At 58.9% G+C, this 57223-nt stretch carries 53 protein-coding genes, 1 tRNA gene and 3 pseudogenes (2 of these 57 cut by a window edge); 22 read left to right on the top strand and 35 right to left on the bottom strand.

The window, feature by feature from the left end:
* The 11 genes from ACMXYH_RS07455 to edd form a co-directional block, all read right to left on the bottom strand.
* Window positions 1-216, bottom strand: the 5' end (the start) of a protein-coding gene (locus ACMXYH_RS07455; RefSeq protein WP_129437792.1) for a D-hexose-6-phosphate mutarotase. Its footprint begins 639 nt before the window's first position; only the first 216 of its 855 coding nucleotides appear in the window; its start codon is at window positions 214-216; its stop codon lies beyond the left edge, outside the window.
* A 108-nt stretch (window positions 217-324) separates the two neighbouring features.
* The gene (locus ACMXYH_RS07450; protein WP_415766722.1) at window positions 325-1671 is read right to left on the bottom strand and encodes a carbohydrate porin; all 1347 of its coding nucleotides are present in this window, start codon (window positions 1669-1671) and stop codon (window positions 325-327) included.
* A gap of 191 nt (window positions 1672-1862) precedes the next feature.
* Entirely contained in the window at window positions 1863-3023 is a 1161-nt protein-coding gene (locus tag ACMXYH_RS07445; protein WP_134417591.1) for an ABC transporter ATP-binding protein, read from the bottom strand.
* A gap of 2 nt (window positions 3024-3025) precedes the next feature.
* Window positions 3026-3871, bottom strand: coding sequence for a carbohydrate ABC transporter permease (locus ACMXYH_RS07440; RefSeq protein ID WP_033056821.1), 846 nt, complete (start codon window positions 3869-3871; stop codon window positions 3026-3028).
* A complete protein-coding gene (locus ACMXYH_RS07435) occupies window positions 3864-4772 on the bottom strand; it encodes a carbohydrate ABC transporter permease (RefSeq protein WP_046056150.1) in 909 nt (302 codons plus the stop codon). Before ACMXYH_RS07435 ends, ACMXYH_RS07440 begins: the two co-directional genes overlap by 8 nt.
* A gap of 155 nt (window positions 4773-4927) precedes the next feature.
* Window positions 4928-6229 carry an ABC transporter substrate-binding protein gene (locus ACMXYH_RS07430; protein WP_415766721.1) on the bottom strand — a complete coding sequence of 434 codons (1302 nt, stop codon included), beginning with the start codon at window positions 6227-6229 and terminating at the stop codon, window positions 4928-4930.
* Between the two features lie 117 nt (window positions 6230-6346).
* Entirely contained in the window at window positions 6347-7606 is a 1260-nt protein-coding gene (locus ACMXYH_RS07425; RefSeq protein WP_415766720.1) for an AGE family epimerase/isomerase, read from the bottom strand.
* 227 nt (window positions 7607-7833) lie between these two features.
* Window positions 7834-9303, bottom strand: coding sequence for an ATP-binding protein (locus tag ACMXYH_RS07420; protein ID WP_415766719.1), 1470 nt, complete (start codon window positions 9301-9303; stop codon window positions 7834-7836).
* Window positions 9293-10024: a response regulator gene (locus tag ACMXYH_RS07415; protein WP_008155851.1), complete on the bottom strand. Its 732-nt coding sequence runs from the start codon at window positions 10022-10024 to the stop codon at window positions 9293-9295. The genes ACMXYH_RS07420 and ACMXYH_RS07415 overlap by 11 nt, the downstream gene beginning before the upstream one ends.
* Window positions 10025-10201: 177 nt before the next feature.
* Complete coding sequence (locus tag ACMXYH_RS07410; protein ID WP_415766718.1) at window positions 10202-11152, bottom strand: glucokinase; 951 nt, start codon at window positions 11150-11152, stop codon at window positions 10202-10204.
* On the bottom strand, window positions 11149-12975 hold the full coding sequence (gene edd, locus ACMXYH_RS07405; protein ID WP_046049478.1) for a phosphogluconate dehydratase: 1827 nt from the start codon (window positions 12973-12975) through the stop codon (window positions 11149-11151). The genes ACMXYH_RS07410 and edd overlap by 4 nt, the downstream gene beginning before the upstream one ends.
* Window positions 12976-13195: 220 nt before the next feature.
* Between edd and gap the strand changes: the two genes are divergently transcribed.
* The 10 genes and pseudogenes from gap (at window position 13196) to ACMXYH_RS07355 (ending at window position 24147) form a co-directional block, all read left to right on the top strand.
* On the top strand, window positions 13196-14197 hold the full coding sequence (gap, locus tag ACMXYH_RS07400; protein WP_129437806.1) for a type I glyceraldehyde-3-phosphate dehydrogenase: 1002 nt from the start codon (window positions 13196-13198) through the stop codon (window positions 14195-14197).
* A gap of 332 nt (window positions 14198-14529) precedes the next feature.
* Window positions 14530-15525 (top strand): IS110 family transposase, encoded by a 996-nt coding sequence (locus tag ACMXYH_RS07395; RefSeq protein WP_415765780.1) that lies wholly within the window; start codon window positions 14530-14532, stop codon window positions 15523-15525.
* A gap of 115 nt (window positions 15526-15640) precedes the next feature.
* Entirely contained in the window at window positions 15641-16105 is a 465-nt protein-coding gene (locus ACMXYH_RS07390; protein ID WP_415766717.1) for a methylglyoxal synthase, read from the top strand.
* Between the two features lie 77 nt (window positions 16106-16182).
* Entirely contained in the window at window positions 16183-16701 is a 519-nt protein-coding gene (locus ACMXYH_RS07385; protein WP_033056830.1) for an RNA polymerase sigma factor, read from the top strand.
* A gap of 196 nt (window positions 16702-16897) precedes the next feature.
* Window positions 16898-17806, top strand: coding sequence for a FecR family protein (locus tag ACMXYH_RS07380; protein ID WP_415766716.1), 909 nt, complete (start codon window positions 16898-16900; stop codon window positions 17804-17806).
* 184 nt (window positions 17807-17990) lie between these two features.
* Window positions 17991-20555: pseudogene (locus tag ACMXYH_RS07375) on the top strand (TonB-dependent receptor).
* Window positions 20556-20669: 114 nt separating this feature from the next.
* Entirely contained in the window at window positions 20670-21278 is a 609-nt protein-coding gene (locus ACMXYH_RS07370; RefSeq protein WP_129437814.1) for a biliverdin-producing heme oxygenase, read from the top strand.
* A gap of 162 nt (window positions 21279-21440) precedes the next feature.
* Complete coding sequence (locus ACMXYH_RS07365; RefSeq protein ID WP_415766715.1) at window positions 21441-21830, top strand: YbaN family protein; 390 nt, start codon at window positions 21441-21443, stop codon at window positions 21828-21830.
* Between the two features lie 178 nt (window positions 21831-22008).
* Window positions 22009-23241, top strand: a pseudogene (locus ACMXYH_RS07360) (chemotaxis protein); the annotation flags it as partial.
* Window positions 23242-23391: 150 nt separating this feature from the next.
* Window positions 23392-24147 carry a methyl-accepting chemotaxis protein gene (locus ACMXYH_RS07355; RefSeq protein WP_415767664.1) on the top strand — a complete coding sequence of 252 codons (756 nt, stop codon included), beginning with the start codon at window positions 23392-23394 and terminating at the stop codon, window positions 24145-24147.
* Between the two features lie 63 nt (window positions 24148-24210).
* Here the strand turns inward: ACMXYH_RS07355 and ACMXYH_RS07350 are convergent, their stop codons facing one another.
* A complete protein-coding gene (locus tag ACMXYH_RS07350; protein ID WP_415765780.1) occupies window positions 24211-25206 on the bottom strand; it encodes an IS110 family transposase in 996 nt (331 codons plus the stop codon).
* A 327-nt stretch (window positions 25207-25533) separates the two neighbouring features.
* Between ACMXYH_RS07350 and ACMXYH_RS07345 the strand changes: the two genes are divergently transcribed.
* On the top strand, window positions 25534-26865 hold the full coding sequence (locus ACMXYH_RS07345) for a CoA transferase (protein ID WP_415766714.1): 1332 nt from the start codon (window positions 25534-25536) through the stop codon (window positions 26863-26865).
* 96 nt (window positions 26866-26961) lie between these two features.
* On the opposite strand, the pseudogene ACMXYH_RS07340 reads toward ACMXYH_RS07345, so the two are convergent.
* A pseudogene (locus ACMXYH_RS07340) lies at window positions 26962-27923 on the bottom strand (IS110 family transposase).
* A gap of 254 nt (window positions 27924-28177) precedes the next feature.
* Window positions 28178-29041 carry a DNA-3-methyladenine glycosylase family protein gene (locus ACMXYH_RS07335; RefSeq protein WP_415766713.1) on the bottom strand — a complete coding sequence of 288 codons (864 nt, stop codon included), beginning with the start codon at window positions 29039-29041 and terminating at the stop codon, window positions 28178-28180.
* Window positions 29042-29231: 190 nt separating this feature from the next.
* Between ACMXYH_RS07335 and ACMXYH_RS07330 the strand changes: the two genes are divergently transcribed.
* From ACMXYH_RS07330 to ACMXYH_RS07295, 8 genes are all read left to right on the top strand, one after another.
* The gene (locus ACMXYH_RS07330) at window positions 29232-29591 is read left to right on the top strand and encodes a DUF5064 family protein (RefSeq protein WP_129437825.1); all 360 of its coding nucleotides are present in this window, start codon (window positions 29232-29234) and stop codon (window positions 29589-29591) included.
* Window positions 29592-29780: 189 nt separating this feature from the next.
* Window positions 29781-31289, top strand: a complete 1509-nt coding sequence (locus ACMXYH_RS07325; protein ID WP_415766712.1) for a sigma-54-dependent transcriptional regulator — start codon at window positions 29781-29783, stop codon at window positions 31287-31289.
* Between the two features lie 450 nt (window positions 31290-31739).
* Window positions 31740-32123, top strand: a complete 384-nt coding sequence (gene gcvH / locus ACMXYH_RS07320; protein WP_007949423.1) for a glycine cleavage system protein GcvH — start codon at window positions 31740-31742, stop codon at window positions 32121-32123.
* Window positions 32124-32134: 11 nt separating this feature from the next.
* A complete protein-coding gene (gene gcvP, locus ACMXYH_RS07315) occupies window positions 32135-34987 on the top strand; it encodes an aminomethyl-transferring glycine dehydrogenase (protein ID WP_415766711.1) in 2853 nt (950 codons plus the stop codon).
* Between the two features lie 205 nt (window positions 34988-35192).
* Window positions 35193-36569 carry an L-serine ammonia-lyase gene (locus ACMXYH_RS07310; protein ID WP_415766710.1) on the top strand — a complete coding sequence of 459 codons (1377 nt, stop codon included), beginning with the start codon at window positions 35193-35195 and terminating at the stop codon, window positions 36567-36569.
* A gap of 38 nt (window positions 36570-36607) precedes the next feature.
* Window positions 36608-37732, top strand: a complete 1125-nt coding sequence (gcvT, locus tag ACMXYH_RS07305; protein ID WP_415766709.1) for a glycine cleavage system aminomethyltransferase GcvT — start codon at window positions 36608-36610, stop codon at window positions 37730-37732.
* Window positions 37733-38134: 402 nt separating this feature from the next.
* On the top strand, window positions 38135-38347 hold the full coding sequence (locus tag ACMXYH_RS07300) for a cold-shock protein (protein WP_003227496.1): 213 nt from the start codon (window positions 38135-38137) through the stop codon (window positions 38345-38347).
* 96 nt (window positions 38348-38443) lie between these two features.
* A complete protein-coding gene (locus ACMXYH_RS07295; RefSeq protein WP_111451447.1) occupies window positions 38444-38932 on the top strand; it encodes an RDD family protein in 489 nt (162 codons plus the stop codon).
* Window positions 38933-39066: 134 nt separating this feature from the next.
* On the opposite strand, the gene nadA is transcribed toward ACMXYH_RS07295, so the two are convergent.
* The 19 genes from nadA to ACMXYH_RS07200 form a co-directional block, all read right to left on the bottom strand.
* Window positions 39067-40125, bottom strand: coding sequence for a quinolinate synthase NadA (gene nadA / locus ACMXYH_RS07290; RefSeq protein ID WP_129437833.1), 1059 nt, complete (start codon window positions 40123-40125; stop codon window positions 39067-39069).
* A 271-nt stretch (window positions 40126-40396) separates the two neighbouring features.
* Window positions 40397-40472 (bottom strand) — tRNA-Lys (locus ACMXYH_RS07285).
* 63 nt (window positions 40473-40535) lie between these two features.
* Window positions 40536-41228, bottom strand: a complete 693-nt coding sequence (gene queC, locus ACMXYH_RS07280; RefSeq protein ID WP_415766708.1) for a 7-cyano-7-deazaguanine synthase QueC — start codon at window positions 41226-41228, stop codon at window positions 40536-40538.
* Between the two features lies 1 nt (window position 41229).
* Complete coding sequence (queE, locus tag ACMXYH_RS07275; protein WP_129437837.1) at window positions 41230-41877, bottom strand: 7-carboxy-7-deazaguanine synthase QueE; 648 nt, start codon at window positions 41875-41877, stop codon at window positions 41230-41232.
* A gap of 166 nt (window positions 41878-42043) precedes the next feature.
* Window positions 42044-42895, bottom strand: coding sequence for a tol-pal system protein YbgF (gene ybgF / locus ACMXYH_RS07270; protein ID WP_415766707.1), 852 nt, complete (start codon window positions 42893-42895; stop codon window positions 42044-42046).
* Between the two features lie 6 nt (window positions 42896-42901).
* Complete coding sequence (pal, locus tag ACMXYH_RS07265) at window positions 42902-43399, bottom strand: peptidoglycan-associated lipoprotein Pal (protein WP_003178634.1); 498 nt, start codon at window positions 43397-43399, stop codon at window positions 42902-42904.
* A gap of 52 nt (window positions 43400-43451) precedes the next feature.
* Complete coding sequence (tolB, locus tag ACMXYH_RS07260; protein WP_074879460.1) at window positions 43452-44753, bottom strand: Tol-Pal system beta propeller repeat protein TolB; 1302 nt, start codon at window positions 44751-44753, stop codon at window positions 43452-43454.
* On the bottom strand, window positions 44750-45829 hold the full coding sequence (gene tolA, locus ACMXYH_RS07255; RefSeq protein WP_348127402.1) for a cell envelope integrity protein TolA: 1080 nt from the start codon (window positions 45827-45829) through the stop codon (window positions 44750-44752). The genes tolB and tolA overlap by 4 nt, the downstream gene beginning before the upstream one ends.
* Window positions 45829-46281: a protein TolR gene (tolR, locus tag ACMXYH_RS07250; RefSeq protein ID WP_161807482.1), complete on the bottom strand. Its 453-nt coding sequence runs from the start codon at window positions 46279-46281 to the stop codon at window positions 45829-45831. Before tolR ends, tolA begins: the two co-directional genes overlap by 1 nt.
* Before the next feature lie 23 nt (window positions 46282-46304).
* The gene (tolQ, locus tag ACMXYH_RS07245) at window positions 46305-47000 is read right to left on the bottom strand and encodes a protein TolQ (protein WP_046049659.1); all 696 of its coding nucleotides are present in this window, start codon (window positions 46998-47000) and stop codon (window positions 46305-46307) included.
* The gene (ybgC, locus tag ACMXYH_RS07240) at window positions 46990-47457 is read right to left on the bottom strand and encodes a tol-pal system-associated acyl-CoA thioesterase (protein WP_008147372.1); all 468 of its coding nucleotides are present in this window, start codon (window positions 47455-47457) and stop codon (window positions 46990-46992) included. The genes tolQ and ybgC overlap by 11 nt, the downstream gene beginning before the upstream one ends.
* A gap of 127 nt (window positions 47458-47584) precedes the next feature.
* Complete coding sequence (gene ruvB, locus ACMXYH_RS07235) at window positions 47585-48646, bottom strand: Holliday junction branch migration DNA helicase RuvB (RefSeq protein WP_415766706.1); 1062 nt, start codon at window positions 48644-48646, stop codon at window positions 47585-47587.
* Window positions 48647-49264 carry a Holliday junction branch migration protein RuvA gene (gene ruvA / locus ACMXYH_RS07230; protein ID WP_129437843.1) on the bottom strand — a complete coding sequence of 206 codons (618 nt, stop codon included), beginning with the start codon at window positions 49262-49264 and terminating at the stop codon, window positions 48647-48649. It abuts the gene before it with no gap.
* Between the two features lie 116 nt (window positions 49265-49380).
* Window positions 49381-49905, bottom strand: coding sequence for a crossover junction endodeoxyribonuclease RuvC (gene ruvC, locus ACMXYH_RS07225; RefSeq protein WP_008147379.1), 525 nt, complete (start codon window positions 49903-49905; stop codon window positions 49381-49383).
* Between the two features lie 162 nt (window positions 49906-50067).
* Window positions 50068-50814 (bottom strand): YebC/PmpR family DNA-binding transcriptional regulator, encoded by a 747-nt coding sequence (locus ACMXYH_RS07220; RefSeq protein WP_129437845.1) that lies wholly within the window; start codon window positions 50812-50814, stop codon window positions 50068-50070.
* A gap of 123 nt (window positions 50815-50937) precedes the next feature.
* Window positions 50938-52713, bottom strand: a complete 1776-nt coding sequence (gene aspS / locus ACMXYH_RS07215; RefSeq protein WP_129437847.1) for an aspartate--tRNA ligase — start codon at window positions 52711-52713, stop codon at window positions 50938-50940.
* Window positions 52714-52834: 121 nt separating this feature from the next.
* Window positions 52835-53056: an FmdB family zinc ribbon protein gene (locus ACMXYH_RS07210; RefSeq protein ID WP_010457489.1), complete on the bottom strand. Its 222-nt coding sequence runs from the start codon at window positions 53054-53056 to the stop codon at window positions 52835-52837.
* A gap of 136 nt (window positions 53057-53192) precedes the next feature.
* On the bottom strand, window positions 53193-53531 hold the full coding sequence (locus ACMXYH_RS07205; protein ID WP_129437849.1) for a ribbon-helix-helix domain-containing protein: 339 nt from the start codon (window positions 53529-53531) through the stop codon (window positions 53193-53195).
* Between the two features lie 270 nt (window positions 53532-53801).
* A complete protein-coding gene (locus ACMXYH_RS07200; protein ID WP_129437851.1) occupies window positions 53802-54272 on the bottom strand; it encodes a Dps family protein in 471 nt (156 codons plus the stop codon).
* 308 nt (window positions 54273-54580) lie between these two features.
* Here ACMXYH_RS07200 and ACMXYH_RS07195 point away from each other — a divergent pair, with 308 nt between their 5' ends.
* Window positions 54581-55183, top strand: coding sequence for a cold-shock protein (locus tag ACMXYH_RS07195; RefSeq protein WP_008147390.1), 603 nt, complete (start codon window positions 54581-54583; stop codon window positions 55181-55183).
* Window positions 55184-55253: 70 nt separating this feature from the next.
* Here the strand turns inward: ACMXYH_RS07195 and ACMXYH_RS07190 are convergent, their stop codons facing one another.
* Together ACMXYH_RS07190 and ACMXYH_RS07185 are read right to left on the bottom strand one after the other, a co-directional pair.
* The gene (locus ACMXYH_RS07190) at window positions 55254-55460 is read right to left on the bottom strand and encodes a SlyX family protein (RefSeq protein ID WP_008147392.1); all 207 of its coding nucleotides are present in this window, start codon (window positions 55458-55460) and stop codon (window positions 55254-55256) included.
* A 3-nt stretch (window positions 55461-55463) separates the two neighbouring features.
* Window positions 55464-55889, bottom strand: coding sequence for an HIT domain-containing protein (locus ACMXYH_RS07185; protein ID WP_150658534.1), 426 nt, complete (start codon window positions 55887-55889; stop codon window positions 55464-55466).
* Between the two features lie 399 nt (window positions 55890-56288).
* Here ACMXYH_RS07185 and ACMXYH_RS07180 point away from each other — a divergent pair, with 399 nt between their 5' ends.
* Window positions 56289-56711: a hypothetical protein gene (locus ACMXYH_RS07180; protein ID WP_218570144.1), complete on the top strand. Its 423-nt coding sequence runs from the start codon at window positions 56289-56291 to the stop codon at window positions 56709-56711.
* Between the two features lie 95 nt (window positions 56712-56806).
* Window positions 56807-57223, top strand: the beginning of a protein-coding gene (locus tag ACMXYH_RS07175) for an OprD family porin (RefSeq protein WP_415766705.1). Its footprint extends 912 nt past the window's final position; 417 of the gene's 1329 nt are visible here — the first part of the coding sequence; the start codon lies at window positions 56807-56809; its stop codon lies off the right edge, out of view.

Genomic DNA, 57223 nt, shown 5'->3' with positions numbered 1-57223 from the left:
AATCGCGCCGACCTGCGGCCACTTCGCCGCGCACCAAAGCCAGGGTTTCTGGCCCTTTGGCTGGAAGTGCAGCAACTGCGCACCCTGCCGACTGAACACCGCCTGACACAGTGGATGGTCGATCACCAGCACGTCGCGCTTCTGATAGCGCTCCCACGCGAACACCGGACGTTCGCGCAAGGATTTGAAGAAGCGTTGTAGCGGATGCTCATGCATGTGCCACGGTCCTGAAAATCACCCGGGGTGCGCAGCCCCCAAAAAAAAGCGGACAGCCTGGGCTGTCCGCAAAAATGCGCACATAGAGAGGAGCTTATCGCAACAACGTTAGAACACCGACTGAATTTTCAGGCCGGCGACCAGCGCGTTGTCGACTTCATCAACACCGCCCGGGTGAGTGATGTATTGCAGGTTAGGACGCACGGTCAGCCAGTTGGTAACGTGGAAGCCGTAGTTGATCTCGTAGTTGTACTCGGTGGTACGCAGCGGCGAGAACAGTGGATCCTCGTACTCGGTAACACCATTGGAGGCGTTGACCAACTCAGCGTTTTTCTTCACGTCATCGTTGACATGGATACGGGCGAAACCGATACCCATGTCATCTTTTGGACGTGCATCGAACGGGCCTTTGTACACAAACATCAGCGACTGGTAGTTGTCGACGAAGTTGGTGTCCTTGTCGTGGAAAGTGGCGTTGGCTGCGATGTTCAGACCGCGGGACGCGTCACCGTTGTGGCTGGTGAGTTGTTGCTGCGCCACGAACCAGTAGCCGTGCTTGCTATCGTGGCTGCGATAGGCGTTGCCGCTGGTTGCTGCATCATTGCCGTTTTCATCCTTGCGGACGTCATCGGCATTGGCCGTGCTTTTGTAGTAACCGACACGGTATTCGCCCGGCAGGTTGTTAGGGTTAGGCAGCCAGACCAACTCGACCGGCAACACAGTGCCCGCAGTACCACTGCCGCTGAGCTTGAAACCGTTACCGTGTTCCAGTTGCGACGGGTTCTGGTTGTAAGCACCGATCTGCGCATAGAACTCAGGCGAGATGTTGTACTTCACACGCACAGCAGCCTGCATGACCGGCCAGTTGTACCAGATGTTGGTGGCCCAGTTACCCGCCTGGGAACCGCAGAACGCCAGGTTCTGGAATTCGCACGGGAAGGTGTTGAAGTCTTCGCCTTCGCCGAAATAACCGGCTTTGACGTCCAGTTTGCCGTCGAGGAACTGGTGCTTGACCCACAACTGGGTCAGACGGACCATATGGCCACGGCCGTAGACTTCCTGGGACGAACTCAAGGTGCCGGCACGCGGGTCGCCGACACGGTCATTGGAGATGTTCTGACCGTTACGGTTGGTGAACTGGATCTTGGCCTGGGTGTTATCCCAGCCCCACAGTTTTTGCAGGTCCAGCGCCACGCCCAGACCAAACTGGTCGGCGTAACGCGCGGTCTTGTCATCATTAAACCCGCCGTGGAGGTTGCCGCCCACTTCACCGACGTAGTCCATCTTGATGTCGATACCCTGCTCGATCAGCTTGGTCCGCTCGCCACCCCAATCACCGGTCATCCATTCGGAATCGGCGCTGAACGCGTCAGCCGCGTGCACGCTACCGGCCAACATCATTGCCGCAATGGCTGACAACTGGCAGATAAGCTGAGCGTTGTTGTTCTTCTTCATCCCTACATCCTCGTTTTATTGTTATTAACTGTTTTTATTTAACGCGGTGACATCGGTTGCGACGGGCTACATGCCACCCGCCTGGTATCCCCCTGTGGGAGCGGGCTTGCTCGCGAAAGCGGTATATCAGTCGACATTTCTGTTGAATGCCAGCTCCCATTCGCGAGCAAGCCCGCTCCCACATTTGATCTTCAGCGGCCTTTGAACTGCGCCACGTTGGCACTGTGAGTCTCGGTTTTAGGCTGACCGGCCACCCCCAGGCGCTCACCGGTCTTGGCATCGAACAACAGCACTTTCGATGGATCGAATTGCAGGGTCAGGGTCTCGCCCACGGCCGGTGCAACGTCCGGCGCCAGACGGCAGCAGACTTTTGTTTCGTTGAGATTGACGAACACCAGGGTGTCGGGACCGGTCGGCTCGGTGACCTGGACTTCGGCGCGAATGATCGGCAAACCATTCGGCTCGCTGCCCGCCAAGACGATCTGTTCAGGACGCATGCCGAGGATCACTTCGCGGTCTTCAAGACCGGCGTCCTGCATGCCCAACGGCAATTCGCAGCGCGCCTGACCGCTATCAAGCAACGCCACCAGACGACCCTCCTTGCGCTGCAAACGCAGGGGGATGAAGTTCATCGGCGGCGAACCGATGAAGCTCGCCACGAACAGGTTGGCCGGGTTGTTGTAGATGTCTTTCGGCGTGCCGAATTGCTGAATGATCCCGTCCTTCATCACCGCCACTTTGTCGCCCAGGGTCATGGCTTCGATCTGGTCGTGGGTCACGTAAACCGTGGTGGTTTTCAGGCGCTGGTGCATCAGTTTCATTTCAGTGCGCATCTCGACGCGCAGCTTGGCGTCGAGGTTGGACAGCGGTTCGTCGAACAGGTAAATCTTCGGCCGCCGCGCCAAGGCACGGCCCATCGCCACGCGCTGTTGCTGACCACCGGAGAGCTGGCCGGGTTTGCGGTTGAGCAAATGTTCGATCTGCAGCAGCTTGGCTACTCGCGCCACTTCCGCTTCGATGTCGGCGGCGGGCATTTTGCGGATCTTCAAGCCAAAGGCGATGTTCTCGCGCACGCTCATGGTCGGGTACAGCGCGTAGGACTGGAACACCATGGCGATGTCCCGGTCTTTCGGGCTCATGCCGCTGACGTCCTGGTCACCGATCATGATCGCGCCGCCGGTGATGGTCTCCAGACCGGCGATGCAATTCATCAGGGTCGATTTGCCGCAACCCGAAGGTCCGACCAGGATCAGGAACTCACCGTCCTTGATCGACAGTTCGATGTTCTTGAGGGTGTCCGGCAGGCCGGGGCCATAGGTCTTGTTTACATTGCGAAGTTCGAGCGTAGCCATGATTACCCCTTGACTGCGCCGGCCGTCAGCCCGCGCACGAAATACTTGCCTGCGACCACATAGACCAGCAGGGTCGGCAGCCCGGCGATCATCGCCGCCGCCATATCAACGTTGTATTCCTTGGCCCCGGTACTGGTGTTGACCAAGTTGTTCAACGCCACCGTAATGGGTTGCGAGTCACCGCTGGAGAACACCACGCCGAACAGGAAGTCGTTCCAGATCTGGGTGAACTGCCAGATCAGGCAGACCATGATGATCGGGGTGGACATCGGCAGGATGATCAAGCGGAAGATGGTGAAGAAACCCGCGCCATCCAGCCGCGCCGCCTTCACCAGCGCATCGGGAACGCTGACGTAGTAGTTACGGAAGAACAGCGTGGTGAACGCCAGGCCGTAGACCACGTGCACGAACACCAGGCCCGTGGTGGTGCTCGCCAGGCCCATCTTGCCGAGGGTGAACGAGGCCGGCAGCAGGACGGTCTGGAACGGCAGGAAGCAACCGAACAGCAGCAAACCGAAGAACAGTTGCGAGCCTCGGAAGCGCCACATCGACAGCACGTAGCCGTTCAGCGCACCGATGGCAGTGGAGATCATCACCGCCGGGACGGTGATCTTGATCGAGTTCCAGAAATACCCGTCGACAGTGCCCCAGGCCTTGACCCAGCCAATGCCGCTGACCACGGTCGGCCAGCTCAGCAGGTTGCCGGAGTTGATGTCTTCCGGCGTCTTGAAACTGGTCAACAGCATGACCACCAGCGGTATCAGGTAAAGGAATACGGCCAGGATCAGCACGCCGTAGATCGCGATGCGACTCAGGCTGATGGAAGGTTTGGCAGCGAAACTAGTCATGACGCTTGGTCCTCAGCTCGGAGTACAGGTAAGGCACGATGATTGCGAGAATCGCACCGAGCATCAGAATCGCACTGGCCGAGCCCATGCCCATCTGGCCGCGACTGAAGGTGAAGGAATACATGAACATCGCAGGCAAGTCGGAGGAGTAACCCGGGCCACCGGCGGTCATTGCCGCCACCAGGTCGAAACTCTTGATCGCGATGTGGGCCAGGATCATTACCGCACTGAAGAACACCGGACGCAGGCTGGGCAACACCACTTTCAGGTAAATCCGCGGCATGCTCGCGCCATCGATCTGGGCGGCACGGATGATCGATTGATCAACGCCACGCAGGCCGGCGAGGAACATCGCCATGATAAAGCCCGAGGCTTGCCATACCGCAGCGATCACCAGGCAGTACACCACGCGGTCCGGGTCAATCAGCCAGTCCAGGCGAAAGCCTTCCCAGCCCCAGTCACGCAACAATTTGTCCAGGCCCATGCCCGGGTTGAGCAACCACTTCCAGGCGGTGCCGGTGACGATCATCGAGAGCGCCATCGGGTACAGGTAAATGGTGCGAATGAAACCTTCGCGACGAATGCGCTGGTCTAGAAACACCGCCAGCAGCACACCGATCACCAGGGTGATGCCGATGAACATGCCACCGAAAACCGCCAGGTTCTTGCTCGCTACCCACCAACGGTCGTTGTCGAACAGCCGCTCGTATTGCGCCAGGCCCGCCCATTTGTAGGTCGGCAGGAAGGTCGATGTGGTGAACGACAAGACGAACGTCCACAGGATATAGCCATAGAAGCCGACCAGGACGATGAACATGCTGGGCGCCAGCACCAGTTTGGGGAGCCAGCGCTGCAGTGCATCGAACGGCGAGGCCTTGCTGAACACAGCAACAGAACTCATGGGAAGATCCCGTACGAAGAGAAAGGATTACAAGCGCATTTCCCTTGTGGGAGCGGGCTTGCTCGCGAAAGCGGAGTGTCAGACAACACTGCATGAACTGACACGACGCCTTCGCGAGCAAGCCCGCTCCCACAGGAGGGGATGCGCGCTAACGGTTACTTGGCAGCTTTGACGGCCGTGCCGAGCTGCTTGGCGGCAATGGCAGGATCGGCTTTCGGATCGTTGATGAAGTTGGTCACGACATCAAAGAACGCACCTTGTACCGCCAGCGTGGTCGCCATGTTGTGCGCCATGCTCGGCTGCAGGCCGCCGGACTTGGCGTCCGCCAGGAAGTCCTTGGCAGCGGTCTGGGCGCAAGAGTCGAAACCGTACTTGCCCATGTCGTTCAGCATGTCGATTCGAACCGGAATCGAGCCCTTGTTGATGCTGAAGACTTTCTGGAAGTTCTCACCGAGCACGACCTTGGCAATGTCCTGCTGAGCGGCAGCAGTGCCCTTGTCTTTCTGCTTGAACACGGCCAGGGAGTCGATGTTGTAGGTGAAGGCCTTGTCGGTGCCCGGGAAGGCTACGCACTCGTAGTCCTTGCCGGCGACTTTCTTGGCCGCTGTCCACTCGCTCTTGGCCCAGTCACCCATGATCTGCATGCCGGCCTTGCCGTTGATGACCTTGGCTGCTTCCAGGTTCCAGTCCTGGCCTTTGCCGTCGGCGTCCATGTAGGTCGCGACTTTCTTCAGTTCGGTCAACGCCTTGACCATTTCAGGGCCGGTCAGTGCAGCGTTGTCCAGGTCGACCAGGGCTTTCTTGTAGCCGTCGACGCCCATGACCGAAAGGACCACCGCTTCGAACACGGTGCTGTCCTGCCAAGGCTGGCCGCCGTGGGCAAGCGCAATGAAGCCCGCAGCCTTGAGCTTGTCACCGGCCGCGTAGAATTCCTGAAGGGTGGTTGGCGCTTTTTCGATGCCGGCTTTCTTGAAGACTTCCGGGTTGATCCACAGCCAGTTGACGCGGTGAATGTTCACCGGCACGGCCACGTAGTCACCCTCGTACTTCACGGTATCGGAGACTTTCTTGTCGAGCAGGCTGTCCCACTTCTCTGTTTTGGCAGCGTCTTTCAAGACGTCGGTGTCGAGCAGACCGGTAGACGCCCATTCCTGGATGTCCGGGCCTTTGATCTGCGCTACGCCCGGCGGGTTACCGGCAACGGCGCGGCTTTTGAGTACGGTCATGGCCGTAGCACCGCCGCCACCGGCGACTGCGCCGTCCTTCCAGGTAAAGCCGTCTTTTTCGACTTGGGCCTTCAGAACATCGACCGCGGCCTTTTCACCACCAGAGGTCCACCAGTGAACGACTTCCACCGAACCTTTGGAATCGGCGGCAAGCGCACTCAGCGGGAATGCAGACACCGGAAGCAGTGAGGCGAGAGAAATGACAGTAGCGAGGCGAGAAATCGCATTCATCTAGTAGTACCTTTCTTGTTGTTATGCATGCAAGTCTGGTGCTTGCGCTGCATAGGATTTTAAACAGGAGTGACCCCTTCGCAGGTAACGAAGGGACGCTCGAATGTCACCACATGGTTACACAGGAGCGCTCTGGGATAGCTGTGCCAAGGCAGTCGCCATGCTCGGCGCCAGAGGCAATCGCGGGATCTGTACGGCTTGCCAGGCGTGATAAAGGTCGGGTTTACCGGCCCAGATATCAGCGCTCGGGCGATTCTGCGGATCGAGTTCGTGGTGCCAGCTGCCGCTTTCGCGGTCGATGAAATGGCTGTCGCAGAATTCCCAAAATAGTCGGTACCAGCTTTCGTATTGCGCATCGCCTGTACGTTTAAGCAGCGCACTGGCGGCGGCGCTGGCTTCGCAATGGGTCCAGTGCAGGCGATGGCGAACCACGGCGCGATTGTCCCAGTCGAGGGTGTAAACAATCCCCGGCGCCCCGTCGACATCCCACCCGTGACGGCAGTTGTGGTCGAAGAGTTTTTGCGCGTCGGTGGCAAGCCAGCCCGGCGTCAGCATCCCGGCCTTAACCCGCGCCGCTTCAAGATGCAGCATCAACCGGGACCATTCGAAACCGTGGCCCGGCGTGGTGCCGTAGGGGCGAAAACCATCGGCCGGGTTGTCGTGGTTGTATTCGCGCAAGGGTTGCCAGTCGCGGTCGAAATGCTCGACCACCAGATAATCGTTGGCAGCGGCGTGACCGTGGATGACGCGCTCGACAATGCGCTGGGCGCGGCACAGCCAACGGTTGTCGTCGGTGACATCAGCCAACGCGAGAAAGGCTTCGGTGGCGTGCATGTTGCTGTTGGCGCCGCGATAGCTTTCCTCTTCACTCCAGTCGCGGTTGAAGGATTCGCGCATCGCGCCCTCCTCCTCGCTCCAGAAATGCGCGTCGATGATGTCGATGGCATCGTCGAGCAAGGCCTGCGCGCCGGGACGCTGAGCGACAACCGCAGAACTGGCGGCCAGCGCGACGAAGGCGTGCAGGTAAGCCGCCTTGCCGGTGTTGCCGTCGCGATGTTCGGGGGCAGCGAACCAGCCACCGTGTTCGGCGTCACGCAATGGGCCGCTGAGGGCTTTGACGCCGTGATCCACCAGCTCCGCAAAACCCGGCAAGCCCTGAATGTGGGCCATGGCGAAGCTGTGGGTCATGCGCGCGGTGTTCATGGTTTCGGCGTGGGCGTTGGCCGGGAGGCAGCCCTTTTCATCGAGATTGCCGAAGCCTTCGGCAAGCTTCGAAGCTTTGGCAAACGCCAGCAGGCGCAGGCCTTCGGCGGCGAGCCATTGCTGATGGGCGGGTGCGTTCAGCCAACTGCTGAAAGCGGGTTGGAAGGTGTCCATGGGGTGCCTTTTTTGTTGTTATGACTGGGGGCAGTCTAAACAACGGGCGGTGGCGGGCTTGTAACGAAGGGGGCGAGTTATGTCACCGACTTGTGACATTCAGCCTGAGGAATGTGTTGAAAAGTCTGACGCCTTCGCGAGCAAGCCCGCTCCCACATTGGATTTGTGTACGACGCAAATCCAGTGTGGGAGCGGGCTTGCTCGCGAAGAACGATAACGCGGTGCCGCTAATCAACACTGCGCGGCAATTGCAACGTCACCCGCAACCCACCCTCACGCAAATTCTGCAGGCTGACCTCCCCCCCATGGCTATGCGCAATATTTCGCGCAATCCCCAACCCCAATCCATAACCCTGTTGCTGCCCGGCCAGGCGGAAGTGCGGCTCGAACACCTGCTCCATCCGCTGTTCCGGTACGCCTGGGCCTTCATCGTCTACATGCAGGATGAACGCACTCTGGTCGTCATCAATGTGCAGATGCGCTTTCTGCCCATACTTCAAGGCATTGTCGATCAGGTTGCCGATGCAACGCTTGAGCGCCAGCGGCTTCCCCGGATACGCCGCCAGCGCACGCCCTTGCTGGGTGACGCGACCATTGCCGTTGGGTGCCAGATACGGCTCCACCAGACAATCAAGTACATGGTTGAGGTCCACCGGCTCGATATTTTCGTGGATGTCGGTGTCTTTTACACATTGCAGCGCGCCTTTGACCAGCAGCTCCAGCTCATCCAGATCCCGCCCGAACTTGGCTTGCAGCGTTTCGTCTTCGAGCAATTCAACCCGCAGCCGCAAGCGGGTAATCGGCGTGCGCAGGTCATGGGATATCGCGCTGAACAACTGGCTGCGCTCGGTCAGGTAACGGCTGATACGTTCGCGCATCGCATTGAAGGCGCGGCCGACTTCGACCACTTCACTGCCGCCGCCCTCGGCCACTGGCTCGACTTCCGCGCCGAGGGACATGTCCCGTGCTGCCCGCGCCAAACGCTTGAGCGGCCGGCTCTGCCAGTGCACCAGAAGACCAATGAACAACAGCAAGAAGCCGCTGGTGAGCACGATGAACCAGACTTGCTGCGCCGGCAGGCCTTGTTCTTCAAGGCTGGTGTAGGGCTCGGGCAACAGCGAGGCGATGTACAGCCACTCGCCCGGTGCCATCTGGATTTGCGTGACCAATACCGGTGGGTTCACCGGCTCCAGGGTCAGCGCGTAATGCGCCCAGGAGCGCGGCAATTCATCGAGTTTCAGCCCGCTGTTGAAGATCCGCAGGTCTTCGGGGCTGACGAACGTCACCGAGATATCGGTGTCCTGGCCCAGAGACTGGCGCAACACTTCGTCCACCGCTTTGAGCACCGCTTCCTTGCGCGGGGTGATCGGCAGCACTTCCATGCCCAAGGGTTTGTCGTTGAGCGTCACCACAAAACGGGTGCCGCCCATGCTGCGCAACTGGTCGAGTACCAATGGCCGAAACGCTACCGGCAAAGAGCGGAAGTAACTGACGCTGGCCGTCATCGAATGAGCGAGGCTACGGGCGCTGGTGACCAGGCCTTCAAGTTGGGTGGCGCGCAGTTGCGAGACCCAGATCACGCTCGACAACGTCTGGGCGAACAGCACCGCCAACAGCGTCAGCAGCAACATCCGCCCGAGCAGAGAACGCGGCACGGGAATCCGTGCGGCGAGCTTGCGGAGAAACTCAGTGGCCATTGCTGGCAACCACATTGGCGGCCAGTTGGTAGCCGCTGCCACGCACGGTACGGATCAGCCGCGGTGGTTTTTCGGTGTCGCGCAGACGCTGGCGCAAACGGCTGACGGCCATGTCGACGATGCGATCCAGCGGCATCAAATCACGACCACGGGTGGCGTTGCCGATGGTGTCGCGGTCGAGGATTTCCTGGGGGTGATCGAGGAACAGTTTCAGCAGCGCGAAATCGGCACCGGAGAGAATCACTTCTTCGCCGTCGATGTGGAACAGTCGGTGGCTGACCATGTCCAGCCGCCAGTCATCGAAGGCCAGCACTTCACTGCCGGAACGCTCCTGCCCGAACTGCGCGCGACGCAACAAGGCTTTGATGCGCGCCTGCAATTCACGCGGGCTGAAGGGTTTGCCGAGGTAATCGTCGGCGCCCAATTCCAGACCGATGACGCGGTCGGCCTCGTCGGAACTGGCGGTGAGCATGATGATCGGCACCTGCGCCTGACGTGGGTGCTGACGGATCCAGCGGCAGAGACTGAAACCGTCTTCGTCCGGGAGCATGACGTCGAGGATCACCAGATCGCTCGGTGCCTCGTTCATCGCCTGACGAAAGCCTGCGCCGTCGGGCGTGGTTCGCACCTGAAAACCCGCGCGGGTCAGGTAGGTGTCCAGCAACTCGCGTATCTCTTGATCGTCATCGACCAACAAAATCGACTTGTTGACTGAGCTCACAGGGGCGGCATCCTTGTTGTTTGAATTGGGCGGATTATGCCTGATGGACCTTGGATATTTGTTGCCTGTTCTGGCCTCATCGCGAGCAAGCTCGCTCCCACAAGGGATAAATACACATTCTGAAAATGTAAGTAATCCTGTGGGAGCGAGCTTGCTCGCGATGAAGGCGACTCGGTCTTAGGCCTGGTCGAGCGCCACACCCGCGCCCACAAGGCCGGAATACGGCGCCGTCACCAGCCACACCGGGATGCCTTTGAAGTAATCACTCATGCAGCCTTTGTCGGCAAAGCATCGGGCAAAGCCGCTTTCAATGAAGAAATCAGCGAACCGCGGAATCACTCCGCCCACGATGTACACGCCACCCCGCCCGCCCGTGGTCAGCACGTTGTTGCCGGCCACACGACCCAGCCAGCAGCAGAACTGCTCGAGCACTTCCAGGGCAATCGGATCACCCGCCAGACCGGCTGCGGTAATCGACTCGGGGGAATTCAGCACGGGTTCATGACCGTCCACTGCACAAATCGCCCGATAGACCCGCGGCAAACCGCTGCCGCTCAACGCCGTTTCAGCGCTGACATGGCCGATCTCATTGAAGATGTGTTGCCACAGTTGAGTTTCCCGCGGACTACTCAGCGGCAAATCGACGTGACCGCCCTCCCCCGGCAACGCGGCGAAACGACCTTCGCCCAGATCCAGCAACGTACCAACGCCGAGACCAGTGCCCGGACCGATCACCACCGCCGGCCGCAACGGTTCCGCCGTGCCTTCGCAGACCACCCGAAACTCGTCCGGCTGCAAACGGGTCATGCCCAGCGCCATCGCCGAGAAGTCGTTGACCAGCAACAGTTGATCCACCTGCAAGGTCTTGCAGAACCCCTTGCGGCTGAGTCGCCAGTGATTGTTGGTGAACTTGAATGCATCGCCACTCACCGGCCCGGCCACCGACAGGCACACCGAACCGATCGAACCCGGCGCCAGGCCAAGCCCGCTCAGGTAGAGGGCAATCGCCTCTTCCGGGCTGGCGTGGTCGGCCGTTGCCAGCACCTGGATCGATTCCAGCTGCTGGTTTTTCCACAACGCGAAACGTGCGTTGGTCCCACCGATGTCACCGACCAAAGCCAGTTTCAATTAAGCGTCTCCAGGGCAGAAGTAAAGGCGCTGGCGCCCTGCTCCGCCGAGCTGAAGGCCATGCGCATGAAACCAAACAGTTCGCGACCGCTGCCAATGTTATTGCCCAACAGGCCCTTGGCAGGTTCGCGCGCTGCGAATTCGTCGGCGTCCACCTTAAGCTCCAAGGTGCCTTTGACGCCATCGACGCGGATGATATCGCCCTCTTGCACCCGCGCCAAAGCGCCGCCCACATACGCTTCGGGGCTGACGTGAATCGCCGCCGGGATTTTCCCCGACGCACCGGACATACGCCCGTCGGTGACCAGCGCCACTTTGAAGCCGCGATCCTGCAGCACGCCGAGGAACGGCGTCATCTTGTGCAGCTCCGGCATGCCGTTGGAGCGCGGGCCCTGGAAGCGCATCACCGCGACGAAATCCTTCTCGAGCAAACCGGCCTTGAATGCATCGGCCAGATCCTGCTGATCCTGGAACACCATGGCCGGTGCTTCGACGACCTGGTTTTCCAAAGCGACGGCGGACACTTTCATGACACCGCGGCCGAGGTTGCCTTCCATCACTCGCAAGCCGCCCTCTGGCGAGAACGCACGCGCGACAGGACGCAGGATGGTTTCGTCGAGGCTTTCGATCGGGCCTTCGCGCCAGACCAGTTCGCCGTTTTCGAGGAACGGTTCCATGGTGTAGCGGCTGAGGCCATGGCCCAAAACCGTGTTGACGTTTTCATGCAGCAACCCGGCTTCCAGCAATTCGCGGATCAGGAATGACATGCCGCCCGCCGCCTGGAAGTGGTTGATGTCGGCTTTGCCGTTCGGGTAGACGTGGCTCAGGGTCGGCACCACCTCGGAGAGGTCGGCCATGTCCTGCCAGGTCAATTGAATGCCCGCCGCCATGGCGATCGCCGGCATGTGCAAGGTGTGGTTGGTCGAGCCGCCGGTGGCGTGCAACGCAACAATCGAGTTGACCAGCGAACGTTCGTCGACGATTTCGCCGATCGGCATGAAGTCGCCGCTCTGCTTGGTCAGACGCGTGACCTGATGCGCCGCTTCGCGGGTCAGGGCATCACGCAACGGGGTGTTCGGGTTGACGAAAGAGGCGCCCGGCAAGTGCAGGCCCATGACTTCCATCAACAACTGATTAGTGTTGGCGGTGCCGTAAAAGGTGCAGGTACCCGGGCTGTGGTAGGACTTCATCTCCGATTCCAGCAGCTCTTCGCGGCTGGCCTTGCCTTCGGCATAGCGCTGGCGCACGTCGGCTTTCTGCTTGTTGGAAATGCCCGAGACCATCGGCCCGCCCGGCACGAAGATCGTCGGCAAGTGACCGAAACGCAGCGCGCCCATCATCAGGCCCGGCACGATTTTGTCGCAGATGCCGAGCATCAGCGCGCCATCGAACATGTTGTGAGACAGCGCCACGGCGGTGGACAGCGCAATCACTTCGCGGCTCGGCAGGCTCAGCTCCATGCCCGGCTCGCCCTGGGTCACGCCATCGCACATGGCCGGGGTGCCGCCGGCGAACTGGCCGACGGAGCCGATTTCACGCAGGGCCTTTTTGATCTGTTCAGGAAAGACTTCGTACGGCTGGTGCGCCGAGAGCATGTCGTTATAGGACGAAACAATCGCAATGTTGGCGGAGTTCATCATCCGCAGACTGTTCTTGTCGTCGGTGCCGCAACCGGCGACGCCGTGGGCGAAGTTGGCGCATTGCAGCTTGCCGCGCATGGGACCGTCGCTGGCAGCACCACGAATCAGTGCAAGGTAAGCCTCACGCGTGGCGCGGCTGCGGGCGATAAGCCGTTCGGTGACCTCAAGGACGCGGGGATGCATGTTTAGAACTCCAGGCTAACGGATGTGGCGACCTGATTGTCTATGCTGAACAAGAGCCGTTGTCGATGGGATGACAGACGGTTTTCTTGATCGGTCGGACCAGTTGATTCAGGTCACTCGTTGTAGATTGAACAAAATATTGCCATTAAAAAGGCTTGTTTTCTATTTTTATGCGAATAATCTTGTAATTCCAACAACAAAACGACGGCGGCCCTGTTAAATGACTCTTCGAATCGCAATCAATGGTTTTGGCCGAATTGGCCGTAACGTCCTGCGCGCACTGTATACCCAAGGTTATCGCCAGGATCTGCAGATCGTTGCCATCAATGACCTGGGCGACAGCGCGATGAACGCTCATCTGCTCAAGTACGACACTGTTCACGGCACGTTCGATGCCGATGTCCAGCACGATCGGGAAAGCCTGACCGTCAACGGCGACCGTATTTCTGTCAGCGCCATTCGCAACCCGGCCGAACTGCCTTGGGCTGCCGAGAAGATCGACGTCGTATTCGAATGCACCGGTTTGTTCACCGACCGCGACAAAGCCGCCGCGCATATTACGGCCGGCGCACGCAAAGTGATCATCTCGGCCCCAGCCAAAGGCGCCGATGCCACGGTGGTGTATGGCGTTAACCACGACATTCTGCGCCAATCGCACCAGATCATTTCCAATGCGTCGTGCACCACCAACTGCCTGGCCCCGGTGGCTCAGGTGTTGCACCGCGAGCTGGGAATCGAAAGCGGTCTGATGACCACGATCCACGCCTACACCAACGATCAGCACCTGACCGACGTCTATCATGTCGATCCGTATCGTGCGCGTTCGGCCACCCAGAACATGATCCCGAGCAAAACCGGTGCGGCTGAAGCGGTCGGTCTGGTGCTGCCGGAACTGGCGGGCAAACTGACCGGTATGTCGGTACGCGTGCCGGTGATCAACGTGTCGCTGGTGGACCTGACCGTGCAACTCAAACGCGAAGCGTCGGCCGATGAAGTGAACGCACTGCTGAAAGAAGCCAGCCAGCACTCGAAGATTCTCGGTTACAACACCCTGCCGCTGGTCTCCAGCGACTTCAACCACAACCCGCTGTCGTCGATCTTTGACGCCAACCACACCAAATCCAGCGGCAAGCTGCTCAAGGTGCTGGCCTGGTACGACAACGAATGGGGTTTCTCCAACCGCATGCTCGATAACTGCCTGGCGCTGTGCAACGCTGAATAAACCGATGACCACCGTAGGCGGCCCGAAGGTTCAACGATCAAAAGATCGCAGCCTTCGGCAGCTCCTTGTATGTTGACCTTGATTCCAACGAGAGAGGTTACGCTCAAGGATTCATACAACAGCAAGTGCGTTTCTGGGGGAGGCCGATCGCTCCTGAAGGCAGGATTTGCTCCTGACCTTGTCTGTAGAGAGGCCCCCCCGCCTCATTGCCCACCACGAAGAGTATCGAGAAGCCGACAAGTCGGACTTCGCATTACAAGGTTGCAGTGGCATGAAGTTCGAGGTCGGGGGAACCAGGAGCAATCTTACCGAAAGTCAGGGAAGTGAAAAGCATGAATACTCATGTCGGCATAGACATTGGTGCGCGCACGTCTGTCATGGGATGGCGGCAGAGCGGTAGAACATCAGGCCAGTGGGATATTCAGCACACGCCCAAAGGACGTAAGGCTGCCGTGACAAAAATGTTGGGTCTCAAACCGCTGAGCGTGGTCATGGAGGCCACCGGCATTTACTACCTGGATCTTGCATTGGAGTTGCACGCCGCCGGCCTGCCGGTCTCGGTGATCAACCCCAAAAGCTTCCACAATTTTGCAAAATTGATGCTGCAAAACAGCAAAACTGACCAGATAGACGCTCAATTGCTGGCTGAATATGGCGAGCGCATGACTCCCAGGCTTTGGGTTGCGCCTACTGCCGATCAAATGACGCTGCGTGCGATTGGCCGCCATATCAATCGGCTGATTGGTCATCGAACACGAGCCAAAAACGAATTACACGCGCTACAAGCGACAGAAACGAGTGTGGAGCTGCTGATCGAGGATGAGAAAGAGGCGATTGCAGGGCTGGACACACGGATTGATCGCTTGAAGAAAGCCGCACGTGATGCCATCGCCAAATGCCCGGATCTGAGTTTGCAGTTTCGCTGCATGATGGCGGCCCCCGGCGTTGGAGAAGCCTCAGCCATCGCCGCACTGGCTGAGCTGACGACCCTTCCGGTAACGCTTAAATCGGCGCAGGTAAGCCGCTATGCAGGCCTGGATGTCAGGTTGACCCAGTCAGGCACCAGCGTGAACCGACCAGGGCGAATGTCCAAATGCGGTAATGCTTACTTGCGCGCAGCGATGTTCATGCCGGCGATGACGGCAATTCGTTGTGATGAGAATGTGAAGGCCTTCTACGAGGCTCTGGTAGCGCGCGGCAAGAAGAAAATGCAGGCCATCGGTGCGGTCATGCGCAAATACCTAACCGGGTTATGGGCATGCATGCGCTCCGGAGAAGAATTTAATACGGCCAAGCTTTTTAGCGAAAAACATCTCGCGAAAGCTTGACCGTGAACAGAGTATCTACAGGTTTTGCGTCGCACCATGCCTTGTAGGAGCTGCCGAAGGCTGCGATCTTTTGATCTTCAGCGCCGACGGCGGATAAACGTCTGGAGCAGCACCGATGATCGGTATCAGCTTTACGCAAAAGACCATGGCAGCGCGCAAGCGTATTGCCCTGGTCGCCCATGACCACTGCAAGGTGTTTTTGCTGGACTGGGCCCAGCGGCAGAAAGACAGACTCGCACAGCATGAACTGGTCGCCACCGGCACCACCGGGTTGTTGTTGCAACAGCGCCTGGATTTGCCTGTGGAGAGCATGATCAGCGGCCCATTGGGCGGCGACCAGCAACTCGGCGCGCGAATCGCCGAGCAGCGGGTCGATATGCTGGTGTTCTTCTGGGACCCGTTCGAACCACAGCCGCACGACCCGGACATCAAGGCGTTATTGCGCGTCGCGGCCGTCTGGAACATTCCGGTGGCCTGCAATGAATGCAGCGCCGACTACCTGCTCAGCAGCCCGATGATGGAGCAGGCGCACGAACATCGGATCCCCGATTACGCGACCTATCTGCTGGGCCGCGCCTAAACCTTCACAAATCAATACTTGACCACTCGAGCGGATGATAAGCATTATCATTCGCTCGAAATGGATCAGGTTCTCCCGTGAGTCAATCTCGCTTCAATCACGTCTTCATCGCCCAGCGAGTCTCTCTGCTGCGCACATTGGAGCGGATGGTCAACAATCACAGCACCGCCGAAGACCTCCTGCAGGAGACCTACCTGCGAGTGACCCGGGCGCTCAGTGAGCGGGCCATCGATCACCTTGAGCCCTTCGTTTTCCAGACCGCCCGCAACCTGGCGCTGGACCATTTGCGTGCGCGGCGCATTCAGTCCCGCACGATGCTCGACGACGTGCCGCTGGACGTGGTGGAAAGCGTCGCCGCCCCCGCCAGCAGTGCCGAGGACGCCGCCCATGCCGAACAATTGCTCGAGCGTTTGAACGTGAGCCTCAATGAACTCAGCGCCCGTCAGCAGCAGATTTTCATCCTCAGTCGTCTGCACGGGCACAGCTATCTGGAGATCGCCGAGAAGCTCGGCGTGTCATTGAGCACCGTGCAAAAGGAGCTGAAACTGATCATGGCGATCTGCATCGGCGTGGCCGAACGGTTAAACGGCGACTGAATCTGTAGGCTAATTCTCTATGTGTGAGGATGCCCTGCACTGACTATCGGGCTTTGCTACCCTTGCCCCACTTTCAAGCTTCACTAAAAAAACAGCGGTGCCAAGACACTGCCGAGGAAACACCGTGACGGACACACTTCCAGTGCCTCCCCCCGCCCCCCCTCCGCCCTCCCCGGCGCGGGACCCCGCAAGCGCGATGGACCAGGCCCTGGACTGGCTGATCGTGCTGGACAGTCCGAGCGAGGAACAAACCCGACAGTTTCACGACTGGCTGGCCGCCGATCCGCTGCATGCCGAGGCGTTCGCCAAAGCTCAGGCGATCTGGGAGGGCCCGCAAGTCGTGCAATGCGCGCAGAGCCTGGCCGCCCGGCCGCCGAAAGTGGCCGTCCTGTCGCGCCTGCGACCGCACTGGAAACCCTTGGCCACCGCCGCCGTGCTGATCCTCGGTTTGTTCAGCTTCAGCAATCTGCCGATTCGGCTGCAGGCTGATCACCTGACAGTGGTCGGTGAACGCCAGCGGCTGCAACTGGAGGATGGCTCGAAGGTCCTGCTCAATACCAATTCGGCCTTCTCCAGCACCATCAACGATCAACAGCGCGTTGCCCGTTTGTATCAAGGCGAGGCGTTTTTCGAGGTACCGGCCAATCGCGGCCAGCCGCTGGAAATCGACGCCGGGCCGGTCAAGGCCAGCGTGCGGGACACCGCGTTTGCGGTGCGCTATCTGGACGGCGTGGCACAGGTTCGAGTACAGCGTGGGGATGTCGACTTGCGAGCGACCCGCGACGACGCGCGAATTCGCTTGTCCGCCGGAGAAAGCATCCGCATCGGCCCCAACGGTTTCGATCGCCCCGCCAGACTCGATGCCGCGACCGACCTGGCGTGGGTCCAGGGTCGACTGGTGTTTGAAAACTGCCCGCTGAGCCAAGTGCTGGCGGAGCTGCGTCGTTACTATCCCGGCTGGATCATCAACAACAACGAGCAGTTAGCCGACATCGCCGTCACCGGCAATTACCGCCTCGACCAGCCGTTGGACGTGGTCCGCTCGCTTGCCCACATCACCTCGGCGCGGCTCCAGGAATTCCCGGCGCTGGTGATTCTGAACTAGGGGGCGTTCTCAAAACTTTGTTCCCCGGGGGTGGTAAAAATATTTCACAACGCCCCCCCTAAATGAGAATTATTTTTACTCGATAGCCAAACCCCATACGTCTCGTTATAGCCAATGCAATTGATTCGCATCTACAGATGCCAATCAGCACCTATAAAGATTCGTGCGACACGGAGCGCTATCGATGTCCTCTCGCCTTACCCGCCAACCTTCTTCACCTTCTCGCGTGCTGTCGCTGCTGACCGCCGCCATCCTGATGGCCGGCAGCGCGCAGCTCTGCGCCGCCACCGCTGCCGAGCAACCGACCCGCAACATGGGCGATTACGCGTTCGCCATCCCTCAGCAATCGCTGGTCTCGGCACTCAATGCCTTTACCGCCGTGACCGGTTGGCAGGTCGGCTTGCCGGCAGAACTGGCGGAAGGCGTGGCCTCGCCGGGCGTACGGGGTTCGCTGCCGCCAGAGAAAGCCCTCGATCGCCTGTTGGTGGGGACCAACCTGAGCTATCGCAAACTGGGCACCAACAACATCGTGCTGGAGAAGCGCAGCAACAGCAGCGCGCTCAACCTGGACCAGGTGACCATCAGCGCCACCCGCCAGGAGCAAAGCATCGACAGCGTGCCGAGCACCGTCACCGTTCACACCCGTGAAGAGCTGGACCGCAACAACGTGAATAACATCAAGGATCTGGTGCACTACGAGCCCGGTGTTTCGGTGGGCGGTGCCGGTCAACGCGCCGGTCTCACTGGCTACAACATCCGCGGCATCGACGGCGACCGCGTACTGACCCAGGTCGACGGTGTGCAGATACCCGACAGCTTCTTCAACGGCCCTTACGCCCAGAGCAACCGCAACTACGTCGACCCCGAGATCGTCAAGCGCGTCGAGATTCTGCGCGGCCCGGCGTCGGTGCTCTACGGCAGCAACGCCATCGGCGGCGCGGTCAGCTACTACACGCTGGACCCGGACGACATCATCAAACCGGGCAAGGATGTCGGCGCGCGCCTGAAAACCGGCTACAGCTCGGCCGACGACAGCTGGCTGACCTCTGGCACGGTGGCCGGCCGCACCGGCGACTTCGACGGCCTGTTGCATTTGAGTCAGCGCAATGGTCATGAAACAGAGTCCTACGGCGAAACCGGCGGCACCGGCCTGAACCGCACCGAGGCCAACCCCGAGGACGTGCGCACCACCAACGTGCTGGCCAAACTGGGCTGGGACTACGCCGACGATGCGCGCTTCGGTCTGACTTACGAGCATTACTAGGATGACCGCGATACCAATCAGCTGAGCGCAGTGGGCGGCCCGTTCAACGCAGGACGAGGTTTCGGCTTCTATAAATCCCGTACCGGCAACGACACCGTCACCCGCGAACGCTTCGGTCTGGAACACAGCTTTGGCCTGGACAGCGTCCTGGCTGACAACATCAAGTGGACGCTGAACTACCAGATCGCCAAGACCGATCAGAACACCGAAGAAATCTACGCGCCGTCGCGCACGGTGCTGCGCAACCGCGATACCACCTACAAGGATCGCCAATGGGTGTTCGATGCACAGGCTGACAAGTCGTTTGCCATCGCCGACACCGACCACCGCGTCACCTATGGCACCACCATCAAACAGGACAAAGTCACTGGCCTGCGTACCGGTAGCGGCACCTGCCTGACCGTGGCCGGCGCATGCCGGGTCATCGGTGCCGCCAGCGCCGCCGACACCCTGAAACCGGCCAGCGATTTCCCGGACCCGACCATCAACAGCTACAGCCTGTTCGCCCAGGATCAGATCAGCTGGGGCAACTGGACCTTCCTGCCCGGCGCACGCTACGACTACACCGAGCTCAAGCCGCACATCACCGACGAGTTCCTGGTCACCGCCGACCAAAGCGGCAACGGTGTGGTGAGCGAGGACACCAAGACCTGGCATCGTCTGTCGCCAAAATTCGGCACCACCTATAGCTTCAACGACAACTACACCTGGTATGGCCAGTACGCCGAAGGCTTCCGCACGCCGACCGCCAAGGCGCTGTACGGTCGCTTTGAAAACCTGGCCGGCGGCTATCAGGTCGCGCCCAATCCCGACCTGGAACCGGAAAAGAGCAAGAGCTATGAAACCGGCCTGCGCGGCCAGTTCGAGGCAGGCACTTTCGATGTGGCGGTGTTCTACAACAAATACCGCGACTTCATCGACGAGAACGCCATCACGCCCGGCTACACCGAGACCACGTTCCAGAGCAACAACATCGCCCACGCCACCATCAAAGGTGTGGAGCTCAAGGGTCGCCTGAACCTGGACAGCTTCGGCGCCCCGACCGGTCTCTACACCCAAGGTTCGGTGGCCTACCTGTATGGCCGTAACGATGACAGTGGCCAGCCGCTGAACAGCATCAACCCGCTGACCGGCGTGTTCGGCCTGGGTTACGACCAGGACAACTACGGCGCCCTGTTGAGCTGGACACTGGTCAAACGCAAGACCCGCGTCGACAGCACCAGCTTCAAAACCCCCGACGGCACCAGCACCCAGTTCAAGACCCCGGGCTATGGCGTGCTCGACCTGGCCGGTTTCTACAAGGTGACCGACGACGTAACCGTCAACGCCGGTTTGTACAACCTGACCAACAAGAAGTACTGGCAGTGGGACGACGTGCGCGGTTACGACAGCGTCGGCGAAGCCTCGGTCACTCAACCGGCCAACCTCGACCGCCTGACCCAACCGGGTCGCAACTTCGCGATCAATCTGGTCTGGGATATCTGACCCTGCCACCTCAATGCGCTGCTTTTATAGATGTGGCGCAGTGAGGTTTTTTTACTGTCAGGCGCCACGTCATTCGTCTCGTTACCAAGCGCCTCTTTTTCTCAAGGACTTCTCATGACCTCTCAGGACACTGCTCAACGCCCAGCTCTGCGTTCGCAACGTTTGAACCAGATCACAAACGAGCCTCACACCAAGCTTGATGCCTTGGTCAAAGCCCACGCACCGTTCGAAACCCAGGCCAACTTCGCGCGTTTCGTGGTGGCTCAGTATTTGTTTCAGTCGGAACTGGTCTCGCTGTACAACGATGCCGAATTGACCGCCATCGTCCCGGACCTGCCAGCTCGCTGCCGTGCTGAAGCAGCCAAGGCGGACCTGGCTGATCTGGAAACTGAAGTTCCGGCCCCCGTCGCCGGGGCGGTGAAGAATCCAACCAAAGCCGAAGCACTTGGCTGGCTGTTCGTCTCTGAAGGTTCGAAACTCGGCGCAGCCTTCCTGATCAAGCGTGCCGTGGGTCTCGGCTTGAGCGAAACCTTTGGTGCCCGCCATCTCGGTGAACCGGCCGGTGGTCGCGCTGAAGGCTGGAAAAGCTTCGTCAAAACCCTCGACGGGCTGGAACTCAGCGCACAAGAAGAAGCCGAGTTGGATAAAGGCGCAATCGACGCGTTCAACCGCTTTACCGTGTTGCTGGAACAGGCTTACGCCACCACCCCTGAATTCGCCTGACGGAATGCATTCCCCTGTGGGAGCGAGCTTGCTCGCGATAACGGCTTAACATTCAACAGAGATGTTGAATGGTAGATCGCTATCGCGAGCAAGCTCGCTCCCACAGGGTTTGAGCAGGTCTTCCAAATTCCGATCTTGCCTCTTACGACCTCCCTTGAGTCCATGCCTGCCTCCTCAAAACTCACCCGAATCCTCTTCGGCCTGCTCGCCTACCTCAGCCTGGGCATCGGCCTGATCGCCATCGTCGTACCCGGCCTGCCGACCACCGAGTTCATCCTGCTGGCCGCCTGGGCCGCGACTAAAAGTTCGCCGCGCCTGAGCGCCTGGCTGGAAAACCATCGGCTGTTCGGTTCCATCCTGCGCAACTGGCGCAACGGCAAAATCATCGCCCGCCGAGCCAAGGTCAGCGCCACCGTCAGCATGCTGCTGTGCGCCGGGTTGATGCTGGTGATGCTCGATCATGGCTGGCCGATCTTTCTGGCGATTGCCGGGATGAGCCTGGGCAATCTGTGGATCTGGTCGCGGCCGGAATCGTTGCCGACAATCTCCTGAATTTCTGTCCTTTTCAGGGCATTTTCCTGCGCAAACGGTCACCTGCTACCGTTCGTCGGCTTCGCGTTCATGCAACCTGCGCCCGCGCCGATGTGCATTAAATGGCGCTGAATGGACTTGGCGAACCGGGTCGATCCCGACTCACAGCCAACACCTCATCCATTCGCGAGTTCGTCCTATGTTCGACTCTCTCTCCATCCGCCTGAAAATCGTCCTGCTGTCCGGTCTGTGCCTGCTGGGCGTGGTCGTCCTGATCGTCGGCATGAACATCTACCAGACCGATCAGAACGATGAACTGGTCAGCGCCTCCAGCAGCAAGATGCTCACCGCCAGCGTGCAGAACCTGCTCCAGGCCAAGGCCGCCGAGCAAGCGGTGCGGGTGCAGAAGACCTTCGGCGAAAATCTGCTGGTGGTGACTGCCCTGGCCGATCAGATTGAGGACATGCGCAACATGGCGAGCAAGCGCTCCCTTGACGCCGGCGTCCTGCGTGAAGAGTTGAACCAGAGCCTGAAAACCGCCTTCGAACGCAACAGCAAAGTGCTCGGCATCTGGCTGGCATTCGAGCCCAATGGTCTGGACGGCAAGGACAGCGAGTTCGCCAACGATGCGGCTCGCCAGTCCAACGAAGTCGGTCGTTTCGCCAGCTACTGGAGCCGTGCCGGCGGTGTCGGGATCAACACGATCATGGTCGAAGACGACATGACCAAAACCACCTTGAGCCTCAGCGGCACACCCTATAACAGCTGGTACACCTGCCCTCGCGACAGCAAGCGCACCTGCCTGCTCGACCCGTATGCCGACACTGTCGCCGGCAAGGAAATGCTGATGACCACCATTTCCGTACCACTGCTGGTGGATGGCAAGTCCATCGGTGTGGTCGGTGTGGACATCGCCCTGGACGCGCTGCAAGCGGCGGCTGTCGATTCCCAACGCGATCTGTTCAACAGCGCCGGGCACATGCTGATCGTTTCCGGCAGCGGCGTGCTCGCGGGCTACAGCGTGGACGCGAGCAAGGTCGGCAAAAGCATCGGCGACACCCTGGGCGCAGACGGCAAGGACGTCCTGCAACTGCTCAGCGCTGGCACGCCGAAGATTCTCGAACAGGGTGATCTGATCCGTGCGGTGTACCCGGTCAGTCCGATTGCCGAGTCCAAGGCCTGGGGCGTGGTGATCGACCTTCCGAAACAAGTGTTGCTGGCCGACTCGGTCAAGCTGCAGGCCGTACTCAATGACGCTCAGCAAAGCGGCACGATCAAAGCCGTTTTGGTGGCAGTGATTGCCGGCCTGGTCGGACTGTTGCTGATCTGGCTCACGGCGTCCGGTGTGACCCGGCCGATCAACAGCGTAGCCGAGATGCTCAAGGCGATTGCCAGCGGCGACGGCGACCTGACGCAGCGTCTGCACTACAGCAAGAAAGACGAACTGGGCGAACTGGTGAGCTGGTTCAACCGCTTCCTCGACAAGTTGCAACCGACCATCGCGCAGATCAAACAAAGCATCACCGATGCGCGCGGCACCGCCGACCAGTCTTCAGAAATCGCCCGCCAGACCAGCGAAGGCATGCAGGTGCAATTCCGCGAAATCGACCAGGTCGCCACCGCGTCCAACGAAATGAGCGCCACCGCCCACGACGTCGCCAACAGTGCCTCGAACGCGGCGAGCGCGGCCAAGGGTGCCGACCAATCGGCCCGCGACGGCATGCAGATCATCGAACGCAGCACCCGCGACATCAATCAACTGGCCGACGAAGTCAGCAAGGCCGTGACCGAAGTCGAAGCGTTGGCAGTCAACAGCGAGCAGATCGGCTCGGTGCTGGAAGTGATCCGCAGCATCGCCGAACAAACCAACCTGCTGGCGCTCAACGCGGCGATTGAAGCGGCGCGTGCCGGGGAAAGCGGGCGCGGGTTTGCGGTGGTCGCTGATGAAGTGCGCAACCTGGCCAAACGCACCCAGGATTCGGTTGAAGAAATCCGCACCGTGATCGAACGCATCCAGACCGGCACTCGCGGCGTGGTGGCCACGATGCATTCGAGCCAGACTCAAGCTCACAGCAATGCCGGGCAGATCCAGCAGGCCGTCCAGGCCTTGAGCAAAATCAGCGACGCGGTGACGGTCATCAGCGACATGAACCTGCAAATCGCCAGCGCCGCCGAACAGCAAAGCGCGGTGGCCGAAGAGGTCAACCGCAACGTCTCGGCGATCCGCACCGTCACCGAAACCCTGACCGGCCAGGCCACCGAATCGGCGCAGATCTGCAGCCATCTCAACTCGCTGACCACCCACCAGATGAAATTGATGGATCAGTTCCGGGTGTAACCCTCAAAAGATCGCAGCCTTCGGCAGCTCCTACACCGATCCCTGTAGATACTCTGTTCACGGTCAAGCTTTCGCGAGATGTTTTTCGCTAAAAAGCTTGGCCGTATTAAATTCTTCTCCGGAGCGCATGCATGCCCATAACCCGGTTAGGTATTTGCGCATGACCGCACCGATGGCCTGCATTTTCTTCTTGCCGCGCGCTACCAGAGCCTCGTAGAAGGCCTTCACATTCTCATCACAACGAATTGCCGTCATCGCCGGCATGAACATCGCTGCGCGCAAGTAAGCATTACCGCATTTGGACATTCGCCCTGGTCGGTTCACGCTGGTGCCTGACTGGGTCAACCTGACATCCAGGCCTGCATAGCGGCTTACCTGCGCCGATTTAAGCGTTACCGGAAGGGTCGTCAGCTCAGCCAGTGCGGCGATGGCTGAGGCTTCTCCAACGCCGGGGGCCGCCATCATGCAGCGAAACTGCAAACTCAGATCCGGGCATTTGGCGATGGCATCACGTGCGGCTTTCTTCAAGCGATCAATCCGTGTGTCCAGCCCTGCAATCGCCTCTTTCTCATCCTCGATCAGCAGCTCCACACTCGTTTCTGTCGCTTGTAGCGCGTGTAATTCGTTTTTGGCTCGTGTTCGATGACCAATCAGCCGATTGATATGGCGGCCAATCGCACGCAGCGTCATTTGATCGGCAGTAGGCGCAACCCAAAGCCTGGGAGTCATGCGCTCGCCATATTCAGCCAGCAATTGAGCGTCTATCTGGTCAGTTTTGCTGTTTTGCAGCATCAATTTTGCAAAATTGTGGAAGCTTTTGGGGTTGATCACCGAGACCGGCAGGCCGGCGGCGTGCAACTCCAATGCAAGATCCAGGTAGTAAATGCCGGTGGCCTCCATGACCACGCTCAGCGGTTTGAGACCCAACATTTTTGTCACGGCAGCCTTACGTCCTTTGGGCGTGTGCTGAATATCCCACTGGCCTGATGTTCTACCGCTCTGCCGCCATCCCATGACAGACGTGCGCGCACCAATGTCTATGCCGACATGAGTATTCATGCTTTTCACTTCCCTGACTTTCGGTAAGATTGCTCCTGGTTCCCCCGACCTCGAACTTCATGCCACTGCAACCTTGTAATGCGAAGTCCGACTTGTCGGCTTCTCGATACTCTTCGTGGTGGGCAATGAGGCGGGGGGGCCTCTCTACAGACAAGGTCAGGAGCAAATCCTGCCTTCAGGAGCGATCGGCCTCCCCCAGAAACGCACTTGCTGTTGTATGAATCCTTGAGCGTAACCTCTCTCGTTGGAATCAAGGTCAACATACAAGGAGCTGCCGAAGGCTGCGATCTTTTGATCTATGCTGCCCTCTCTCCCGGAGGGCCTTCGATGACTGATTTACTCACGTCCATTCAAGCCGCACTCGGCTTGCCTCACACGCCGATTCCATTCACGTCGAGCGGCGCCCTGCCCTCGGCGTTTGCCGTCACCGACCTGGCGTGCGCCAGCATTGCCGCTGCCGGCCAGGCTGTCAGCGAATGGCTGCAGCAACAAACCGGTCGCTTACCCAGCCTTGAGGTCGATCGGCGCCTGGCCTCTTTCTGGTTCGCCACGTCGATCCGCCCGGTCGGCTGGAGCCTCCCGCCGTTATGGGACCCGGTCGCCGGTGACTACGCCACGAAGGATGGCTGGATCCGCCTGCACACCAACGCGCCCCATCACCGCGCCGCTGCCGAAAAAGTGCTCGGTGCCTGTGCCGACCGTGCAGCGATGGCGAGCAAGGTGGCTCAATGGGCCAAAAGCGATCTGGAGCAGGCCGTGGTCGATGCCGGTGGCTGCGCCGCCGAGATGCGCAGCTGGGCGCAATGGCAGGCGCATCCCCAAGGTCAGGCCGTGAACGCCGAGCCGCTGATTCAGTTTGCTGACAACAGTCGCCAGAACGCGAAACCGTGGCAAGGCTCGGTGGCGCAACCGCTGGCCGGGATCAAGGTGCTGGATTTGACTCGAGTGCTCGCCGGACCGATCGCCAGCCGTTTTCTGGCCGGCCTCGGTGCCGACGTTTTGCGCATCGACCCACCGACCTGGAACGAACCTGGCGTGGTGCCGGAAGTCACGCTGGGCAAACGCTGCGCACGCCTGAACCTGCACGACAAGACGGATCGCGCGGTGTTCGAAAGCCTGCTCAAGGACGCCGACATTCTGCTCCACGGCTACCGCGCCGACGCACTGGAACGCCTGGGTTACGGCGTCGCCGAACGCAAGAAACTGGCGCCCGACCTGATCGACGTCAGCCTCAATGCCTACGGTTGGAGCGGCCCGTGGCAGAACCGCCGCGGCTTCGACAGCCTGGTGCAAATGAGCAGCGGAATCGCCGACGCCGGCATGCAGTGGAAGCGCGCGGACAAACCGACGCCATTACCCTTGCAAGCGCTCGATCACGCTACCGGGTATTTGATGGCGGCCAGTGCGATTCGATTGTTGGGGCGTAGTGGATCGGCGCGCTTATCGTTGGCGCGTACGGCGAAGTTGCTGATTGAAAATGGTTCGGGAACAGATGAGCCGTTGCGGGCGGAGGATGACAACGATCAAGGACTGCTGGTTGAGCAGACGCCTTGGGGACCGGCGCATCGGTTGCAGGTGCCGCTGAAGATTATCGGGACGCCGTTGCGGTGGGCGATCCCGGCTTCTGAATTGGGTTCTCACCGCGCGCAGTGGTGGTGAGTGCCAGATAGCTATCGTCGGAACGCCGCCCGGAGCAAGCTCGCGCCCACAACTGACCGGGTTCTCCCGGACGACCGCGATCAAATGTGGGAGATTCTATGTTGCAGGGCAACCCCGCAACTTCAGGCCGGCTGGTATTTGCTCTGATTTTTCATCAGGGCAAATGCCACCCGGCAGAGTTTCCGGGCAAGGGCCACCAATGCCTGGGTTTTCGAGAAGCCTCTTGCCAAATATGACTCGTAAAACGGTTTCCATTTAGCTGAGCGACAGGCTGCCATTGCGGCGTTGTAAGCCAACCGGCGTACTTCCGGATCCCCTTTTTTGGTCAAGTGCCGGGGGCCGTTCTTCTTCCCGGAGTCATCGACCGTAAGGTCCATCCCTAGAAACGCGATGAACGCATCACTATTGGCAAAATCACCGCGCATAAAGGTCGTCGCCAACCCGGTTGCAGTCAGTTCGCCAACCCCTTCGATGGCTTTGCAGCGGTCGATATTCTCTTCAATACCCGCCTCTTTGCAGACCTTGCGCAGCAGTTTCTGAATGGCCTGATCCGCTTGCTTGAAGGCCTTTTGCTGGGCGGTCTGCACTTTCTTCAACAAGGGTTCATTGGCCCAGCTCAGCATCAGACCGGCATGGTTCTGGATTAGCGTTGCACGCCTGTGGAGCAGGCTTTTCAGCGAGGTGTAGGCCTTGGGTGGCGGGCTCCAGATCCGCAGTCCGTCTTGTTCGTTCGTCAAATAACGCGCCAGCAGACGGGCATCGCAGGGATCGTTCTTGGCTCGCTGGCCGATGCCGCGGCGATAGTTGCTCACCCGATAAGCATCCACGACATAGACCTGGTGACCCATCGCATGGGCCAACTCGACAGTGTCCAGGTGGTAGATGTTGGTGGCTTCAACGGCGATAGCGCTTTGGGCGGGCAATGTTTTAAGCCAGCGTTTAAGGGCTGTTCGATCGTTCTTGATGGCGTCAGTGGTTTGCAGGTCGGAGCGATAGATAACTATTTCAGCCTTGGCGATATCGATGCCAACAACCGTCTGCGAAGTAAGGATTGTCATGACGAATCCTCGGAGCTAGGGTTTAAGAGCTTGTCGGGGTCTACCGTTGCGCTGGCTTGCCTCTATCGTCGGTTTTACCGATGAATTCCTTATCGGCGCTTTGGGTAGAAAGGGCGGGACGAGAAGTCTCCCACGGTCTGTACTGGTCAGAGTCAGAATCGAGCTTTTAGTCCCGCCCACCCCTTCAAGTCTAAACATACAAGCGAGCTTGCTCGCGATGGGGCCCGAAAAGTCAGCAAAAATCTCGGACTAGCTCAGTCAGTCCGACTCAGTGAAGTCCACAAAAGCTGCGCCGCATAGCCTCGATAGGGTCGCCACGCTTCGGCTCGTTGCAACAATTGCCGAGCCGTCACCGCCTCACCTTCTAGCGCCGCCAACGCATTGATCAACCCCACATCCCCGCTCGGAAACGCATCCGGATCGCGCAACTGCCGCAAGGCGATGTATTGCGCCGTCCAGTCACCAATCCCGTGCAACGCCAGTAGCCGCGCAACGCCGCCCTCCCGATCCGGCTCAAACAGTAAAGGATCATCGAGCAATGCCTGAGCCACACCCGACAGCGTTCGACCACGGCTTTTCGGCATCCCCAACGCTGCCAGATCCACTGACGCCAAAGCGGCAGCCTGAGGAAACACATGGGTCACGCCGGGCAACGACGAAGCCAACGGATCGCCATACTGCGCCACCAGTTTCCCCGCCAGTTTAATCGCCGCGCCCACGCTAATCTGCTGCCCCAACACCGCACGAATCGCCAACTCCAGGCCATCCCACGCCCCCGGCACCCGCAACCCCGGACGCTCGACAATCAACCGCGCCATCAATGGATCAACCGCCAGTTGCCGATGAATCGTTGCCAGGTCCACATCCAGATCAAACATCCGCCGCAGCCGCGCGATGATCTCTGGCACCGCCGTTGAATCAGGAAAATCCAGCGTCACTTCAAGTGCATCCGTCGCTGCGGGCTTGATCGAAAACGTGCCATGAACACCGTTCAACCCGATGCTGCGCGAGTAAACGCCGTCAACCACGACCTCGATCCCGACAATCGCCCGCGCCGACAAAAAAACCAGCATCGCCGACCAGTCATAGGGCGGTGGGTACCTCAGCAGCACCTTCATAACGCCTCCAATTGCCGATGAGCCCACGCAGACCAGGATGAACCAAGTTCGCCCGACAGACTGGAAAAGTCGCGGTGATCGGTCCACTCTCGGACACGGCGACACCCGGATAAGCTATCAATAAAAGAAACTCCGAGGGCAGGCCTGAGGTCTGCCCTGATTCAATGCCTTTTTGAAGGAGAAACGCTAAATGGCAACGTTCGAGCCCGGTCACCTGCACATCGAGCGCCACGCGCTGAACAAGGACGATTACAGTTACAACCTGCACATCGAATATGCAGTCAGCCAGGATCCCAAGGAAGGCGAAGGGATGCTGTTCAAGATGCATGGCACGGTTGGGGACAAGGAGCTGAAGGAAGAATTCTTCCTGCCCAAGGATCAGGCGTTCGACTTCGCCCGGCATGCCACGCGCATAGCGCAGAAGTACGGGATGCCTAAAGAGGCCAGTATCGGCTCGATACACAAGGAGTACGACGCCATGTTTGAAGATGTGCGGGAGCAGCTCCACGTCAAATCCGGCGATCCGGTCAAACCCGAACATCTGGAATAACGCTTGGAAGATCAACAGATCGCAGCCTTCGGCAGCTCCTACGCCGAACGCATTCCCCTGTAGGAGCTGCCGAAGGTTCGGGCCGCGTTCGGACGATCTTTTCAAGCCATCCCCATTGCCGATTTCACCTCCCCCCTCCTCCAAGGCATACTTGCCACCCTCCGCACTCCAGAACCCAAAAAACGCCCCATGCGTATCCACGTCAGCTTCATCGACCGCGTCGGCATTACCCAGGAAGTCCTGGCCTTGCTCGGTGGGCGCAATCTCAATCTGGATGCGGTGGAAATGGTCCCGCCCAACGTCTACATCGACGCCCCGACCTTGAGCCCGGAAGTCCTCGAAGAGCTGCGCGATGCGTTGTTCAGCGTGCGCGGCGTGCAAGCGGTGACGGTGGTCGACATTCTTCCCGGTCAGCGTCGGCACCTACAGCTTGATGCGTTGCTCGCGGCCATGACCGACCCGGTCCTGGCGCTGGACAGTGCCGGCAAGGTGCTGCTGGCCAACCCGGCACTGATTGCCTTGTACGGTCGCGAGCCTGACGGCGAAAGCATCGCTGACCTGTTCGCCGACCCGGCTCTGCTCGAAGCCCTGCTGGAAAACGGCTTCCGCCTGCCGCTGAGGGAAGTCACCGTCAACAGCCAGACGTTGCTGCTGGACGCCACACCGATTACCGACGCCGGCGCCCTGCTGACCCTGTATCAACCAAACCGCATCGGTGAACGCCTGTCGGCGCTGCACCACGACCATGCCGAAGGTTTCGATGCACTACTCGGTGAGTCCCCGGCGATTCGGACCCTCAAGGCCCGCGCCCAACGCGTTGCGGCCCTTGATGCGCCGTTGCTGATCCAGGGCGAAACCGGCACCGGCAAAGAACTGGTGGCGCGTGCCTGCCACGCCATCAGCGCTCGGCACAGTTCGCCATTTTTGGCCTTGAACTGCGCGGCATTGCCGGAGAACCTCGCCGAAAGCGAACTGTTCGGCTACGCCCCCGGCGCCTTCACCGGCGCGCAACGAGGCGGCAAACCCGGGCTGATGGAACTGGCCAACCAGGGCACGGTGTTTCTCGATGAGATTGGCGAGATGTCGCCGTATTTGCAGGCCAAGTTGCTGCGCTTCTTGAACGACGGCAGCTTCCGCCGGGTGGGCGGGGATCGTGAGGTGAAGGTCAATGTGCGGATCCTCAGCGCCACGCACCGTGACCTGGAAAAAATGGTCAGCGAGGGTTCGTTCCGTGAAGACCTCTTCTATCGCCTCAACGTCCTGAACGTCGAAGTTCCGCCCCTGCGCGAACGCGGCCAGGACATCCTGCTGCTGGCCCGCTACTTCATGCAGCAGGCCTGCGCGCAGATCCAGCGCCCGGTCTGTCGCCTGGCGCCAGGCACCTATCCGGCACTGCTGGGCAATCGCTGGCCGGGCAACGTGCGGCAATTGCAGAACGTGATCTTCCGCGCCGCCGCCATATGCGAAAGCAGCCTGGTCGACATTGGCGACCTCGATATCGCCGGCACCTCCGTGGCGCGTCAGAGTGACAGCGACGTCGATAGCCTCGAACAGGCGATGGAAGAGTTCGAAAAAACCCTGCTGGAAAAACTCTACGTCAGCTACCCCTCGACCCGCCAACTGGCCAGCCGTTTGCAAACTTCCCACACCGCGATCGCCCATCGGTTGCGCAAGTACGGCATTCCCAATAAGCCCTGAAGCCTCACTTGGCTTAGCATTGGAACGCGCGCCCCTGTAGGAGCTGCCGAAGGCTGCGATCTTTTGACTTTGAATTTGCAGCGCCTGCGACAAGATCGCAGCCTTCGGCAGCTCCTACGGGTCGGATTCCAATTCAAGGGCTTCTAACCTGCTCAAAAACGACCTCCATCTGTACTGAAAGCGCTACAGCGGAACGATATCGCTACACCCTCTCCTGATCACCGTTGTGCAAGGCTTTGATCCACTTAGTCTTTTTTCTCCACCCTGTGCTGTAGCGATTTCGCTACAGCCAGCAAATTCATACACCTTGAACAAACATATAACTCATTGATTTATATCGATTAAATAACATTGGCCGCGATTTTGCTTAGTAACCGCTTATAAAGCAGGGCTTTTGCCCAAGCATTCAATCGCGTCCACCAGACGAGTCTGGCCCCCTTAGGAGTTTCCATGAGCGAGTTGCGTTTTACTGAAGATCACGAATGGCTGCGCACCGAAGCTGACGGCACTGTCACCGTCGGCATCACCGCTTTCGCACAGAACGCCCTGGGCGACGTGGTTTTCGTACAACTGCCTGAGCTGCAGTCCTACGACAAAGGCGCTGAAGCCGCCACCGTGGAATCGGTAAAAGCCGCCAGCGGCGTGTACATGCCGTTGGACGGTGAAGTGCTGGAAGTGAACCCGGCACTCGACAGCAGCCCTGAACTGGTCAACGAAGATCCGCTGGGTGAAGGCTGGTTCTTCCGCTTCCAGCCAACCGATGCATCGGCTGTCGCCAAACTGCTGGATCAAGACGCCTACGACCGTCTGATCAAAGCCAACGCCGAAGCCTGAGGAGCGCTGACATGACTCAAGTAAGCCTGACCACCGCCAACGAATTCATCGCCCGCCACATCGGCCCGCGTGCCGGCGACGAGCAAGCCATGCTCAATAGCCTCGGCTTCGACTCGCTGGAAGCCCTGAGCGCCAGCGTCATCCCCGACAGCATCAAGGGCACCAGCGTCCTCGGCCTCGAAGACGGCCTGAGCGAAGCCGACGCCCTGGCCTTGATCAAGTCCATCGCCGGCAAAAACCAGCTGTTCAAGACCTACATCGGCCAGGGCTACTACGGCACCCACACGCCGTCGCCGATCCTGCGCAACCTGCTGGAAAACCCGGCCTGGTACACCGCCTACACCCCGTACCAACCGGAAATCTCCCAGGGCCGTCTCGAAGCGCTGCTGAACTTCCAGACCCTGATCAGCGACCTCACCGGCCTGCCGATCGCCAACGCCTCGCTGCTGGATGAAGCCACCGCCGCCGCCGAAGCGATGACCTTCTGCAAACGCCTGAGCAAGAACAAGGGCAGCCATGCGTTCTTCGCTTCCGTGCATTGCCACCCGCAAACCCTCGACGTGCTGCGCACCCGGGCCGAGCCGTTGGGCATCGACGTGGTGGTCGGCGACGAGCGTGAACTGAGCGACGTCAGCACCTTCTTTGGCGCCCTGCTGCAATACCCGGCGAGCAACGGTGACGTCTTCGACTACCGCGAACTGACCGAACGCTTCCACGCCGCCAATGCGCTGGTGGCGGTCGCCGCCGACCTGCTGGCCCTGACCGTGCTGACCCCGCCAGGCGAATTCGGTGCCGACGTGGCCATCGGCAGCGCGCAACGCTTCGGCGTGCCGCTGGGCTTCGGTGGCCCGCACGCGGCGTATTTCTCCACCAAGGATGCATTCAAGCGCGACATGCCCGGCCGTCTGGTCGGCGTCTCCGTCGACCGTTTCGGCAAGCCGGCCCTGCGCCTGGCCATGCAGACCCGCGAGCAACACATCCGCCGCGAGAAAGCCACCAGCAACATCTGCACCGCGCAGGTCTTATTGGCCAACATCGCCAGCATGTACGCCGTGTACCACGGCCCGAAAGGCCTGACGCAGATCGCCAACCGCGTGCATCACCTGACCGCGATTCTGGCCCAAGGCTTGAGCGCATTGGGCCTGAAAGTCGAGCAAGCCAGCTTCTTCGACACCCTGACCCTGAACACCGGTGCTAACACCGCCAAGCTGCACGATCAGGCGCGTGCCCAGCAGATCAACCTGCGCGTAATCGATGCCGAACGTCTGGGCCTGTCCCTCGACGAAACCACTTCGCAAGCTGACGTGGAAACCCTGTGGGCCCTGCTGGCCGACGGCAAAACCCTGCCGGACTTCGCTGCTCTCGCCGCTTCGGTGACTAGCACGATCCCGGCCGCCCTGCTGCGTCAATCGCCGATCCTCAGCCACCCGGTGTTCAACCGTTACCACTCGGAAACCGAGCTGATGCGCTACCTGCGCAAGCTCGCCGACAAGGACCTGGCGCTGGATCGCACCATGATCCCGCTGGGCTCGTGCACCATGAAACTCAACGCCGCCAGCGAAATGATCCCGGTGACCTGGGCCGAGTTCGGCGCCCTGCACCCGTTCGCCCCGGCCGAGCAAAGCGCCGGCTACCAGCAACTGACCGACGAGCTGGAAGCAATGCTCTGCGCCGCCACCGGTTACGACGCGATCTCGCTGCAACCGAACGCCGGTTCCCAGGGTGAATACGCCGGCCTGCTGGCGATTCGCGCCTACCACCAGAGCCGTGGCGAAGACCGCCGCGACATCTGCCTGATCCCCTCGTCCGCCCACGGCACCAACCCGGCGACCGCCAATATGGCCGGCATGCGCGTGGTCGTGACGGCGTGCGATGCCCGCGGCAACGTCGACATCGAAGACCTGCGCGCCAAGGCCATCGAGCACCGCGAACACCTCGCCGCGCTGATGATCACCTACCCGTCGACCCACGGCGTGTTCGAAGAAGGCATCCGCGAAATCTGCGGCATCATTCACGACCATGGCGGCCAGGTGTACATCGACGGCGCCAACATGAACGCCATGGTCGGCCTCTGCGCGCCGGGCAAGTTCGGCGGCGACGTGTCGCACCTGAACCTGCACAAAACCTTCTGCATCCCGCATGGCGGTGGCGGCCCCGGCGTCGGCCCGATTGGCGTCAAGTCGCACCTGACCCCGTTCCTGCCGGGTCACGGGACCATGGAACGTAAAGAAGGCGCAGTCTGCGCAGCACCGTTCGGCAGCGCAAGCATTTTGCCGATCACCTGGATGTACATTCGGATGATGGGTGGCGCGGGTCTCAAGCGCGCTTCGCAACTGGCGATCCTCAATGCCAACTACATTTCCCGTCGCCTCGAAGAGCACTACCCGGTGCTCTACACCGGCAGCAACGGCCTGGTGGCGCACGAATGCATCCTCGATTTGCGTCCGCTGAAAGACAGCAGCGGCATCAGCGTCGATGACGTCGCCAAGCGCCTGATCGACTTCGGCTTCCACGCCCCGACCATGTCGTTCCCGGTCGCCGGCACGCTGATGATCGAGCCGACCGAAAGCGAATCCAAGGAAGAACTGGACCGCTTCTGCGACGCCATGATCCGCATCCGCGAAGAAATCCGCGCGGTGGAAAACGGCACCCTGGACAAGGACGACAACCCGCTGAAAAACGCCCCGCACACCGCGGCGGAAATCGTCGGCGAGTGGACGCATCCGTACAGCCGTGAGCAAGCGGTGTATCCAGTAGCGTCGCTGATCGAAGGCAAGTACTGGCCACCGGTCGGTCGCGTCGACAACGTGTTTGGCGATCGCAACCTGATCTGCGCCTGCCCTTCGATCGAAAGCTACGCTTAAAACTGATGGGGGCGGGTTCGCCTGCCCCCACTTTCAAGAACACTACATATCCCCTTGTGGGAGCGGGCTTGCTCGCGAATGCGGTGGGTCAGGCAACATTGATGGTGACTGATCCACCGCATTCGCGAGCAAGCCCGCTCCCACAGGGGACCGTGCAAAGCACCAGATTGCGCCCATACCTATAACAAGAAACCGGAGAACAACCATGTCTTTAAGCGTGTTCGACCTGTTCAAGATTGGCATCGGCCCCTCCAGCTCCCACACCGTCGGCCCGATGCGTGCTGCGGCACGTTTCGCCGAAGGTTTGCGCCGTGAAGGGCTGCTGGCCGCAACCACCTGCGTCAAAGTCGAGCTCTACGGATCACTCGGCGCCACCGGTAAAGGCCACGGCAGCGACAAGGCCGTGTTGCTGGGCCTGGAAGGCGAACACCCGGACACCGTGAACACCGAAACCGTCGCCGCCCGTCTGCAAGAGATTCGTGGCAATGGTCGCTTGAACCTGCTCGGCGAACACAGCATTGCGTTCAATGAGAAAGTACATTTGGCGATGATCCGCAAACCGTTGGCCTATCACCCCAACGGCATGATCTTTCGCGCCTTCGATGCGGCGGGCATACAAATCCGCAGCCGCGAGTACTACTCGGTCGGCGGTGGTTTTGTGGTCGATGAAGACGCCGCCGGCGCCGACCGCATTGTCGAAGACGCCACACCACTGACCTTCCCGTTCAAAAGCGCGAAGGACCTGCTCGGTCACTGCGCCACCTATGGTCTGTCGATCAGCCAGGTGATGCTGACCAACGAAAGCGCCTGGCGCCCGGAAGCGGAAACCCGCGCCGGCCTGCTGAAAATCTGGCAAGTGATGCAGGACTGCGTCGCCGCCGGTTGTCGTAACGAAGGCATCCTGCCGGGTGGTTTGAAGGTCAAACGTCGGGCGGCCGCGCTGCATCGGCAACTGTGCAAGAACCCGGAGTCTTCACTGCGCGATCCGCTGTCGGTGCTGGACTGGGTCAACCTCTACGCACTGGCGGTCAACGAAGAAAACGCCAACGGCGGGCGCGTGGTGACGGCTCCCACTAACGGTGCGGCAGGGATCGTCCCCGCTGTTTTGCATTACTACATGCGCTTCATCCCCGGGGCCAACGAAGACGGCGTCGTGCGTTTTCTGCTGACCGCGGCCGCGATCGGCATTCTCTATAAAGAAAACGCCTCGATCTCCGGCGCCGAAGTTGGCTGTCAGGGTGAGGTTGGCGTGGCGTGCTCCATGGCCGCCGGCGCCCTGTGCGAAGTGCTTGGCGGCACCGTACAGCAAGTGGAAAACGCCGCCGAAATTGGCATGGAACACAACCTCGGCCTCACCTGCGACCCGATTGGCGGGCTGGTGCAAGTGCCTTGCATCGAGCGCAACGCCATGGGGTCGGTCAAGGCAATCAATGCGGTGCGCATGGCCCTGCGCGGCGACGGTCAACACTTCGTCTCACTCGACAAGGTCATCCGCACCATGCGCCAGACCGGCGCCGACATGAAAAGCAAATACAAGGAAACCGCCCGTGGCGGTTTGGCGGTCAACATTATCGAGTGCTGATGCTTACGCGCATTTGCACACTTTTTCAGGAGCTGAATATGTCCACCGAACAACTGTCGAAAACCCCGCTGCACGCACTGCACATCGAACTCGGCGCCCGCATGGTGCCGTTTGCCGGCTATGACATGCCGGTGCAATACCCGCTCGGTGTGATGAAAGAACACCAGCACACCCGTGATCAGGCCGGGCTGTTCGATGTCTCGCACATGGGCCAGATCCGCCTGACCGGCGCCGATGCCGCCAAGGCGCTGGAAAGCCTGGTGCCGGTGGACATCATCGACCTGCCGGTGGGCATGCAGCGTTACGCGATGTTCACCAACGAGACCGGCGGCATCCTCGACGACTTGATGGTCGCCAACCTGGGTAACGACGAACTGTTCCTGGTGGTCAACGCCGCCTGCAAGGACCAGGACCTGGCGCATCTGCGCAAACACATCGGCGACCAGTGCACGATCGAGCCGCTGTTTGAAGAACGCGCGCTGCTGGCTCTGCAAGGTCCGGCCGCCGTCACCGTACTCGCACGCCTGGCACCTGAAGCGGCGAAGATGACCTTCATGCAGTTTGCCCGCGTGAAACTGCTGGGTGTGGACTGCTTTGTCAGCCGCTCGGGCTACACCGGTGAAGACGGTTATGAAATCTCCGTGCCGGCCGCTAACGCCGAAGCCCTGGCTCGCGCCCTGCTGGCCGAACCTGAAGTGGCGGCCATCGGCCTTGGCGCTCGCGACTCCCTGCGCCTGGAAGCCGGCCTGTGCCTCTACGGCCACGACATGAACACCGAGACCACCCCGATCGAAGCAAGCCTGCTGTGGGCCATCTCCAAGCCTCGTCGCGCTGATGGCGCACGTGCTGGCGGCTTCCCCGGCGCAGAAACTGTGTTCGGACAGCAACAAGCCGGTGTCAGCCGCAAGCGCGTGGGCCTTCTGCCTCAAGAACGCACGCCAGTGCGCGAAGGTGCAGAGATCGTCAATGAAGCAGGCGACATCATTGGTGCGGTTTGCAGTGGTGGCTTCGGTCCGACCTTGGGCGGCCCTTTGGCGATGGGTTACGTCGACAGTGCTTATATCGCTCTCGATACGCCGGTATGGGCGATTGTTCGTGGGAAAAAGGTGCCTTTGCTTGTAAGCAAAATGCCATTTGTTCCACAACGCTACTACCGTGGCTGATTGACTGTTTCTATAAGTAACGCGGTTGCGTTAACAGCGCACTAATGTGTAACGCAACCGCCATAAAACAGTGCATAACTTTACCAACAAGCTTCGTTTATGAACTTTGCTTATAACGATCGAAAACAATTGAACACGGCGACTGCATAAGCCAACACTAGTTGCGGCGTAAACGCCCCGGCGCGAGCAAATCCGGGCCCTCCACAGGGCTTGTTTTTTCTCACGTAGTTGGCGTAGAGTTTGTTCACTGTGTTTGCATGGGTCGATTGGAATCTTGACCTGGGCAGTAGCCTACAAGTTAGCTACATCCCGTTCGACGTCTTCTTACTCTCCTGCAACCAGCCCCAGTACTCTTTCACAAGAAGGAGGCTGTCATTAATTTTTGCGTCAAAGGAATAAGAAATGTCCACACGTCAGAGCGGTACCGTCAAGTGGTTTAACGACGAGAAAGGTTTTGGTTTTATCACTCCAGAAAGCGGTCCGGATCTGTTCGTGCATTTCCGCGCTATTCAGGGCAACGGCTTCAAGAGCCTGAAAGAAGGCCAGAAAGTGACTTTCGTTGCTGTGCAAGGCCAGAAAGGCATGCAGGCTGACGAAGTACAAGCAGAAGCCTGATCTTCTGTTACGAAAAAGCCCCTGATGCTGACATCAGGGGCTTTTTTGTGCGCGTAAATCCGTAAAATGGCTTCTTTTTTCCGTCCAGAGGCTGCCATGTCGAAACATCTTCTAAAACCCCAGGGCGACTTTCCTGCCGTCACCCTGGGTCGTCGCCTGGCAGCGATGTTCTACGACTTCTTGTTGTGTACCGCCCTGCTGATCGTCACCAGCGGGATTTACAAGATGATCCAGATGGCGATCATCGGCGAAGACAAAATGCGCACCCTTACCGAGGCCGGCGCGCTGGACGGCGATCCATTGCTGTCAACGGTGCTGCTGTTTGTGCTGTTCGGTTTCTTCGCCAAATTCTGGACCTGGTCCGGTCAGACCCTGGGGATGCAGGTCTGGTGCATACGCGTGCAAAACGCCGACGGTTCATCGATCAGTCTGTGGCAGGCGTTGCTGCGCTTTGTGGTGTCGATCGCGTCCTTGCTGTGCGTCGGGCTGGGTTTCTTCTGGTCGCTGTTCGACAAACAGAAACGCAGCTGGCATGACATCTACTCCAATACCCAGCTCGTGCGGATTCCAAAGAAAACCAAGTAATCCAGCCATACGAAAACCACTGTGGGAGCGAGCTTGCTCGCGATGGCGGCGTTTCAGTCAACATGTATGTGACTGACAGACCGCTATCGCGAGCAAGCTCGCTCCCACAGTTTTTTGCAACTAGCTGACAGATCTCAAGCGTTGCCGGCTAATTTCATCCGCGCTGCCTGTGTGAAGTCGAGCATGCGCTTGAGCGGCCGAATCGCTTGTGGAATCAGCGCGGGATCGACAAAGATCTCGTTAGTCCCTTCCTTCAAGCTCTTGAGCGTGCGCTCAAGGGTATTCATCGCCATCCACGGGCAATGTGCGCAGCTGCGGCACGCTGCGCCGTTACCGGCCGTTGGCGCTTCGATGAAGACCTTGTCCGGGCACAGCTGCTGCATCTTGTAGAAGATGCCGCGATCAGTAGCGACGATCAGGGTCTTGTTTGGCAGGCTCTGGGCTGCCGCAATCAACTGACTGGTGGAGCCGACGGCATCCGCCAACTCGATCACCGCCGTCGGCGACTCCGGATGCACCAGAATAGCTGCATCCGGGTACAGCGCCTTCATGTCTTCGAGCTGTTTGGACTTGAACTCTTCGTGAACGATGCAGGCACCGTCCCACAGCAGCATGTCCGCGCCGGTCTGGCGCTGGATGTAGGTGCCCAGGTGTTTGTCCGGGCCCCAAATGATGGTTTCGCCGTTATCCATCAGGCTTTCGACGATCTCCAGCGCGCAGCTTGAAGTCACCACCCAATCTGCCCTGGCTTTGACCGCCGCCGACGTGTTGGCATACACCACCACGGTACGTTCCGGGTGCTGATCGCAGAACGCCGAGAACTCGTCCACCGGGCAACCCAGGTCCAGCGAGCAGGTCGCTTCCAGGGTTGGCATCAGGATGCGTTTTTCAGGGTTGAGGATTTTGGCGGTCTCGCCCATGAACTTCACACCGGCGACCACCACGGTCTTGGCCGGGTGAGCATTGCCGAAGCGGGCCATCTCCAGCGAGTCGGAGACACAGCCTCCGGTTTCTTCGGCCAGGGCCTGAATGACCGGATCGCAATAGAAGTGAGCAACCAGCACCGCGTCCTGAGCCTTGAGCTCGGCAGCGATGGCGGCACGGTAATAGGCCTCCTCCTCGGCGGTCAGCGGCTTGGGCTGCTTGGCGTCGAGGTGGGCTTGAACCAGAAGGCGTTCGGAAATCTGCGTCATGTTCGCAAGACCTGCAGGCGCTTTCGCGCGAAAGTCGAGTATACACCCGGCTCCGGACCCTTCAGGGTACCGCCGGGAGAGTGAGTATCATCAGGCACGGACAACATTGAAGCTGCGCAAGGCTACAGAATATCCCGTGGATGCAAAAGATGATTCTGACCTGCGTCACGCGGTGCAGCCCCGCAATGGGCGGGCTCAAATCGCGGGCAAAAAAAAATCCGGAAATCCTCACTTGCGTGGGCCTTCCAGACTTTTAAAACTGCTACAAAAATGGTGGGTCGTGTGGGATTCGAACCTACGACCAATTGGTTAAAAGCCAACTGCTCTACCAACTGAGCTAACGACCCGCTGTGTGGTGGCGCGTATAATACTGATTTTTAAGGACTATTCAACACCTAATTTGAAATAAATCAAAAATAAGGTGTCGGGTCGCTGATTCCGGCTGCCGCAAAGCCTTCTGCACGCAGGCGGCAGCTGTCGCATTTGCCGCAAGCGCGACCGTTATCATCGGCCTGATAGCAGGAAACAGTCAGCCCATAATCGACACCCAGCTTTACGCCTGCCTGGACAATTTGCGCCTTGCTCAGGTTCTGCAATGGCGCCTGAATGCGAAAACCATTCCCCTCTACACCGGCCTTCGTCGCCAGATTGGCCATGCGCTCGAAAGACTCGATAAATTCGGGACGGCAGTCTGGGTATCCGGAGTAATCCACGGCGTTCACACCAATAAAGATGTCACGCGCGCCCAGCACTTCAGCCCAGCCCAGAGCCAGGGACAGGAACACCGTGTTGCGCGCCGGCACGTAAGTCACCGGAATACCTTCACCCGGCACTTCCGGCACGTCGATGCTGCTGTCGGTCAGTGCCGAACCGCCGATACCGTTCAGGTTCAGACCGATGACCTTGTGTTCGATAACACCCAAGTCTCGGGCGACACGTTCGGCAGCGTGCAATTCGGCGTGAGACCGCTGACCGTAGTCGAAGCTCACGGTGTAGCAGCTGTAACCTTCAGCACGAGCCATCGCCACGACGGTCGCCGAGTCCAGGCCGCCGGACAGCAAGATGACTGCACGTTTTTCGGTAGTGTTCAGTTGTTCAGTCATTTCAGCGCCCCGGCTCATCATTCCAAAGATATTTATGCAACTGCAACTGCAGGCGCACTGGCAGGTTGTCCGCCACCACCCAGTCAGCCAGGTCCCGTGCATTGAGATCATGGTGACTTGGCGAGAAAAGGACTTCACCGGCGCGCTGATCCAGACCGTACTGGATCAGCTTGGACACGGCCCAGTCATAGTCTTCCCGCGAGCAGATGACGAACTTCACCTGATCGTTGCGCGTGAGCAGTTCGATGTTCTCGTAGCGGTTGCGATGGGCTTCTTTCGAACCCGGGGTTTTCAGGTCGACGACGCGACTGACCCGTGGATCGACCGCCGAGATATCCAGGGCACCGCTGGTTTCCAGCGAGACCTCGTAACCGGCGTCACACAACTGCTTGAGCAATGGGATGGCGTTGGGTTGTGCCAGCGGCTCGCCGCCGGTGACACAGACGTAACGCGGACGAAAACCGGCCACTTGCTCGAGGATGTCGTCGAGCGTGCGAATGGTTCCGCCAGTGAACGCGTAGGCGCTGTCGCAGTATTGGCAACGCAATGGGCAACCGGTCAGGCGCACAAAAACAGTGGGCAGCCCGGCAGTCCGCGTTTCACCCTGCAACGAGTAGAAAACTTCGGTGATTCTCAATGTGTCTTGCATAGTCGCCACGGGCATAACAGCTAAACAGGCTGTCCGCCTCCGTCAGGCACTTCAAGGAACCCCGCCACCGCGCAGATCCCAAAAAGCGTGTTTCATAAAAAGGGCGTGAATTCTAACGAAAAAACCCGCGACAAGCGCGGGTTTCTTCGAAACAGGTCAAACAGCCTTACATTTTCTGCAGATCACGCTGAGCCAGCTGAGCAGCGGAGGTGCCCGGATATTGGGACACTACCTGTTGCAGAATGCCTTTGACCTTGTCGGGATGACCAAGGCGGCGCTCTACATCAGCCAGCTTGTACAGCGAATCAGGCACTTTTGGATGCTTGGGGTACAGCTGTGAAACCTTGGCAAAAGCCTGACCTGCACCTTGCAGATCGCCTTTGGCCAGATTCACTTCGCCCAACCAGTACTGGGCATTACCCGCGTACTGACTGTTCGGGTACTTGCGCAGGAATGCGGCAAACGCCTGGCTGGCCTTGTCGAAATCCTTGGCTTTGATCAGGTCGAAGGCTGCATCGTAATACAGTTTTTCCTTCGCCGGATCAGCCGGCTCGCTACCCGCGGCAGGCGCTTGTGTGGAAGTGGCAGCGGCTGCCGCTCCTGCGGCTGCGCCCGCTGCTGCACCGGGGGCATTCAAACTGCCACCGGTGGAAGAATTATCAGGAGTCGCGGCTGGTGCAACGCCGGTTCCTATGCGCCGATCAAGATCCTGATATCGCTCCAGGTTCTCTTGCTTCATGCGCGCTACATCATTTTGCAGAACTTCGATGATGCCTTGTTGGCGCGAGATCTGCTCCTGCATTGATTGCAGTTGGTTGAACAGCTCGCCCTGTGCCGAGACAGGGGCCGAAACCCCTCCCCCGGCATAGGCGCCGTTCGTACCGTAACCTGCAGGCGGATTACTAGTCCCGCTATTGGTATAGCCGGAGTCGTTATCGACCACAGGAACCGCAGCCCACACCGCAAGCGGTGCGAGGCTGAGAGCCAAAACAGTTACAGCACGACGGCACGTTCGCATGACGAATTACTTACGCAGTTCGACGCGACGGTTTTGAGCCCAGGACTGCTCGTCGTTGCCGGTAGCAACTGGACGCTCTTCGCCGTAGGAAACCAGTTCCAGCTGAGCTGGGGAAACACCTTGCAGTACCAGGTAACGCTGAACGGCTTTCGCACGACGCTCGCCCAGTGCCATGTTGTACTCACGAGTACCACGTTCGTCGGTGTTGCCTTCCAGAACAACGCGAGCGCCGTTTGCTTTCAGGTCTTTGGCGTGAACGTCCAGAGCGCGCATGGCTTCTGGCTTCAGGTCCGAGCTGTCGTATTCGAAGTAGAAAGTGGTGATTGCGCGCAGAGCAGCTTCTTCGCTCAGGGAGCCGTCAACTGCACCAGTGTTTGCGCCGTAACCAGCGTTTGGATCTACAGCGCCTTCACCGGCATTGTCGCCGCCTTTGGACGAGCAACCTACAGCTACAGCCATGGCCAGAGCCAGCGCAGCAAATTTACCAAACTTCAGCATTTCCATCGTGAAACTCCTAATGAACCCCAGTGTGTTAAGTACAACGTGTAGCGCCGCGTCAGTTCAGGTAAGGGGACCAGGAAGGTTCTCTGACTTCGCCTTGTGCGGTAGGAAGCGGGAGCCTTACGCGTCCATTAATGGACACGAGCATCAAGACTCCCCGGCCCTGCTGGCGGGTGGCGTAGATTACCATGGTGCCGTTGGGCGCAACAGTAGGCGACTCGTCCAGAGTGCTATCAGTGAGGATTTTTACGCTTCCGCGCTGCAAATCCTGGGCCGCCACCTTGAAATTAGTGAAACCTTCCTGACGATGGATCATCACCAGAGTCTTTTCGTCAGCCGAAAGCTTAGGGTTGGCGTTGTAGTTACCGATAAAGGTCACACGTTCCGCACCACCACCGCCTGCGCTGGTTTTGTAGATCTGCGGCTTGCCGCCACGGTCCGAGGTGAAGTAGATGGTCGAACCATCTTTACCCCAGAACGGTTCGGTATTGATGCCAGGACCGTTAGTGACGCGAGTGATCTGACGCGAACCCAGGTTCATCACGTAGATGTCCGGGTTGCCATCTTTCGACAGTACGAATGCCAGACGATTACCATCCGGCGACCATGCTGGCGCGCCATTCAGGCCTTCGAAGTTGGTGATCTGCTCACGGCGACCGGTGTCGATGTTCTGCATGAAGATACGCGGACGCTTCTGCTCGAACGACACATAAGCGATGCGCTTGCCGTCCGGTGCGAAACGCGGCGACAGGATCGGCTCGCGCGATTGCAGCAGGGTCACAGCACGGGCACCGTCATAGTCCGAACGTTGCAGCGTGTAGCGAGTGTTCTTCTCGGAGAAACGCTCGGCTGTCACGTACAGCAGACGAGTCGAGAACGCACCTTTGATACCGGTGAGTTTTTCGAACGACTGGTCCGCAATGTAGTGCGACATGTCACGCAGTTGATCGACGCTGCCCGACACGCTGCCGGTCAGCACTTGCTGCTCGGTGGCGACGTTGAACAGTGCGTATTGGACCTGCAGGCGACCGCCCGCAGGAGCAATGCTGCCGACCATGACGTACTGGGCACCCAGCGCCTTGAAGTCACGGAAGATGATTTCGCTGGCCTGGCTTGGCTGGCTGATCATGTTCTGTTTAGGAATCGGCGAGTAGTAACCCGAGTTGCGCAGGTCGTTACCGATGATTTCGGCCATGTCGTCCGGCAGAACGCTGCCGCCCTGGTTGCCAAACGGAACGACTGCGATCGGGGTGGCCCGATCACTGCCGCTGGTGACCAGAATGTTTTTTTCATCAGCTGCCGCTATCCCTGCCAGGCAGCAGATAACGACAAGCATTCCTCGAAGAAGGTTTCTCACAAGGCTAGATCCTCAGGTGTGAATGTCATCTTGAATGAACGATACGGAGCGAAATCGCTCGGCTTCATTCCCTGCATTTCTGTCAAACGTCCAATATTCTTCACCGCTGCTACAGCCGAAGCGTCAAACGGACCATCGCCACTGGACTTGGCCACGCTGACCGAAGTCAACGTACCGTCCGGCAACATGCCGATCTGCAACACGACTGTCATGCCTTTGCGGGCCGAAGGTGGACGAGCCCAGCCTTCCGCTGCACGAGCACGGATCAGATCATCGAAACTACCGGCGACTTCGTCACCCTGCTCATCCGCCAAGGCCTGCTGACGCTGCGGCGTGTCGGAAAGCAAATCTGCCAGGGCCTGAGCCTTTTTGTCTTCGGCGGATTTACGTGCCGCTTCCTGCGATTTTTTCTTCGCAGCATCGGCAGCAGCTTTCTTCTTCGCGTCTTCCGCGACTTTCTTCTTCGCGTCCTCAGCTTCAGATTTCTTCTTGGCGTCTTCCGCGGCTTTCTTCTTCGCGTCTTCGACGATCTTTTTCTTCGCTTCTTCAGCGGCCGCTTTCTTGGCCTCTTCTTCAGCTGCTTTCTTGGCTTCTTCTTCAGACTTCTTCTTGGCTATATCAGCCAATTGTTTCTCTTCGGCCTTTTTAGCTTCGGCGGTCTTCTTCGCTTCATCGGCTTTCTTGGCTTCATCAGCCTTTTTAGCCTCTTCCGCTTTCTTCGTCTCGTCGGCCTTTTTGGATTCTTCGGCTTTTTGAGCCGCATCTTCCTTCTTTTGTTCCGCGGCTTTGATCGCTTCCTGCTCGATCTTTTTCTGTTCCATCTGTTCGACTTCGGTCTGGCGCGCGGCGGATTTCTTCGCCTCACCCGCAATCTTCTGATTGGTCTGGGTGGTCGCCTGACTTTTCGATTTCAGTTGGTACAGGGTCGCCTGGACAATCGGCTTGGCCGGCGGCAGTTCGGGCGTGAAGGCGAAACTGACGAACAGCATGCCGAAAACCAGCACGTGCAAGACAAGCGCCCAGACACTAGGCCAGAAGTAGCTTTCCGAGGCGGACGGCTCTCGCATTTGCTGCATCAGGGTGCCTCGGTAATCAAGCCAACATTACCGACCCCGGCTTTCTGCAACCCGCCCATGGCGCCCATAACGGAACCGTAATCGACGGTCTTGTCGCCGCGGATGAACACCTGAGTACGCTTGCCACCTTCAGTACCGGCGCGAATGATCTTGGTCACGGCGTCAGTCATCTGCGGCAAGGTCATGGCCTTGTCCTGCTGCTTTTCGGTGTCGACTTCGCTGCCAAGGTTCCAGTAGTAGGTCTTGTCAGCCTTGATCGAAATGGTCAGGACCTGAGTGTTGTTGTCCTGCGGCAAGGCTTCGCTGGAAACCTTGGGCAGATCAACTTTCACGCCCTGATTGAGCATCGGAGCGGTCACCATGAAAATGACCAGCAGTACCAGCATCACGTCGATGTAAGGCACCACGTTCATCTCGGCAACCGGCTTGCGCTTTTTGCGAGCTCGAGCGATTAAAGCCATTGGAAATTACCTGCTTATTCTTCGCTGGTGTGCACTTTGCGGTGCAGGATCGCCTGGAATTCGTCGGCGAAGGTGTAGTAACGGCTCAGCAGGGTTTCGCTGCGAGCAGCAAAACGGTTGTAAGCGATAACGGCCGGGATGGCGGCGAACAAGCCGATCGCGGTTGCAATCAATGCCTCGGCGATACCTGGAGCCACAGTGGCCAGGGTCGCTTGCTGGGCAGTTGCCAGACCACGGAAGGAGTTCATGATCCCCCAGACGGTACCGAACAGACCGATGTACGGGCTGACGGAACCTACGGTCGCGAGGAACGGCAGGCTCTGCTCGAGCTTTTCTTCTTCGCGGGAAATGGCGACGCGCATGGCACGGGCCACGCCTTCCATGACCGCTTCCGGGTCAACACCTGGCTGCTGACGCAGACGGGAAAACTCCTTGAAACCGGCACGGAAGATCTGCTCTACGCCCGAATCCGGATCAGGGTTGCTGCCGGCCTGACGGTAGAGTTTGGACAGGTCGATACCCGACCAGAAGCGCTCTTCAAAGCTCTCCAGGGCACGTCGACCGGCGCGCAGCAGGTTGCTGCGCTGAAAGATCATGATCCATGAGGTCACCGATGCGGCTACCAGGATCAGCATTACCAGTTGCACCACGATACTGGCATTGCTGACCAGGCTCCACATGGAGGAATGGTCGACGACGTTAGCTTCCACGCTTTATCTCCTGCTTTGAGTGTGTACCCGCGCCGCTCACGTCGGCAAAGGCCGCACGTAGAGCTTCGGGAATGGCCCGGGGTTTCAAACTGTTAGTGCGCACACAGGCCACCAAAAACTGCCCTTCGCAGAGCAGCGCATTATCCGTGGCTCGCCTGACCTGCTGTTTGAAGCGCAGGCTGACACGGTTCAATTCGATTACTTCAGCGCTTACCAGCAGCTCGTCATCCAGTCGCGCCGGCGCGTGGTATCGCGCTTCGCTGGAATGCACGACGAACAACAGGTCCTCACCTGCAAGCTGGGATTGGGCAAAGCCCAGCTCCCGGAGCCGCTCGGTTCGAGCCCGTTCCATAAACTTGAGGTAATTAACGTAATACACGATGCCGCCCGCATCGGTGTCCTCGTAATAAACGCGACAACGAAGTGCGAAAGGCTCAAGCCCGTTTTGCGCGCGCATACTCTAGTGCTTACTCCTCAGGTTGCCAATCCGGCCAGGCAACTGTTTTTCATTGATTCACGGCTTTCTGGCGAAAGTACGGTCCTGGGACCGCACAAACCCCGAATAAATCAGCGCGCAAAGGTTATTAATCGTCCACGGCATCGAGGAACTCGTCTACCACGGGCATCTCGCCCAATCGTGACGGGATGTTTAAACCGAAGTGCAGGTACGCATGCCGGGTCACCACTCGCCCCCGCGGCGTACGCATGATATAGCCCTGCTGGATCAGGTACGGCTCCAGCACGTCTTCAATGGTGTGGCGCTCTTCACTGATGGCTGCAGCGAGACTATCGACCCCGACCGGCCCACCGTCGAACTTCTCGATCATGGTCAACAACAGACGTCGATCCTGGTGATCGAAACCACGCTCGTCGACATCCAGCAGGTTCAAGGCCAGGTCGGCGATCGGTTTGGTAATGTGGCCCTTGGCGCGAACTTCGGCGAAATCCCGAACCCGGCGCAGCAAGCGGTTGGCGATCCGTGGCGTACCACGGGCACGGCGGGCGATTTCGAAAGCGCCTTCCGGGTCCAGGGGCAAGCCGAGGATATTCGCCGAACGACTGACAATCGTTGCCAGATCGGCGATGTTGTAGAACTCCAGGCGCTGGACGATACCGAAACGGTCGCGCAGCGGATTCGTCAGCATCCCCGCCCGCGTCGTCGCACCGACCAGGGTGAACGGCGGCAGATCCAGCTTGATCGAACGCGCGGCCGGCCCTTCGCCGATCATGATGTCGAGCTGGAAATCTTCCATGGCCGGGTACAACACCTCTTCGACGATCGGTGAAAGCCGATGGATTTCGTCGATAAACAGCACGTCGTGCGGCTCAAGATTGGTCAGCAGCGCAGCCAGATCACCCGGGCGCTCAAGCACCGGGCCCGAAGTGCTCTTGATCGACACGCCCATTTCCTGGGCGATGATGTTGGCCAGGGTGGTTTTACCCAGACCCGGCGGGCCGAAAATCAGCGTGTGGTCCAGGGATTCATTGCGCCCACGGGCAGCCTGGATGAACAACTCCATCTGCTCGCGAACGGTCGGCTGGCCAATGTACTCGGCCAGGCTGACAGGACGAATCGCTCGGTCCTGGACTTCCTCGCGGTCACGAGGGCCGGGCGTGGCGGTAATCAGACGATCAGCTTCAATCACTTAGATCATTCCCTTCAGGGCACGACGAATCATGTCTTCACTGCTCAAACCTTTCTCCTTGATCGCAGAAATCGCCTTGCTGGCTTCCTGCGGCTTGTAGCCCAAGGAGATCAGCGCGCTGACCGCGTCATTTTCGGCGGTAGCGACCGGAGCTGGCGCATCTGGCGCACCCGGCTGGTTTGGCACCAACGCGAACATCGCCGGCACCGTTTCCCAGGCCTTGAAGCGGTCCTTGAGTTCCACCAGCAAACGCTCGGCGGTCTTTTTGCCCACGCCCGGCACCTTGGTCAGCGCCGAGGTGTCCTGGGATTGTACGCAGCGGACCAGCTCATCGACTTCCAGGCTCGACATCAGGGCCAGGGCCAATTTCGGCCCTACACCATTGAGACGGATCAACTCGCGAAAAAAGTCTCGCTCGCGCTTGCCGAAGAAGCCATAGAGTAACTGCGCGTCTTCGCGTACGACCAAATGGGTGTGCAAGGTCAGCGGTTCACCGACCGACGGCAAGCGATAAAGCGTGGTCATGGGCACTTCCAGCTCATACCCCAGACCGTTTACATCCAGAATCAGGTGCGGCGGCTGTTTCTCAGCCAGTGTTCCGCGCAAGCGTCCAATCACGTTTCAGATCCTTGAGCGTTGGCCAGCTCAGCAGCTGGCGACTGACAGAGCAAGGGTTTTGCGCCGACGACACAGGCGCAAAACCCTCGCTCCATAAAAAATGATTGCTGATGCTATCAGAGACGCAGGCGTCCGCCACGACTGCGTGCCGTGCCCAGGCCATGGGGCAACAGGCTGGAACGGGTGTGAGCATGGCAAATGGCGATGGCCAAGGCGTCCGAGGCATCGATTTGCGGTTTGCTGGTCAGTTTCAGCATGTGCATGACCATCATTTGCACCTGCTCTTTATTCGCCGCGCCGGTCCCGGTCACCGCCTGCTTGACCTGGGTCGCGGTGTATTCAGCGATTTCCAGGCTTTCTTCCGCCCCGGCAACGATGGCTGCGCCGCGGGCCTGGCCAAGTTTCAATGCAGAGTCAGCGTTGCGCGCCATGAAGACCTTTTCGATGCCCATGGTCACCGGGCCGTAGGTCTGAATGACTTCGCGCACGCCGCGATAGACGATTTGCAGGCGTTCATGCAGCTCGCCGGAACCTGTGCGAATGCAGCCCGACGCCACGTAAACGCAACCACGCCCGGTATCACGCACTACGCCATAACCGGTAATGCGCGAACCGGGGTCGATACCAAGAATTAAAGTCATAACGCCTGCAAAGCTAGTGCGAGTATTCGAGGGTAACTGTAGGAGCTGCCGAAGGCTGCGATCTTTTCAAATAAACGCTGAAAATCAAAAGATCGCAGGCTTCGCCAGCTCCTACCTGTACAGCGTAGGGCTTTGTGAAGGCTGCGATCTTTAATAAATGCATCAACCGAGTTGCGCGGCTACCGACTCAGGAATGTCCGCGTTGGAATAAACGTTCTGCACGTCATCCAGGTCTTCAAGCATGTCGATCAGCTTGAGAACCTTCTCGGCGCCTTCCAGGTCCAGTTCGGCACTGGTGGTCGGCAGCATCACGATTTCCGCATCATCACCTTTGAAACCGGCCGCTTCCAGCGCGTTACGCACGGAGTAGAAACCGGCGAACGAGGTAAATACGTCGATGGAGCCGTCTTCGTGGGTCACCACGTCATCGGCATCGGCCTCCATCGCCGCTTCCATCAGCGCATCTTCATCGACGCCTGGGGCGAAGGAAATCTGCCCCTTGCGCTCGAACAGATAGGCCACCGAACCGTCCGTACCGAGGTTGCCGCCGCATTTGCTGAACGCATGGCGAACAGCAGCGGCGGTGCGGTTGCGGTTGTCGGTCATGCACTCGACCATCACCGCCACGCCGCCCGGGCCGTAGCCTTCGTAGGTCAGTTCGACCATGTCGTCGGTGTCGGCAGCACCGGCGCCGCGGGCGACCGCGCGATCGATGATGTCGCGGCTCATATTCGCGCCGAGGGCCTTGTCCAGCGCCAGACGCAAACGCGGGTTGGAACCCGGATCACTACCGCCCTGACGGGCAGCAACGGTCAGTTCACGAATCCACTTGGTGAAAATCTTGCCCTTCTTGGCATCCTGACGTTCTTTGCGGTGCTTGATGTTCGCCCACTTGGAATGACCCGCCATATCTCGCTCCGAATTCTCTTTGAAACATTGCCCGCCGCACCATGACGCGCCAGCCAGCAAATAAAAATCTCGACCATTCTATAAAGAAAGGGCGCATCCGAAGATGCGCCCTTCTGGTCAGCCTTACTCAGCTTTCGGCGTTTCGCGCAGACGAATGTGCAGTTCGCGCAGTGCCTTGGCATCTACCACACCCGGTGCCTGAGTCATGACGCAAGCGGCACTCTGGGTTTTCGGGAAGGCGATCACTTCACGGATCGACTGGGCGCCGGTCATCAGCATCACCAGACGGTCCAGACCGAAGGCCAGGCCACCGTGCGGCGGTGCGCCGTATTTCAGGGCGTCAAGCAGGAAGCCGAATTTCTCTTCCTGTTCCGCTTCACTGATACCCAGCAGACGGAACACCGACTGTTGCATTTCCTTGCGGTGGATACGGATCGAACCGCCACCCAGCTCGGTGCCGTTCAGTACCATGTCGTAGGCACGGGACAGCGCGGTCGCCGGGTTGGCTTCCAGTTCTTCCGGGGTGCACTTCGGCGCGGTGAACGGGTGGTGCAAGGCAGTGAAGCTACCGTCGTCGTTCTCTTCGAACATCGGGAAGTCGACAACCCACATCGGTGCCCACTCGCACGTCAGCAGGTTCAGATCGTTACCGACCTTGATCCGCAGCGCGCCCAGGGCTTCGCTGACGATCTTGGCTTTGTCGGCACCGAAGAACACGATGTCGCCGTCAACCGCGCCAACGCGATCAAGGATCACATTGAGGTTGGCTTCAGGGATGTTCTTGACGATCGGCGATTGCAGACCTTCAACGCCTTTGGCGCGCTCGTTGACCTTGATGTACGCCAGGCCCTTGGCACCGTAGATGCCGACGAACTTGGTGTAGTCGTCGATCTGCTTGCGCGGCATGCTCGCCGCGCCTGGAACGCGCAAGGCGGCAACGCGGCATTTCGGGTCGTTGGCCGGGCCGCTGAACACCTTGAAGTCGACTTCTTTCAGTTGATCGGCAACGTCAACCAGTTCCAGCGGGTTACGCAGGTCCGGCTTGTCGGAACCGTAACGACGCATGGCCTCTTCGAAGGTCATGTGCGGGAACTCACCGAATTCCAGATCCAGCACTTCCTTGAACAGGTTGCGGATCATGCCTTCGGTGATGCCGATGATGTCTTTTTCATCGAGGAAGCTGGTTTCGATGTCGATCTGAGTGAATTCAGGCTGACGGTCGGCACGCAGGTCTTCGTCGCGGAAGCACTTGGCGATCTGGTAGTAGCGATCGAAGCCGGCAACCATCAGCAGTTGCTTGAACAGCTGCGGCGATTGCGGCAAGGCGAAGAACGAACCGGCGTGAGTACGGCTCGGCACCAGGTAATCGCGAGCACCTTCCGGGGTGGCGCGAGTCAGGATCGGCGTCTCGACGTCGAGGAAGCCGTTCTCGTCCAGGTAACGACGGATGCTGGTGGTCATGCGCGAACGCAGGCGCAGCTTCTCGAGCATTTCCGGACGACGCAGGTCGATGAAGCGATAACGCAGGCGGGTTTCTTCGCCGACGTCGGAGAACTCGTTGAGCGGGAACGGCGGGGTTTCCGCTTCGTTCAGTACTTCCAGCTCGTAGCCCAGCACTTCGATCATGCCCGACGCCATGTTGGCGTTGCCGGCACCGGCCGGACGCAGGCGAACCTTGCCGGTGACCTTGACCACGTACTCGCTGCGCACGCGATCCGCGGCGGCGAAGGTTTCAGCGCGGTCCGGATCGAATACCACCTGGGCCAGACCGTCACGATCACGGATATCGAGGAAAATCACCCCACCATGGTCACGGCGACGGTGAACCCATCCGCAAAGGGTAATTTCCTGGCCTTCCAGGCTTTCGTTCAGTTGGCCGCAATAATGGCTGCGCATCATGGTAGTGGTTCGCTTCTCGTAATTCGAAATTCGGTTGGAGACCTTGCTCATATCCTGCCCTTGTAAAAGGCGCCAGATGAGGCAAGAGCTCGCACGTGTCGTTCAACTCAGGTTCAAGACCCTAGTCAGCTTTGTCGCCGCCGGCCAGGTTCTTCTTGGAACCGGTCTTGAAATCGGTTTCGTACCAGCCGGTACCGCTAAGGCGGAAGCCCGGCATGGACAGCATCTTCTTAAGCTCTGGCGCCTGGCAGGCAGGGCAGTCGACCAGCGGTGCTGCGCTGATCTTTTGAATGGCTTCCAACTGATGACCACAGGAAGCACATTGATAGTCGTACATCGGCATGGGGGTTGTCTCGGCGATCAGATTGCTACCGCACACGCTGGGTTTTGCGGCAAAGAGCGGGATTATATCCATTAAATGCAGCCTGTGCAGCCGTAAGACTGCACAGACCGACACTCTACCCATTCCACCCCTGTGGCTAAGGCATGGCGACGCAGCCGCCTTCCTTCAGGCTGTGCACGACGCACACAACCCGCACCAGCCCGGTGAAGTTCTTGACCCCGCCGTGACGTAAATGCACCTCGCGGTCCACATGGGACAGCAACGCACTGACCGTACAGCAGTTGACCTTGGCCATGTCGCCCAAAATATCCCAGTAGACCTGTTCAAGCCGCAAACAGGTTGCAAAGCCATTCAGCCGTACTGACCGGGATAAAGGCTGGGCCAGACCCATATCAAATTCGCTGACAAATGGATCAATCCGTACATCCTTGACTGGACCGCCCCTCCACTCGCTTCGTCTGTCTTCGTAAACCATATCGTTGACACTCCTTTGTCATCCTTGCGTTTTTATAAGAGCAACAAGCTGTTTCTCTATAAAAGCGCAGGGACAAAGTTATATCCAGATGACTTTATGACCATCAACGTAGGATAAGCCAACAACTGAAGGGCGATCATGGAGACCGTCCTACTCCAGACAATTTCCTACACGCCTGGGCGCAATATCGTTCAACAGAAAGACACTAATCGTTACGAGAAGACAGGGCGCGAACAACACCTCATGGGCGTCATCCGCGCACTGACATTGTTACTGATCCAGCAGGGAGCGCAGCATCCACGCGGTTTTCTCGTGGACTTGCATACGCTGGGTCAGGAGGTCAGCCGTTGGCTCGTCACTGACCTTGTCGAGCAGTGGAAAAATCCCGCGTGCAGTACGCGTGACCGCCTCCTGGCCTTCGACAAGTTGCTTGATCATGTCTTCAGCACTGGGCACACCCACCTCCTCCTTAATGGAAGAAAGGCGCGCATAAATAGAATAGGCACCCGGAGCAGGAAATCCGAGGGCACGAATTCGCTCGGCAATCGAATCGACGGCCAGGGCCAACTCGTTATATTGCTCCTCGAACATCAAGTGCAGGGTCCGAAACATCGGACCGGTGACGTTCCAATGGAAGTTATGGGTTTTCAAATAAAGTACATAAGTGTCCGACAGCAGACGCGAAAGCCCGTCGACGATGGACTTGCGATCCTCTTCACTGATACCGATATCGATTGCCATGCGCTTCCCCTAAAGGTGATGAAATTCATCCAGCAGGTGCAGGACCACTCTAGCAAGCCTGCCGGCACCCCGCAGCCCCGGGTTCTCCGGTTACCTGCGACAAATCGACCCTCAGGGCACCGCTGGACTGCCTGATTTGAGTAGCTGCAGGCTTTGCTGTTAAATAGACAGTGTGTCGCTACCGCCTATTTTCCGGGGGCTGCGCATAGGCTGATACCGGGTACGTGTCCAACGCCTCTTATTGTTCTGAAGCGAACCGTGCTCAATCAGCTCTTCCTTGTGATCCGTCTTAACGTGAGTTACTCAAAATGTTGAAAATTGTCCACCTGCTAATGGGCGCAGCAGCCTTGCTGTTGTCCTTCATCCCTAGCCTGCGATCCGAAGCCGTACCTTACCTGCAACAACCCGATGCGTTGTACCTGGCCTTTTTCGGCCTGCTCAACCTCACCCTCGCTCCTGTTATCCCCTACTGGAACAAAGGCCCGCGTCATCAACTGCAAAACCTGGTCAGCGCCCTCCTGGTTCTGACCGTCGTCCTGCAAACCCTGACGCTGATCGCGCCGATGCCTGTCATTGCCGGTCAACCTGCTGTTCTGTTCAGCCTGGTCGCTGCCCTGATTGCCGTTCTTCTGCACCTGGCCATCAGCTTCTACAAATCCTCACCGGCCGCCGCCTCGCCAAGCTACGACATGAGCAACCGTGATACCGGCACCGTCAAGTGGTTCAACACCTCCAAAGGCTTCGGCTTTATTTCCCGTGATTCCGGCGATGATATTTTCGTGCATTTCCGGGCCATTCGTGGCGAAGGTCATCGTGTTCTGGTCGAAGGCCAGCGTGTGGAGTTCTCTGTCATGAACCGTGACAAGGGCCTGCAAGCCGAAGATGTGATCGCCGCACTACCGCGTCGCTGATTCAAGGCTAAAAAAAACCGCGAACAGCCTGGCTGTTCGCGGTTTTTTGTTGCCCGTCTGTTGGTCACACTCAGTAATGCGGCGGTGGCGCTTCTTCTTCAAACGTCTCGAACTGACCGGCCATTTCTTCTTGCCGCTTGAGCAAGGCGGCCATTTGCAGTTGCAGGCGCTCAACCGCACGCTGCTGCGTCGCCAGCACATCACTCAATGCCTGGATGGTGTCATCCTGAAACGCCAGCTGGCTCTCCAGATCGGTAACGCGTGCTTCCAGGCTCATGATTCAACCCTCCAGAAACGTAAAATCATCGGTCAATACCAGGCGCAACCGCTCGCGAATCAACGCGATCTGCTCCGAGTTATAAGGCTTGGCTGGGTGTTTACCCCAGACCGGCGCCGGCCAGGCGGCGTCTTCGCGCTTGCGCACAATCACATGCATGTGCAACTGACTGACGACATTACCCAAGGCCGCGACATTCAACTTGTCCGCATCGAACGAGTCCTTGAGCATTTCCGCCAGTGCGGTCGTTTCCTGCCACAGCTGCTGTTGATCTGCGACATCCAACTGAAATATCTCACTGATATCGTCGCGACGTGGCACCAGAATGAACCAGGGGTAGTTCGAATCATTGGACAGCAGCAACCGGCAGAGTGGGAAATCCCCGATCGGTAACGTGTCTTGTTGAAGCCGTGGATCTAAAGCGAACACTGCGCGCACTCCCGCCTGGTCATCATTTTTCAGCTTAGCGCCCATCCCGAGAGACGGCGCACCAAGCGACAGGACGGCAGCATACCTGCGAACGCCGCTTGCTTCACGACGAACCATTGTCGAAGCCGCCCCGAGAAACTACAAACGACTGGTCGCGCGCCCCGACATGAGTCATTTTCGATCAGGGCGCACCATTACAGAACCAATAACCACGCAAAAAACGCCGAACTGACTGAAAAACAACGACGCGTTCGAATTTGGCAAACCGCCGCACTGTATGAATTCAGTACAGCGATTAAAATTTTTTGCACCAAAACCGCACATTGCGTCTACGCTGAGTCGGTCAGGCATCCGCCATCTACTCACTGGTGGGGTGAACCGGTAACGTTTTTGGTTGTCATGCAGTCGGCCATAAGGGTGCAACACGATGCAAACCATGGCGTCAAGCCCAAACAAAACGTGCTTGAACACCCCGGTTTTATGAGGTTTTTACAGCGACCAGCAACCATTCAGAAAAAAAACCAGCAGGATTCTGATTTGTGCACGCTTGTTGCATTCACACCCACATCGCCTCTGAAGCGTCCGCTGGAAGTGGAAGCCTTAAGGCAAATAAAAACAGTGGCAGGGTTGCCCGATGGAGATTCAAGCGTTTCACCAGGGACTCTTTTTACCGATGCTCAAGCCCTGGAAAACAACGTTAAAAGTTGTCAGTCCGCTTGCGTCGAGGCTGTAAATTTGCGACATCTACCAAGCCGTTTGCGACAGGGTCGTAAAGAAGCTGAAAGGTTAGATGCGCAAGTATCGCCAACATGGTCGGCGTGATATAAGTTTGCGCCGACACAAAAAGAAAGAGCCGCCCAGATAATAAATCAGGTGGGACGGCAGTACTCTTCTAAAAACCAAAGGAGCAAATCACGATGCGCGTGATGAAGTGGAGCATGATCGCACTGGCAGTTGCAGCAGCAGCCAGTACTCAATTGGCAGTAGCCGCACCTTTCGTAAGCGACCAGGCAGAAGCCAAAGGTTTTGTTGAAGACAGCAAGCTCGACTTGCTAGTTCGCAACTACTACTACAACCGTAACAAGAAAGACGGCGCCGTTGATGACAAAGACTGGACCCAGGGCATCCAGGGCATGTTCAGCTCTGGCTACACCCAAGGTCTGATCGGTGTTGGCGTTGAAGCTTGGGGTCAACTGGCCATTAAGCTGGACGGTTCCGACAAATATGGTGGTACCGGCAACATGCCCGTGGGCAATGATGGCGAAGTCGAAAACAACCAGGGCAAAGCCGGCGCTGCCGCCAAGTTCCGCATCTCCAAGACCGAGCTGAAAGTC

The organism is Pseudomonas frigoris, assembly GCF_047758635.1.
Lineage (GTDB): Bacteria > Pseudomonadota > Gammaproteobacteria > Pseudomonadales > Pseudomonadaceae > Aquipseudomonas > Aquipseudomonas frigoris.
Note: the sequence above shows the minus strand (reverse complement) of the source record. Positions and strands in the feature narration are given on the sequence as shown.

What these genes read in the sequence shown, in the direction of transcription:
- ACMXYH_RS07450 (WP_415766722.1), bottom strand. Translation starts at nt 1,671, where the DNA reads ATGAAGAAGAACAACAACGCTCAGCTTATCTGCCAGTTGTCAGCCATT.
- ACMXYH_RS07445 (WP_134417591.1), bottom strand. Translation starts at nt 3,023, where the DNA reads ATGGCTACGCTCGAACTTCGCAATGTAAACAAGACCTATGGCCCCGGC.
- ACMXYH_RS07440 (WP_033056821.1), bottom strand. Translation starts at nt 3,871, where the DNA reads ATGACTAGTTTCGCTGCCAAACCTTCCATCAGCCTGAGTCGCATCGCG.
- ACMXYH_RS07435 (WP_046056150.1), bottom strand. Translation starts at nt 4,772, where the DNA reads ATGAGTTCTGTTGCTGTGTTCAGCAAGGCCTCGCCGTTCGATGCACTG.
- ACMXYH_RS07430 (WP_415766721.1), bottom strand. Translation starts at nt 6,229, where the DNA reads ATGAATGCGATTTCTCGCCTCGCTACTGTCATTTCTCTCGCCTCACTG.
- ACMXYH_RS07425 (WP_415766720.1), bottom strand. Translation starts at nt 7,606, where the DNA reads ATGGACACCTTCCAACCCGCTTTCAGCAGTTGGCTGAACGCACCCGCC.
- ACMXYH_RS07420 (WP_415766719.1), bottom strand. Translation starts at nt 9,303, where the DNA reads ATGGCCACTGAGTTTCTCCGCAAGCTCGCCGCACGGATTCCCGTGCCG.
- edd (WP_046049478.1), bottom strand. Translation starts at nt 12,975, where the DNA reads ATGCATCCCCGCGTCCTTGAGGTCACCGAACGGCTTATCGCCCGCAGC.
- gap (WP_129437806.1), top strand. Translation starts at nt 13,196, where the DNA reads ATGACTCTTCGAATCGCAATCAATGGTTTTGGCCGAATTGGCCGTAAC.
- ACMXYH_RS07395 (WP_415765780.1), top strand. Translation starts at nt 14,530, where the DNA reads ATGAATACTCATGTCGGCATAGACATTGGTGCGCGCACGTCTGTCATG.
- ACMXYH_RS07390 (WP_415766717.1), top strand. Translation starts at nt 15,641, where the DNA reads ATGATCGGTATCAGCTTTACGCAAAAGACCATGGCAGCGCGCAAGCGT.
- ACMXYH_RS07380 (WP_415766716.1), top strand. Translation starts at nt 16,898, where the DNA reads ATGGACCAGGCCCTGGACTGGCTGATCGTGCTGGACAGTCCGAGCGAG.
- ACMXYH_RS07370 (WP_129437814.1), top strand. Translation starts at nt 20,670, where the DNA reads ATGACCTCTCAGGACACTGCTCAACGCCCAGCTCTGCGTTCGCAACGT.
- ACMXYH_RS07365 (WP_415766715.1), top strand. Translation starts at nt 21,441, where the DNA reads ATGCCTGCCTCCTCAAAACTCACCCGAATCCTCTTCGGCCTGCTCGCC.
- ACMXYH_RS07355 (WP_415767664.1), top strand. Translation starts at nt 23,392, where the DNA reads ATGCAGGTGCAATTCCGCGAAATCGACCAGGTCGCCACCGCGTCCAAC.
- ACMXYH_RS07350 (WP_415765780.1), bottom strand. Translation starts at nt 25,206, where the DNA reads ATGAATACTCATGTCGGCATAGACATTGGTGCGCGCACGTCTGTCATG.
- ACMXYH_RS07345 (WP_415766714.1), top strand. Translation starts at nt 25,534, where the DNA reads ATGACTGATTTACTCACGTCCATTCAAGCCGCACTCGGCTTGCCTCAC.
- ACMXYH_RS07335 (WP_415766713.1), bottom strand. Translation starts at nt 29,041, where the DNA reads ATGAAGGTGCTGCTGAGGTACCCACCGCCCTATGACTGGTCGGCGATG.
- ACMXYH_RS07330 (WP_129437825.1), top strand. Translation starts at nt 29,232, where the DNA reads ATGGCAACGTTCGAGCCCGGTCACCTGCACATCGAGCGCCACGCGCTG.
- ACMXYH_RS07325 (WP_415766712.1), top strand. Translation starts at nt 29,781, where the DNA reads ATGCGTATCCACGTCAGCTTCATCGACCGCGTCGGCATTACCCAGGAA.
- gcvH (WP_007949423.1), top strand. Translation starts at nt 31,740, where the DNA reads ATGAGCGAGTTGCGTTTTACTGAAGATCACGAATGGCTGCGCACCGAA.
- gcvP (WP_415766711.1), top strand. Translation starts at nt 32,135, where the DNA reads ATGACTCAAGTAAGCCTGACCACCGCCAACGAATTCATCGCCCGCCAC.
- ACMXYH_RS07310 (WP_415766710.1), top strand. Translation starts at nt 35,193, where the DNA reads ATGTCTTTAAGCGTGTTCGACCTGTTCAAGATTGGCATCGGCCCCTCC.
- gcvT (WP_415766709.1), top strand. Translation starts at nt 36,608, where the DNA reads ATGTCCACCGAACAACTGTCGAAAACCCCGCTGCACGCACTGCACATC.
- ACMXYH_RS07300 (WP_003227496.1), top strand. Translation starts at nt 38,135, where the DNA reads ATGTCCACACGTCAGAGCGGTACCGTCAAGTGGTTTAACGACGAGAAA.
- ACMXYH_RS07295 (WP_111451447.1), top strand. Translation starts at nt 38,444, where the DNA reads ATGTCGAAACATCTTCTAAAACCCCAGGGCGACTTTCCTGCCGTCACC.
- nadA (WP_129437833.1), bottom strand. Translation starts at nt 40,125, where the DNA reads ATGACGCAGATTTCCGAACGCCTTCTGGTTCAAGCCCACCTCGACGCC.
- queC (WP_415766708.1), bottom strand. Translation starts at nt 41,228, where the DNA reads ATGACTGAACAACTGAACACTACCGAAAAACGTGCAGTCATCTTGCTG.
- queE (WP_129437837.1), bottom strand. Translation starts at nt 41,877, where the DNA reads ATGCAAGACACATTGAGAATCACCGAAGTTTTCTACTCGTTGCAGGGT.
- ybgF (WP_415766707.1), bottom strand. Translation starts at nt 42,895, where the DNA reads ATGCGAACGTGCCGTCGTGCTGTAACTGTTTTGGCTCTCAGCCTCGCA.
- pal (WP_003178634.1), bottom strand. Translation starts at nt 43,399, where the DNA reads ATGGAAATGCTGAAGTTTGGTAAATTTGCTGCGCTGGCTCTGGCCATG.
- tolA (WP_348127402.1), bottom strand. Translation starts at nt 45,829, where the DNA reads ATGCAGCAAATGCGAGAGCCGTCCGCCTCGGAAAGCTACTTCTGGCCT.
- ybgC (WP_008147372.1), bottom strand. Translation starts at nt 47,457, where the DNA reads ATGCGCGCGCAAAACGGGCTTGAGCCTTTCGCACTTCGTTGTCGCGTT.
- ruvC (WP_008147379.1), bottom strand. Translation starts at nt 49,905, where the DNA reads ATGACTTTAATTCTTGGTATCGACCCCGGTTCGCGCATTACCGGTTAT.
- ACMXYH_RS07220 (WP_129437845.1), bottom strand. Translation starts at nt 50,814, where the DNA reads ATGGCGGGTCATTCCAAGTGGGCGAACATCAAGCACCGCAAAGAACGT.
- aspS (WP_129437847.1), bottom strand. Translation starts at nt 52,713, where the DNA reads ATGATGCGCAGCCATTATTGCGGCCAACTGAACGAAAGCCTGGAAGGC.
- ACMXYH_RS07210 (WP_010457489.1), bottom strand. Translation starts at nt 53,056, where the DNA reads ATGCCGATGTACGACTATCAATGTGCTTCCTGTGGTCATCAGTTGGAA.
- ACMXYH_RS07205 (WP_129437849.1), bottom strand. Translation starts at nt 53,531, where the DNA reads ATGGTTTACGAAGACAGACGAAGCGAGTGGAGGGGCGGTCCAGTCAAG.
- ACMXYH_RS07200 (WP_129437851.1), bottom strand. Translation starts at nt 54,272, where the DNA reads ATGGCAATCGATATCGGTATCAGTGAAGAGGATCGCAAGTCCATCGTC.
- ACMXYH_RS07195 (WP_008147390.1), top strand. Translation starts at nt 54,581, where the DNA reads ATGTTGAAAATTGTCCACCTGCTAATGGGCGCAGCAGCCTTGCTGTTG.
- ACMXYH_RS07190 (WP_008147392.1), bottom strand. Translation starts at nt 55,460, where the DNA reads ATGAGCCTGGAAGCACGCGTTACCGATCTGGAGAGCCAGCTGGCGTTT.
- ACMXYH_RS07180 (WP_218570144.1), top strand. Translation starts at nt 56,289, where the DNA reads ATGCAGTCGGCCATAAGGGTGCAACACGATGCAAACCATGGCGTCAAG.